43 protein-coding genes are annotated in these 47,729 nt (G+C 75.4%); 15 read left to right on the forward strand and 28 right to left on the reverse strand.

Annotated features, from left to right (window positions below):
- Positions 1-37: 37 nt before the first annotated feature.
- From ACRYM2_RS10800 to ACRYM2_RS10815, 4 genes are all read right to left on the reverse strand, one after another.
- On the reverse strand, positions 38-1,657 hold the full coding sequence (locus ACRYM2_RS10800; protein WP_432522209.1) for an ATP-binding SpoIIE family protein phosphatase: 1,620 nt from the start codon (positions 1,655-1,657) through the stop codon (positions 38-40).
- Positions 1,658-1,737: 80 nt separating this feature from the next.
- Positions 1,738-2,598 (reverse strand): SDR family NAD(P)-dependent oxidoreductase, encoded by an 861-nt coding sequence (locus ACRYM2_RS10805; RefSeq protein WP_432522212.1) that lies wholly within the window; start codon positions 2,596-2,598, stop codon positions 1,738-1,740.
- Positions 2,599-2,609: 11 nt separating this feature from the next.
- Complete coding sequence (locus ACRYM2_RS10810; RefSeq protein ID WP_432522213.1) at positions 2,610-3,887, reverse strand: MFS transporter; 1,278 nt, start codon at positions 3,885-3,887, stop codon at positions 2,610-2,612.
- A gap of 72 nt (positions 3,888-3,959) precedes the next feature.
- On the reverse strand, positions 3,960-5,657 hold the full coding sequence (locus tag ACRYM2_RS10815) for an EAL domain-containing protein (RefSeq protein ID WP_432522215.1): 1,698 nt from the start codon (positions 5,655-5,657) through the stop codon (positions 3,960-3,962).
- 165 nt (positions 5,658-5,822) lie between these two features.
- Between ACRYM2_RS10815 and ACRYM2_RS10820 the strand changes: the two genes are divergently transcribed.
- The 3 genes from ACRYM2_RS10820 to ACRYM2_RS10830 all read left to right on the forward strand — a co-directional run bounded on the left by ACRYM2_RS10820 (position 5,823) and on the right by ACRYM2_RS10830 (position 10,081).
- Positions 5,823-6,668 carry an MIP/aquaporin family protein gene (locus ACRYM2_RS10820; RefSeq protein ID WP_432522217.1) on the forward strand — a complete coding sequence of 282 codons (846 nt, stop codon included), beginning with the start codon at positions 5,823-5,825 and terminating at the stop codon, positions 6,666-6,668.
- A gap of 35 nt (positions 6,669-6,703) precedes the next feature.
- Positions 6,704-8,236 carry a glycerol kinase GlpK gene (gene glpK / locus ACRYM2_RS10825; RefSeq protein ID WP_432522219.1) on the forward strand — a complete coding sequence of 511 codons (1,533 nt, stop codon included), beginning with the start codon at positions 6,704-6,706 and terminating at the stop codon, positions 8,234-8,236.
- A gap of 189 nt (positions 8,237-8,425) precedes the next feature.
- Positions 8,426-10,081 carry a glycerol-3-phosphate dehydrogenase/oxidase gene (locus tag ACRYM2_RS10830; RefSeq protein WP_432522285.1) on the forward strand — a complete coding sequence of 552 codons (1,656 nt, stop codon included), beginning with the start codon at positions 8,426-8,428 and terminating at the stop codon, positions 10,079-10,081.
- Positions 10,082-10,138: 57 nt separating this feature from the next.
- Here the strand turns inward: ACRYM2_RS10830 and ACRYM2_RS10835 are convergent, their stop codons facing one another.
- From ACRYM2_RS10835 to ACRYM2_RS10880, 10 genes are all read right to left on the reverse strand, one after another.
- Complete coding sequence (locus ACRYM2_RS10835) at positions 10,139-10,927, reverse strand: amino acid ABC transporter ATP-binding protein (protein WP_432522221.1); 789 nt, start codon at positions 10,925-10,927, stop codon at positions 10,139-10,141.
- Positions 10,924-11,592 carry an amino acid ABC transporter permease gene (locus ACRYM2_RS10840; protein ID WP_432522223.1) on the reverse strand — a complete coding sequence of 223 codons (669 nt, stop codon included), beginning with the start codon at positions 11,590-11,592 and terminating at the stop codon, positions 10,924-10,926. The genes ACRYM2_RS10835 and ACRYM2_RS10840 overlap by 4 nt, the downstream gene beginning before the upstream one ends.
- 38 nt (positions 11,593-11,630) lie before the next feature.
- Positions 11,631-12,434, reverse strand: a complete 804-nt coding sequence (locus ACRYM2_RS10845; RefSeq protein WP_432522225.1) for a transporter substrate-binding domain-containing protein — start codon at positions 12,432-12,434, stop codon at positions 11,631-11,633.
- 120 nt (positions 12,435-12,554) lie between these two features.
- Positions 12,555-13,331, reverse strand: a complete 777-nt coding sequence (locus ACRYM2_RS10850; RefSeq protein WP_432522227.1) for an ATP-binding cassette domain-containing protein — start codon at positions 13,329-13,331, stop codon at positions 12,555-12,557.
- Entirely contained in the window at positions 13,321-14,103 is a 783-nt protein-coding gene (locus ACRYM2_RS10855) for an ABC transporter ATP-binding protein (RefSeq protein ID WP_432522287.1), read from the reverse strand. Before ACRYM2_RS10855 ends, ACRYM2_RS10850 begins: the two co-directional genes overlap by 11 nt.
- Before the next feature lie 104 nt (positions 14,104-14,207).
- Positions 14,208-15,107: an ABC transporter permease gene (locus ACRYM2_RS10860; protein WP_432522228.1), complete on the reverse strand. Its 900-nt coding sequence runs from the start codon at positions 15,105-15,107 to the stop codon at positions 14,208-14,210.
- Complete coding sequence (locus ACRYM2_RS10865; protein WP_432522230.1) at positions 15,104-16,165, reverse strand: ABC transporter permease; 1,062 nt, start codon at positions 16,163-16,165, stop codon at positions 15,104-15,106. The genes ACRYM2_RS10860 and ACRYM2_RS10865 overlap by 4 nt, the downstream gene beginning before the upstream one ends.
- Positions 16,149-17,735 (reverse strand): ABC transporter substrate-binding protein, encoded by a 1,587-nt coding sequence (locus ACRYM2_RS10870; protein ID WP_432522232.1) that lies wholly within the window; start codon positions 17,733-17,735, stop codon positions 16,149-16,151. Before ACRYM2_RS10870 ends, ACRYM2_RS10865 begins: the two co-directional genes overlap by 17 nt.
- A 53-nt stretch (positions 17,736-17,788) precedes the next feature.
- On the reverse strand, positions 17,789-18,607 hold the full coding sequence (locus tag ACRYM2_RS10875; protein ID WP_432522233.1) for an SWIM zinc finger family protein: 819 nt from the start codon (positions 18,605-18,607) through the stop codon (positions 17,789-17,791).
- A gap of 1 nt (position 18,608) precedes the next feature.
- The gene (locus ACRYM2_RS10880; protein WP_432522235.1) at positions 18,609-21,650 is read right to left on the reverse strand and encodes a DEAD/DEAH box helicase; all 3,042 of its coding nucleotides are present in this window, start codon (positions 21,648-21,650) and stop codon (positions 18,609-18,611) included.
- 196 nt (positions 21,651-21,846) lie between these two features.
- Here ACRYM2_RS10880 and ACRYM2_RS10885 point away from each other — a divergent pair, with 196 nt between their 5' ends.
- The 4 genes from ACRYM2_RS10885 (at position 21,847) to ACRYM2_RS10900 (ending at position 25,298) form a co-directional block, all read left to right on the forward strand.
- Positions 21,847-22,458 carry a hypothetical protein gene (locus ACRYM2_RS10885; protein ID WP_432522237.1) on the forward strand — a complete coding sequence of 204 codons (612 nt, stop codon included), beginning with the start codon at positions 21,847-21,849 and terminating at the stop codon, positions 22,456-22,458.
- A 102-nt stretch (positions 22,459-22,560) separates the two neighbouring features.
- The gene (locus ACRYM2_RS10890) at positions 22,561-22,947 is read left to right on the forward strand and encodes a hypothetical protein (RefSeq protein ID WP_432522239.1); all 387 of its coding nucleotides are present in this window, start codon (positions 22,561-22,563) and stop codon (positions 22,945-22,947) included.
- A 231-nt stretch (positions 22,948-23,178) separates the two neighbouring features.
- Positions 23,179-24,759 carry a methyl-accepting chemotaxis protein gene (locus ACRYM2_RS10895; protein ID WP_432522241.1) on the forward strand — a complete coding sequence of 527 codons (1,581 nt, stop codon included), beginning with the start codon at positions 23,179-23,181 and terminating at the stop codon, positions 24,757-24,759.
- Between the two features lie 134 nt (positions 24,760-24,893).
- A complete protein-coding gene (locus tag ACRYM2_RS10900) occupies positions 24,894-25,298 on the forward strand; it encodes a hypothetical protein (protein ID WP_432522243.1) in 405 nt (134 codons plus the stop codon).
- On the opposite strand, the gene ACRYM2_RS10905 is transcribed toward ACRYM2_RS10900, so the two are convergent.
- Positions 25,295-25,903: a GNAT family N-acetyltransferase gene (locus tag ACRYM2_RS10905; protein ID WP_432522245.1), complete on the reverse strand. Its 609-nt coding sequence runs from the start codon at positions 25,901-25,903 to the stop codon at positions 25,295-25,297. The two genes, ACRYM2_RS10900 and ACRYM2_RS10905, sit on opposite strands and share 4 nt — an antisense overlap.
- A gap of 249 nt (positions 25,904-26,152) precedes the next feature.
- On the opposite strand from ACRYM2_RS10905, the gene kdpF reads away from it, so the two are divergent.
- The 6 genes from kdpF to ACRYM2_RS10935 are packed head-to-tail and all read left to right on the forward strand — an operon-like array spanning position 26,153 to position 33,934.
- Positions 26,153-26,242: a K(+)-transporting ATPase subunit F gene (gene kdpF, locus ACRYM2_RS10910; protein WP_432522247.1), complete on the forward strand. Its 90-nt coding sequence runs from the start codon at positions 26,153-26,155 to the stop codon at positions 26,240-26,242.
- A complete protein-coding gene (kdpA, locus tag ACRYM2_RS10915) occupies positions 26,242-27,909 on the forward strand; it encodes a potassium-transporting ATPase subunit KdpA (protein ID WP_432522249.1) in 1,668 nt (555 codons plus the stop codon). The genes kdpF and kdpA overlap by 1 nt, the downstream gene beginning before the upstream one ends.
- Positions 27,906-30,011, forward strand: coding sequence for a potassium-transporting ATPase subunit KdpB (gene kdpB, locus ACRYM2_RS10920; protein WP_432522251.1), 2,106 nt, complete (start codon positions 27,906-27,908; stop codon positions 30,009-30,011). Before kdpA ends, kdpB begins: the two co-directional genes overlap by 4 nt.
- Before the next feature lie 6 nt (positions 30,012-30,017).
- Positions 30,018-30,632, forward strand: a complete 615-nt coding sequence (gene kdpC, locus ACRYM2_RS10925; RefSeq protein WP_432522253.1) for a potassium-transporting ATPase subunit KdpC — start codon at positions 30,018-30,020, stop codon at positions 30,630-30,632.
- A 3-nt stretch (positions 30,633-30,635) separates the two neighbouring features.
- Positions 30,636-33,257, forward strand: coding sequence for a sensor histidine kinase (locus tag ACRYM2_RS10930; RefSeq protein WP_432522255.1), 2,622 nt, complete (start codon positions 30,636-30,638; stop codon positions 33,255-33,257).
- Positions 33,254-33,934 (forward strand): response regulator, encoded by a 681-nt coding sequence (locus ACRYM2_RS10935; protein WP_432522257.1) that lies wholly within the window; start codon positions 33,254-33,256, stop codon positions 33,932-33,934. Before ACRYM2_RS10930 ends, ACRYM2_RS10935 begins: the two co-directional genes overlap by 4 nt.
- Before the next feature lie 38 nt (positions 33,935-33,972).
- On the opposite strand, the gene ACRYM2_RS10940 is transcribed toward ACRYM2_RS10935, so the two are convergent.
- The 3 genes from ACRYM2_RS10940 to ACRYM2_RS10950 form a co-directional block, all read right to left on the reverse strand.
- Positions 33,973-34,644 carry a class I SAM-dependent methyltransferase gene (locus tag ACRYM2_RS10940; RefSeq protein ID WP_432522259.1) on the reverse strand — a complete coding sequence of 224 codons (672 nt, stop codon included), beginning with the start codon at positions 34,642-34,644 and terminating at the stop codon, positions 33,973-33,975.
- Between the two features lie 164 nt (positions 34,645-34,808).
- Positions 34,809-35,813 (reverse strand): phosphotransferase family protein, encoded by a 1,005-nt coding sequence (locus tag ACRYM2_RS10945; protein ID WP_432522261.1) that lies wholly within the window; start codon positions 35,811-35,813, stop codon positions 34,809-34,811.
- Positions 35,810-37,054, reverse strand: coding sequence for a saccharopine dehydrogenase family protein (locus ACRYM2_RS10950; RefSeq protein WP_432522263.1), 1,245 nt, complete (start codon positions 37,052-37,054; stop codon positions 35,810-35,812). The genes ACRYM2_RS10945 and ACRYM2_RS10950 overlap by 4 nt, the downstream gene beginning before the upstream one ends.
- Positions 37,055-37,114: 60 nt before the next feature.
- On the opposite strand from ACRYM2_RS10950, the gene ACRYM2_RS10955 reads away from it, so the two are divergent.
- Complete coding sequence (locus ACRYM2_RS10955) at positions 37,115-37,732, forward strand: TetR/AcrR family transcriptional regulator (protein WP_432522264.1); 618 nt, start codon at positions 37,115-37,117, stop codon at positions 37,730-37,732.
- On the opposite strand, the gene ACRYM2_RS10960 is transcribed toward ACRYM2_RS10955, so the two are convergent.
- From ACRYM2_RS10960 to ACRYM2_RS10990, 7 genes are all read right to left on the reverse strand, one after another.
- Positions 37,719-38,732: an NAD(P)-dependent alcohol dehydrogenase gene (locus ACRYM2_RS10960; protein WP_432522289.1), complete on the reverse strand. Its 1,014-nt coding sequence runs from the start codon at positions 38,730-38,732 to the stop codon at positions 37,719-37,721. The genes ACRYM2_RS10955 and ACRYM2_RS10960 overlap by 14 nt on opposite strands.
- Before the next feature lie 88 nt (positions 38,733-38,820).
- On the reverse strand, positions 38,821-39,531 hold the full coding sequence (locus ACRYM2_RS10965) for a GolD/DthD family dehydrogenase (protein ID WP_432522266.1): 711 nt from the start codon (positions 39,529-39,531) through the stop codon (positions 38,821-38,823).
- Positions 39,528-40,598, reverse strand: a complete 1,071-nt coding sequence (locus ACRYM2_RS10970; protein WP_432522291.1) for a substrate-binding domain-containing protein — start codon at positions 40,596-40,598, stop codon at positions 39,528-39,530. Before ACRYM2_RS10970 ends, ACRYM2_RS10965 begins: the two co-directional genes overlap by 4 nt.
- A gap of 91 nt (positions 40,599-40,689) precedes the next feature.
- Positions 40,690-41,694: an ABC transporter permease gene (locus tag ACRYM2_RS10975; RefSeq protein ID WP_432522268.1), complete on the reverse strand. Its 1,005-nt coding sequence runs from the start codon at positions 41,692-41,694 to the stop codon at positions 40,690-40,692.
- 1 nt (position 41,695) lies between these two features.
- Entirely contained in the window at positions 41,696-43,297 is a 1,602-nt protein-coding gene (locus tag ACRYM2_RS10980) for a sugar ABC transporter ATP-binding protein (protein WP_432522270.1), read from the reverse strand.
- Positions 43,298-43,355: 58 nt separating this feature from the next.
- On the reverse strand, positions 43,356-44,120 hold the full coding sequence (locus ACRYM2_RS10985) for an SDR family NAD(P)-dependent oxidoreductase (protein ID WP_432522272.1): 765 nt from the start codon (positions 44,118-44,120) through the stop codon (positions 43,356-43,358).
- 181 nt (positions 44,121-44,301) lie between these two features.
- The gene (locus ACRYM2_RS10990; protein ID WP_432522274.1) at positions 44,302-45,093 is read right to left on the reverse strand and encodes a GolD/DthD family dehydrogenase; all 792 of its coding nucleotides are present in this window, start codon (positions 45,091-45,093) and stop codon (positions 44,302-44,304) included.
- A 202-nt stretch (positions 45,094-45,295) separates the two neighbouring features.
- Between ACRYM2_RS10990 and ACRYM2_RS10995 the strand changes: the two genes are divergently transcribed.
- On the forward strand, positions 45,296-46,225 hold the full coding sequence (locus tag ACRYM2_RS10995; protein ID WP_432522276.1) for a sugar-binding transcriptional regulator: 930 nt from the start codon (positions 45,296-45,298) through the stop codon (positions 46,223-46,225).
- Positions 46,226-46,232: 7 nt separating this feature from the next.
- Here the strand turns inward: ACRYM2_RS10995 and ACRYM2_RS11000 are convergent, their stop codons facing one another.
- From ACRYM2_RS11000 to ACRYM2_RS11010, 3 genes are all read right to left on the reverse strand, one after another.
- Positions 46,233-46,619 (reverse strand): VOC family protein, encoded by a 387-nt coding sequence (locus ACRYM2_RS11000; RefSeq protein ID WP_432522279.1) that lies wholly within the window; start codon positions 46,617-46,619, stop codon positions 46,233-46,235.
- A gap of 95 nt (positions 46,620-46,714) precedes the next feature.
- Positions 46,715-47,155 (reverse strand): hypothetical protein, encoded by a 441-nt coding sequence (locus ACRYM2_RS11005; RefSeq protein WP_432522281.1) that lies wholly within the window; start codon positions 47,153-47,155, stop codon positions 46,715-46,717.
- Positions 47,152-47,538, reverse strand: coding sequence for a hypothetical protein (locus ACRYM2_RS11010; RefSeq protein WP_432522283.1), 387 nt, complete (start codon positions 47,536-47,538; stop codon positions 47,152-47,154). Before ACRYM2_RS11010 ends, ACRYM2_RS11005 begins: the two co-directional genes overlap by 4 nt.
- Positions 47,539-47,729: the final 191 nt, after the last annotated feature.

A 47,729-nucleotide genomic window follows, 5' to 3' on the forward strand; every position in this document is an offset into this window, starting at 1 on the left:
GTCCCGGCCCCGCGGGGCCGGGACGGGCGCCGGCCGGTCAGCCCACGAGCAGGTCGGCCCAGACGGTCTTGCCCTCACCGCGCGGCGCGACCCACCAGCGCTGCGCGATGAGCTCGACGATGTGCATCCCGCGCCCGCCGGTGGCCTCCTCGCCGGACTCGCGCGGGCGGGGGTGCTGGGTGGACAGGTCCTCCACGCCGACGCACAGCAGAGACTCGCCGACCTCGTGGCGCAGCGTCAGCGCCGCGGGGCAGCCGGTGTGCACGAGGGCGTTGGTGACGAGCTCGGAGACGACGAGCTCGGCCGCGTCGACCGTCTCCGCGAGGTCCCAGGCGCCCAGCGTGTCGCGCAGGTGCTCGCGGGCGGCGCGCACGGCCCGCGCGTCGCTGGGCAGCTGCAGGCGCGTCTCGCGGGTGCCCGGCAGCGGTCCGGTGTAGTCGACGACGAGCAGGGCCGCGTCGTCGGAGCCCTGGCGCCTGGCGGGGTCGAGGACGGCGTCGGCGACGACGTCGGCGGGAGCGCCCGCGTGCCGCAGCAGCGTCCGCTCCAGCGCGTCCTCGCCGTCGTCGCTCTCGTCGTGCGGCCACTCCACCACCCCGTCGGTGTGCAGCAGCAGCCGCGCGGCGCCGTGCAGGCGGTGGCGGGCCTCGGGGAAGACCGCCTCCTCCTGCACGCCCAGCGGCGGCCCCGGGTCGACCTCCAGGGAGCGCGGGTGCCCGGGGGCGAACAGCAGGGGGGCGGGGTGGCCGGCGCTGGCGACGACGAGCTCGCCGGTCCCCTCGTCGAGGGCGACCAGGCAGCAGGTGGCGAACAGGTCCCCGTCGAAGCTCTGCATGAGGCGGTTGGTGCGCCCCAGCACCGCCGACGGCTCGTGGCCCTCGCTGACGTAGGCGCGCACCGCGGTGCGCACGCGCCCCATGAGGGCCGCGGCGGCGCTGTTGTGGCCCTGCACGTCGCCCATGACCAGCACGGTGGCGCGGTCGGTGACGACGGCGTCGAAGAAGTCGCCGCCGACGTCGGCGCCGTGGGTGCCGGGCAGGTAGCGCGAGGTCAGGCGCACGGCGTCGGTCTGGGGCAGGCGGTGCGGCAGCAGCGCCTGCTGCAGGGAGCGGGCCAGGTCGGCGGCCTGGCGGGCCTGGTGCAGCTGCTCCTCGCGGGCGGTGTCGCGGCGGGCGCGGCGCTCGCGGTCGAAGATGGCGACGACGAGGTCGGCGAGGTCGGCGAGGTCGGCGCGCCGGGCGTCGTCGAGCTCGCCCGGCTCGGAGTCGAAGACGCACAGCGTGCCGAGCGCGTGGCCGTCGGGGGTCAGCAGCGGTGCGGCCGCGTAGGCGCGCACCAGGCCCATGCGGCCGTCCACCCACGGGTTGGCGGCGAAGCGGACGTCGCGGCGGGCGTCGGCGGTGTGCACGGCCCCGCGCACGGCGACGGAGTAGGTGCACATGGAGTCCTCGCGGGCGCAGTCGGCCCGGTCGAAGCCCTCGCTGGCCAGCTGGCGCTGCAGGTGCTCGTCGATGATGTTGACGACGGCGTTGGGCAGCCCGGTCAGCCGGGTGGCCAGCCGCACCACCGCCTGCAGCTCGTGGGGCGGGGGCGCGGAGACGTCGACGTAGTCGCGCAGCACGGTCAGCCGGGCGCGCTCGGCCTGCTGGGGAGCCACCTCGGTGGTTCCTGCCGAGGCAGCAGTGTTCACTCCTCCAAGTTACGCCATGACTACGCTCTGTGTTCTAGAACGCGGGTTCAGCCGTCCGCGCCGGGGTGGCGGCGCCGCGCGCCGGAGGGGGCGGCGTTCCACACGGCGCTCACCAGGCGCCGCGGGGCCACGTCCAGCAGCGCCGAGACCGCCTTCCAGCGCCGGGTGGGCACGCTGACGGGGCGCCCGGCGAACATGTCGTCCAGGGCGGCGTCGACGACCTCGTCGATGTCCAGCCAGATGCGGCTGGACAGCGCCGAGCTGCCGCCCGAGCGCATCCCCGAGCGGGCGTGGAACTCCGTGCGCACGTAGCCGGGCTCGACGACGGTCGCGCCGACGCCGGTGCCGCGCAGCTCGCCGGCCAGGGTCTCGGTCAGGACGATGACGTAGGCCTTGGCCGCCGAGTAGTGCCCGCCGCCGGGCACGAGCCCGGCGACCGAGCCGACGTTGAGCACGTGCCCGTGCCCGCGGGCGACCATGGCCCCGGCCGCGGCCCGCGAGAGCACCAGCACCGCGCGGCACAGCACGTCGAACATGCGCTCGTGGTCGGCCAGGTCGCCGTCGCGGAAGCGCTGCTTGAGGCCGAACCCCGCGTTGTTGACCAGCACGTCGACGGGGCGGTCCGCGTCGGCGACCCGGTCGGCCACCCGCGCGACAGCGGCCCGGTCGGCGAGGTCGGCCGCGAGCACCTCGACCTGCACGCCGTGCGCCGCGCGCAGCTGCTCGGCGGTCCGCTCCAGCCGCTCGGCGTCGCGGGCCACGAGCACCAGGTCGTGCCCGCGCCGTGCCAGGGAGGTCGCGAACCCCGCTCCCAGGCCGGCGGTCGCCCCGGTCACGAGGGCGGTGGGTCGGCGCGTGCGCCGCGGCGCGGCGCCGGGGGCGTCGGGGGTGCTGGGAGTGCTCGTCACGAGGGGCGAGCCTACGGAACCCGGTCCGCCGCCCGGCCCACCGCCGCCCGGGCGGGGTTCCAGGCCCGCTGCGCCACCAGCGTGCCGAGCGCCGCGACCAGCACGGCGGCGGCGGCCAGCGACAGCGCCGCACGGGGTCCGGAGACGTCGAGCACGCCGCCGGCGACGGCGTTGCCGACGGCCGAGCCCGCGGTGATCGCGGTCGACAGCCACGCCTGCGCCTCCCCCAGGCGGTGGGCGGGGGTGAGCTGGTCGACGAGGCTCTGCGCGGCGATGAGGTTGGGGGAGATGGTCAGCCCGGTGAGGAAGAGCACCGGCACGAGCGCGAGCAGCGGGGCGTCCGCGCCGGCGAGCAGGGCGACGACCACGAGCAGCAGGCCGAAGGCGGTGAGCGTGACCAGCAGCCGGCGCCGGTCGGGGCTGCGCCAGTCGCGGCTGCCGTAGACCAGCCCGCCGACCGCGCTGCCGCCGGCGATGGGGGCGAACATCACGCCGAGGTCGTTGGCCGAGCCGATGAGGTGCTCGGCCAGCCCGGCCAGCGAGACGTCGACGATGCCGAAGCCGATGCTCATCGCGGCCATGACCGCCAGGAGCAGGACGAAGGCGGGGGAGTGCAGCAGCGCCGACGCGCCGCCGGTCCCGTCCCCGCCTGCGCCGTCGGCCCCGCCGTCGGCACCGGGACGCGAGCCCGGCCCGGAGCCGCGCCGGGCGCCGGGCGTGCGCGCGTAGGCCACCGTGCCGCCCACGAGCAGCACGACGGTGACCAGCAGCGGCAGCACCGGCACGTGCAGCAGCAGCAGGGCCGACAGCAGCAGCGGGCCGCCGACGAAGATCGACTCGACGGCGACCGCGTCCAGGGCGTAGCCGCGCCGGCGCCGGCGCTCGTCGGTGACCACCACGCGCCAGGTGGCGCGCATCGCCGGTGACAGCGGGGGGAAGAAGAGCCCGGCCACCAGGGCCAGCGCGGGCAGCACCGCCGCCGGCACCGCCTGCCAGGCCGTGGCCCCGGTGAGCAGCAGCAGCAGCCCGCCGCTGAGCGCGGCGATGGGCAGCAGCACGCGCGGCTGGCCGCGCCGGTCCATCGCCCGGCCCCAGAAGGGCGAGCCGATCGCCAGCCCGACGGCGAAGAGGCCGGTGACCAGGCCCGCCAGCGAGTAGGAGTCCCGCAGCTCGCGCACCAGCAGGACCAGGCCCAGCGGTGCCGTCGCGATGGGGACGCGCGCCACCACCGATGCGACGAAGGGACGTGCCACCAGCGGATCGCGCAGCAGCGCGAAGTACCCCGACATCCTCACCGTTCCTGACGGCGCCGCGACCGTGCAGGCGCTTTCCGGTACCCAGTCTTGCAGGTGCCGAGCTTGTCAGACGGGCCAGATGCGCGCGCAGTGGCCACCGGCGCGGCGGGCCGCCTCGAGGGCGGCGCCGGCCTGCTCGCGGGCCTGGCCCGCGCTGCGGGCCCGCTCGGGCGCCAGGCTCGCGCCGATGCTCAGCCGGACGCCGCGCTCCGGAGCGGTGGAGGGCGAGGACTCCACCGCCAGCAGCAGCGCGTCGGCCACCCGCTCGACGACGGCCTCGCAGCCGCCCGCGGGCAGCCCGGTCAGCAGCACGGCGAAGCGGTCGGCGGCCAGCGGGAACCAGCGGTCGTGCGAGCGGGCGGCGCGGCGGGCGCGGCGGACGACGGCCGCCGGGTCGGCGGTGGCGCCGGCCCGCGCGTCGAGGGCCACGAGCAGCAGCCCGGTCCCGGTGCCGCAGCGGCGGTCCTGGGCGAGGGCGTCGCCCAGCGCCGCGTCCAGCGCCGCGCCCGGCTGCTCGGAGAGCTGCTCGGCGGGCTGCTCGGCGGGCTGCTCGGCGGGCTGCTCGGCGGGCTGCTCGGCCGGCTCGTCGGTGGCCTCGCGGGCCGGGGCCGGGGCCGGGGCGGCGGGCGCGGCGGCGTCGAGCAGACCGCACAGGACGTCGACGACGAGGGAGCGCTCCTGGGAGACGACGACGTCGAGCAGGTCGGCTCCGCCGGTGCCGGGGGCGTCGGCGGCGGGGCGGGCGAGCACGAGGCCGGCGACGTGCGGGCCGAGCGCGGCGACCCCGGAGACGCCGTGCGCGCGCACGTGGCGCACCAGGCACGGTCCGGGGCTGCTCTCGGCCCGGGCCCGCAGGTGGTCGACCATCTCCGCCAGCAGTCGCCGCCCGACGCGGCGCACCGGCCGGCGGGCGGCGGCCAGGTCGAAGGGGGAGCCGGCCGGTGCGCAGGTGGCGCCGCGCTGCAGGCGCAGGCCCGCCCCGGGGCCGTCGGTGGCCGTGGGCCCGTCGGTGGCCGTGCCCAGCACGTGCTCCAGGGCGCCGGGGCGCCCGAACAGCCAGCCCTGGCCGAGGGTGGCGCCGAGGGCGAGGGCGGTCCGCGCGTGCTCCTCGGTCTCCACCCCCTCGGCGAGGACGGTGGTGCCGTCGCGCTCGGCGAGCGCGTCGAGCGCGGCCGCGACGGCGGCCAGGCGGGCACCGCCGGCCGGCAGCAGCCGCAGGTCCACCTTGACGACGTCCGGGCGCACCAGCGCCAGCAGCGCCAGCGCGGCCGGCGTGGCGCCGACGTCGTCGACGGCGACGCCCCAGCCGCGGTGGCGGGCCTGCGCGGCCAGGCGCAGCGCGTGCACCGGTCGGCGGACGAGCAGCTGCTCGGGCAGGTCCAGGACGACGGTGGCGCCGGTGGGCGGGTGGCCCGCCGCGCCGGCGCCGGCCTCGAGGGCCAGGACGTCGGGCGCGCAGTTGAGGAAGAGGGTCCAGCCGGTGCCGAGCCCGTGGCGGGCGGCGGCGCCCAGCGCCGCGCGGCGGCAGGCGGCGTCGAGCTCGGCGGCGCGGCCCAGGGAGCGGGCGGCCTCGAACAGCGGGTGCGGCAGGGCCAGCCCGCTGCCCTCGGGACCGCGGGCCAGGGCCTCCAGGCCGGCGGTCCGGCCGGTGCGCAGGTCGACGACGCGCTGGAAGTGCACGTCGGGTCCGCCGGCGTCGAGCAGCCGCTCCAGCGCCGGGGCAGGGGTGGGCGCCGGCGGGCGGGCGGTGCTCAGCGCGGTCACGCCTCCTGGATCGGCCGAACGGGTGGTGACCTTGAGCGCCCGGTGCCGGCCGTCCCGCAAGCGTTCGACATCGTCGAACGCTCGGCGTTGACGCGGCTGCGGGCCCCTCCTACGTTCCCCCTCGCGGCACCCGAGCCGTTCCACCGACTCAACGAGGAGTTCTGCATGTCCTCCAGCAGTTCCGCGACGTCCGCGCCACCGCGGCCTGCGGTGCGCCGGACCCCCACCCTGGCCGGCGAGCTGCTCGCCGAGTTCGCCGGCACCGCGATCCTCATCCTCTTCGGCGTGGGCGTCGTCGCCCAGGTCGTGGCCGGCCAGAACGGCGGCGACGACTCCATCCACTGGGCCTGGGGCCTCGGCGTGACCTTCGGCATCTACGTGGCGGGCCGCACCACCGGTGCCCACCTGAACCCCGCCGTGACCATCGCGCTGGCCGTCTTCAAGGGCTTCGCCTGGAAGAAGGTCCTGCCCTACTCGGTCGCCCAGTTCCTCGGCGCCTTCGTCGCCGCGCTGATCGTCCGCTGGACCTACGCCGACGCCATCGCCACGGTCGACCCGGGGACGACGTCCGCCACCCAGGGCATCTTCTCGACCCTGCCCGGTGAGGGCGTGAGCATCGGCACCGCGTTCCTCGACCAGGTCGTGGGCACCGCCATCCTCGTCTTCCTCATCTTCGCCATCACCGAGCTGAAGGCCACCCCGCCGGCGGCCAACCTGGCCCCCTTCATCATCGGCCTGGTCGTCGTCGGAATCGGCATGGCCTGGGGCAGCAACGCCGGGTACGCCATCAACCCCGCCCGCGACTTCGGTCCCCGGGTGGCCAGCTTCATCACCGGCTACTCCAGCGCGATGCGCGAACCGGTCGGCGGTGCCTTCTACTTCTGGGTGCCGATCGTGGCGCCCGTCCTGGGCGCCCTCGTCGGCGGTGCGCTGTACCGGGTGCTCGTGGAGCGGCACCTGCCCGAGCAGGACGAGCAGCCGGCCGGCCGCGTGCCGGCCGAGGACGACTGACCACCGACGTTCCCCGAAGCAGAGAGGCGCACAGCATGTCGAACGGAAACGGTCCCCAGTACGTCGGAGCGGTCGACCAGGGCACCACGTCCACCCGGTTCATGGTGTTCGACCACGGCGGCAACGAGGTCGCCAAGTACCAGCTCGAGCACACCCAGATCATGCCCAAGCCGGGCTGGGTCGAGCACGACCCGATCGAGATCTGGGAGCGCACCAGCTCCGTCATCCAGAGCGGCCTGCGCCAGGCGAACCTGGGGGCGGAGGACCTCGCGGCCCTCGGCATCACCAACCAGCGCGAGACGGCCGTGGTGTGGAACCGCCGCACCGGCCGCCCGTACTACAACGCGATCGTCTGGCAGGACACCCGCACCGACCGCCTCGCCGCGGCGCTGGACCGCGACGAGCGCGGGCAGAAGATCCGGCAGAAGACCGGCCTGCCGCCGGCGACGTACTTCTCCGGCGGCAAGGTGCAGTGGATCCTGGAGAACGTCCCCGGGGTGCGCGAGGCCGCCGAGCGCGGTGACGCCGTCTTCGGCAACACCGACTCCTGGCTCATCTGGCACCTGACCGGCGGTGTGCACGGCGGTGTCCACGTCACCGACGTCACCAACGCCAGCCGCACCATGCTCATGGACCTGGAGACGCTGGACTGGGACGACGAGCTGCTGGAGATCTTCGGCATCCCGCGCTCGATGCTGCCGGAGATCAAGCCCTCCTCGTACACGCCCGGGTACGGCACCACCCGGGCCGACGGTCCGCTCGGCGGCGAGGTCCCGCTGACCGGCATCCTCGGCGACCAGCAGTCCGCCATGGTCGGCCAGGTCTGCTTCGACCCGGGCATGGCCAAGAACACCTACGGCACCGGCAACTTCATGCTGCTGAACACCGGCACCGAGCTGGTGCGCTCCAAGGCCGGGCTGCTGTCGACGGTCTGCTACCAGTTCAACGACGACAAGCCCGTCTACGCCCTCGAGGGGTCGATCGCCGTCACCGGCTCGGCCGTGCAGTGGCTGCGCGACCAGCTCGGCATCATCTCCGGTGCGGCGGAGTCGGAGTCGCTGGCCCGCCAGGTGTCCGACTCCGGCGGCTGCTACTTCGTGCCGGCGTTCTCGGGGCTGTTCGCGCCGTACTGGCGCTCCGACGCCCGCGGCGCCATCGTCGGGCTGTCGCGCTACAACACCAACGCCCACATCGCCCGGGCGACGCTGGAGTCGATCTGCTACCAGAGCCGCGACGTCACCGAGGCGATGACCGAGGACTCCGGCGTCCAGGTCGAGGTCCTCAAGGTCGACGGCGGCATCACCGCCAACCAGCTGTGCATGCAGCTGCAGGCCGACGTCCTCGGCGTCCCGGTCTCCAAGCCGGTCGTCGCCGAGACCACCGCGCTGGGCGCCGCCTACGCCGCGGGCCTGGCCGTCGGGTTCTGGCAGAACCTCGACGAGCTGCGCGAGAACTGGAACGAGGGCGCGCGCTGGGAGCCCACCTGGGACGACACCCAGCGCGCCGACGGGTACGCGGGCTGGAAGAAGGCAGTCCAGCGGACCCTGGACTGGGTGGACGTCGACTGACGGCCCCCGCGGCCCCACGAGCACGCCGGGCGCGCGCCGCGCGCGCCCGGCGCGCACCATGGACGGACCACCGGCGAGTCCGGCCGGCGAGTCCGACCGGTACGAGCACGGAACACGAAGACGGCTGAGGAGCAGGACGTGGAGATCAAGGCACTGTCGTCGCAGGCACGGGCGGACGCGCTGCGCGAGATGGCGGAAGGTGAGCTCGACGTCCTCGTCGTCGGCGGCGGTGTCGTCGGGACGGGGGCGGCGCTGGACGCGGTGACCCGGGGTCTGCGGACCGCGCTGGTCGAGGCGCGCGACTGGGCGTCGGGGACGTCGAGCCGCTCCTCCAAGCTTGTCCACGGCGGCCTGCGCTACCTGGAGATGCTCGACTTCGCCCTCGTCCACGAGGCGCTGTCCGAGCGCGGACTGCTGCGCAACAAGCTGGCCCCGCACCTGGTGAAGCCGGTGCCGTTCCTGTACCCGCTCTCCAAGCGGTTCACCGAGCGCCCCTACGTCGGCTCCGGTGTCGCGCTGTACGACGCCATGGCGCTCTCGGGCGGCAACAACAAGGGCTTCCCGCTGCACCGCCACCTGACGCGCAAGGGGGTGCAGCGCGAGGCCCCCGGCATCCGCCGCGACGCGATGGTCGGCGCCATCCAGTACTACGACGGGCAGGTCGACGACGCCCGGCACACGATGACGATCGCGCGCACCGCCGCCACCTACGGCGCGCTCGTCGCCAACCGCACCCGCGTCAAGGAGTTCCTGCGCGAGGGGGAGCGCGTGGTGGGGGCGGTCCTGGTCGACCTGGAGTCCGGCACCGAGATCCGCGTCCGCAGCAAGCAGGTCATCAACGCGACCGGTGTGTGGACCGACGAGACGCAGGCCCTGGTCAACGCCCGCGGGCAGTTCAAGGTGCGCGCCTCCAAGGGCATCCACCTCGTCGTGCCGCGCGACCGCATCCAGTCCCGCACCGGGGTCATCCTGCGCACCGAGAAGTCGGTGCTGTTCATCATCCCGTGGGGCCGGCACTGGATCATCGGCACCACCGACACCGAGTGGGAGCTGGACAAGGCCCACCCGGCCGCGACGAGCGCCGACATCGACTACGTGCTCGAGCACGCGAACTCGGTGCTGAAGTCCCCGCTGACCCGCGAGGACGTCGAGGGCGTCTACGCCGGGCTGCGCCCGCTGCTGTCGGGGGAGTCGGAGTCCACCTCCAAGCTCTCGCGCGAGCACGTCGTCGGCCACCCCGTGCCCGGTCTGGTCGTCGTCGCCGGCGGCAAGTACACGACGTACCGCGTCATGGCCAAGGACGCCGTGGACGTCGCCGTCGACGGCCTGGACGGCAAGGTGCCGGAGTCCACGACGCAGGACGTCCCGCTCGTGGGCGCCGAGGGGTACCACGCGCTGTGGAACCAGCGCCACGTGCTGGCGGCCAGGGCCGGCATCCACGTCGACCACGTCGAGCACCTGCTCAACCGCTACGGCTCGGCGGTCGACGAGGTCCTCGCGCTCATCGCCGCCGACCCCTCGCTCGGCGAGGTGCTGCCGCACGCGGACGACTACCTCAAGGCGGAGGTCGTCTACGCGGCCACCCACGAGGGCGCCCGCCACCTCGACGACGTCCTCGCCCGCCGCACCCGCATCTCCATCGAGACCTACGACCGCGGCACCGAGAGCGCCGAGCTCGTGGCCGAGCTCGTGGGCGGGGCGCTGGGCTGGGACGCCGAGCGCCGCGCCACCGAGGTCAAGACCTACCTGGAGCGCGTGGCCGCCGAGCGCGCCTCGCAGGAGCAGCCCGACGACGCCTCCGCCGACGCCGTGCGGCTGCAGGCCCCGGAGATCGTCCCGGTCTGAGCGGTCGGCCGCCCGGCCCCGCCGGCCACCCCGCGGGGTGGCCGGCGGGGCGCCGCCTCAGATGGGGTCGACCAGGCGGCGCAGGAACCGGCGGGTGCGCTCCTCGCGCGGGTCCTCCAGCACGGCCGCGGGCGGGCCCTGCTCGACGATGACGCCGCCGTCGAGGAAGAGGACCTGGTCGGCCACCCGCCGCGCGAAGCGCATCTCGTGGGTGACCACGACCATCGTCCAGCCCTGGTCGGCCAGGTCCTTCATCACCGCCAGCACCTCGCCGACCAGCTCGGGGTCGAGCGCGGAGGTCGGCTCGTCGAAGAGCACGATCTGCGGGCGGATCGCCAGGGCGCGGGCGATGCCCACCCGCTGCTGCTGGCCGCCGGACAGCTGGGAGGGGTGCTGCTCGGCCTTCTCGGCCAGCCCCACCCGCTCCAGCAGCACCATCGCGTCGGCGCGCGCCTGCTCGCGCGGGCGGCCCTGCACGACGACGGGCCCCTCCATGACGTTGGCCAGCACGCTCAGGTGCGGGAAGAGGTTGTGGCTCTGGAAGACCATGCCGCTCTGGGCGCGCAACCGGGTCGCGGCCCGCTGCAGGGCCCGCCCGCGCAGCGCGGGGGAGAACTCGACGGCGACGTCCCCGATGCGCACGGTGCCCGCGTCGGGCACCTCCAGGGCGTTGAGGGAGCGCAGCACCGTCGTCTTGCCGGAGCCGGAGGGGCCGATGAGGACGGTGACCGTCCCCGCGGCCGCGCTCGCGTCGATGCCCCGCAGCACCTCGTGGTCCCCGAAGGACTTGCGCAGCCCGCGGACCTCCAGCAGCGCCTCGCCGCTCACCCCGTCCACCCCGCTCACCGGGCCACGTGCTTGTTCAGGCGCGTCTCCGCGCGGGTCTGGGCGAAGGACAGCACGAGGCAGACCACCCAGTAGTAGACCGCCGCGACGCCGTAGAGGGCGAAGAACTCGTAGGTGGGCGCCGCGATCTCCGACGCCTTCCGCAGCAGCTCGACCACCTGGATGCTCGAGGCCAGCGAGGTGTCCTTGACCAGCGAGATGAGCGTGTTCGACAGCGGCGGCACCGCGACCCGCGCGGCCTGCGGCAGCACGATGCGGCGCATCGTCGTCGCGTAGCCCATGCCGATCGTCAGCGCGGCCTCGGTCTGACCCCGGGGCACCGCGAGGATCGCCGAGCGGATGACCTCGGAGGCGTAGCCGCCCACGTTGAGGCTGAAGGCGACGACCGCGCTGGGGAACGGGTCCCACGTGGCCCCGAACTCCGGCAGGGCGTAGTAGATGAGGAACAGCTGCACCAGCAGCGGCGTCCCGCGGATGATCGAGACGTAGAAGCGGGCGACCGCCCGCAGGACGCCGATGCTGGACAGCCGCATGAGGGCGACCAGGAGCGCCAGGACCAGGCCGAGCGCGAAGCTGGCGGCCGTCAGCGGGATGGTGCCCCGCACCGTCCCGCTGAGCAGCGGGCCCAGCGAGTCCAGCACCAGCTGCCAGGTGCCCTGGTCCACGCGCCGCCCCCCTCGCCCTCAGCCGTGCCCGGTCGTGCTCAGCCGGCGGCCGGGCCGGAGACGTCCTGGCCGAACCACGTGGTGGAGATCTCCGCCAGGGTGCCGTCGGCGCGCAGCGCGTCGAGGGCCTCGCTGACCTGCTGGGCGGTCTCCGCCTCGTCCTTGCGGAAGACGAAGCCCTGCTCGGTGGTGTCCGGGGTGGTCGCGGCGATCTTGATGCCGGTGTCGCCGGAGGTCTTCAGGTAGTCCAGGACGGCGAGGTTGTCGTTGATCGTGACGTCGACGCGGCCCTGCTTGAGCAGGGTGACGGCCTGGGTGAGGCCCTCGACGCCCTCGACGGTCGCGCCGGCCTCGGTGGCCGTCTGCGCCCAGTTGCTCGTCGTGGACTGCGCGGACCTCTTGCCCGCCACGTCCGCCAGCGAGGTCACCGACGTGTCGTCGGCGCGGGTCACCACGACACCGGTGGAGACGGTGTACGGGGTGGAGAAGGCGTACTTGGCCTGGCGCTCGGCGGTGATGGAGACCTGGTTGGCGATGCCGTCGTAGCGCTCGGCCTCCATCCCGGCGAACAGCGAGTCCCAGTTGTTCTCGGAGAACTCCACGTCGCGGCCCAGCTGCTCGCCGACGGCCTTGGCGACGTCGATGTCGTAGCCGACGAGCTCGTTGGTCTTCTCGTCGTGGTAGCTGAAGGGCGCGTAGGTGCCCTCGGTCCCGAAGGTCAGCGCCTCCTGGGAGGAGCCCGAGGACCCCGAGCCCTCCGTGCTGGTGTCGCCGCCGCCGCAGGCGGCGAGGAGGCCGGTGAGGGCGAGTGCGCTGACGGTGCCGAGGGTCCTGCGACGCATGGGGCGTGTCCTCCTGGGGGTGGGCGCCCACCGTGGGCGCACCTGAAGGTGCAGCAGCAACCTAGGGGCTGTCCATTCCCGCCGCGCGTCGCGGATCCGCGGCGGGCACCCCGGCCGTGCTCACACCTGCGGGATGCGGCCCAGCCCGTCGGCGACCGGCACCGCCGCCAGCAGCCGCCGCGTGGAGGGCGAGCGCGGCTGCTGCCACAGCTGCTCGGTGGGGCCCTCCTCCACCACGCGGCCGCTGTCCATGACGACGACGCGGTCGGCGACGAGCCGCACGACGGACAGGTCGTGGCTGATGAAGAGCAGCGAGGCCCCCGAGGCGAGCGCGACCCGCCGCAGCAGGGTGGCGACCTGCGCCTGCAGGGAGGCGTCGAGGGAGGCGATGGGCTCGTCGCCGATGAGCAGGTCGGGACCGGTGGCCATCGCCCGCGCGATCGCGATGCGCTGGCGCTGGCCGCCGGAGAACTCGTGCGGGTAGCGCCGGGCCGCGTCCGCGGGCAGCCCCACCTGCTCCAGGAGCTCGGCGGCGGAGGGCGCGGTGCCGGGGTGGGCGGCGCGCCCGTCCTCCAGCTGCGAGCCCACGCGCCGGCGCGGGTTGAGCGAGGCGTAGGGGTTCTGGAAGACCATCTGCAGCCGCACCAGCGGCCGCGGTCGCCGGCGCAGCCCGTTGCGCTCGACCGGGACGCCGTCGAAGACCGCCCGCCCGGAGGTCAGCGGCACCAGCCCGGTCGCGACCTTCGCCAGCGTCGACTTCCCGCAGCCGGAGGGGCCGACGAGGCCGACGACCTCGCCGGCGGCCACGTGCACGCTCGCGCCGTCCAGGGCCCGCACCCGGCGGGCACCGCGCCCGTGCTCGACGACGACGTCCTCCAGCAGCAGCTCACCGGGCACCGTCGGGCCTCCTCGCGCGGTCGGGCAGCGCCTCGACGAGCGAGCGCGTGTAGGGGTGCTGCGGGGTGCGGATCACGTCGCGGCGCGGGCCGTGCTCGACGACCGCGCCGGTGCGCATGACCGCGATCGTGTCGGCCAGCGAGGACATCACCGCCAGGTCGTGGGTGACGAGCAGGACGGCGAGGTCCAGCTCCTCGCACAGCTGCCGCAGCAGCCGCATGATCCCCGCCTGCACGGTCACGTCCAGCGCCGTCGTCGGCTCGTCGGCCACCAGCACCCGCGGCCGGCAGGCGATGGCGATCGCGATGGCGATGCGCTGCAGCTGGCCGCCGGAGAACTCGTGCGGGTAGCGGCGCAGCGCCTGCTCGGGCGAGGGCACCCGCACCTGCTCCAGCACCTCCAGCGCGCGGGCGCGCGCCTGGCGCCGGGACAGCCGCAGGTGGTGGCGCACGTGGTCGGTCAGCTGGCCGCCGATCGAGAGCATGGGGTGCAGGCTGGCCGTGGGGTCCTGGAAGACCATGGCCAGCTCCTTGCCGCGCAGCGCGTTGTGCGCGCGGGCGCCCAGCCCGACCAGCTCGCGCCCGCCGTAGCGGATCGACCCGCTCAGGCACGCGCCCTGCGGCGGCAGGCCCAGCACGGCCATCCCGGTGAGCGTCTTGCCCGAGCCGCTCTCCCCGGCCAGTCCGGTGACCTGCCCGGCGGGCACGTCCAGGTCCACCCCGTCCAGCAGCCGTCGCCCGCCCAGCTCCAGGACCAGGCCGCGGACCGCCAGCCCGCCGCCCCCGCCGCCGGCCCCGCCCGTGCCGGTGGTGGCGCTCGGCCCGGTGGTGGCGCTCGGCCCGGTGGTGGTGGCGGTGGGGGAGTCCTCGTGCGTGCTCACAGCGCCCTGCTCCCGACGGCCTGCTGGGTGCGCGGGTCCAGCGCGTCCCGCAGCGCGTCACCGATGAAGTTGAAGGCCAGGACGATGCTGACGATCGCCAGGCCGGGGAAGGCGGCCACCCACCAGGCGGTGAAGTTCTGCACCCCGTCGGAGACCATGAGCCCCCACTCGGGCGTGGGCGGCACGGTGCCCAGCCCGAGGAACGACAGCCCCGACAGCAGCAGCACGGCGTTGCCGAAGTCCAGGGTGGCGAGCACGAGCACCGGGCCGGTGACGTTGGGGACGACGTCGCGGCGCAGCGAGGTGAACCAGCCGATGCCCATGAGGCGGCCGGCGACCACGAACTCCCGGTCGCGGGCGCCCAGGACCAGCGAGCGCGTCACGCGGGCGTACTGCGGCCAGGTGACGACGAGCATCGCGACGACGGCGTGGGTCAGGCTCGGCCCGAGCGCCGCCGCGACCCCCATCGCCAGGATGATCGTCGGGAAGGCGAGGACGAGGTCGGCCAGGCGCATGAGCACCTCGTCGACGACGCCGCCCAGCAGCCCGGCCACCGCGCCGACGAAGGAGCCCAGCAGCATCGAGAGCACGACCAGCAGCAGCGAGAGCGGGATCGACACGCGGGCCCCGGCCACGACCCGGGCGAACACGTCGCGCCCGAGGCTGTCGGTGCCGAACCAGTGCTCCCCGGAGACGGGGGCCAGCCGGTCGGGCGACTGCGCCAGCGGGTCCTGCACCGGCAGCAGCGGGCCCAGGAGCACGACGAGCAGCCAGGCGAGCGCGATCACGACGCCGACGGCGGTCAGCGGCGAGCGCGGCCGCAGCGAGCGCCGCAGCCGGCCGGGGCGGGCCGGCGGGGCGGCCGGGGCGGGCCGCGCGGGCGTGGTGGCGCTCACCGGCGGCGCACCCGCGGGTCGACCAGGGCGGTCAGCACGTCGACCGCGAAGTTGATGCTGATGTAGGTGACGCCCACGACGAGTCCCACTCCCATGACGGCCTGCAGGTCCAGCCGGGTGGCGGACTGGTAGGCGTACTGGCCCAGCCCGTGCCAGGCGAACACGGCCTCGGTGAGCACCGAGCCCGACAGCAGCGAGCCGAAGCTGAGGCCGACGACGGTCAGGATCGGCACCAGCGCGGCGCGCAGGACGTAGCGCAGGACGACCGTGCGGGCCGGCAGCCCCTTGGCGCGCGCGGCGGTGACGTGCTCGGCGGACAGCACGTCGAGCACCGCCGAGCGCGAGAAGCGGGCCAGCAGCCCGACCGCGTACAGGGTCAGCACGATGCCGGGCAGCAGCAGGTGCGCGACCGCGTCGGTGAACGCGGCGGTGTCCCCGGCCAGCAGGCTGTCCACGGTCAGCAGCCCGGTGACCTCCGGCGGTGGTGCCGTCCGCGCGTCCAGGCGCCCCGAGCCGGGGAACCAGCCCAGCCGGTAGAAGCCGACGTAGAAGAGGATGAGCGCCAGCCAGAACGTCGGGGTGGAGATGCCGACGAGGCTGAGGACGCGCACGACGCCGTCGACCGGGCGGTGGTGGCGCAGCGCCGCGAGCAGGCCGGCGCCGACGCCCAGGAGGACGGAGACGACGAGCACGAACAGCGCCAGCTCCAGCGTGGCGGGGACCGCGTCGCGCAGGTCCTCCAGCACCGGCCGGCGGGTCTGCGCGGACGTGCCGAGGTCGAAGTGGACCAGCCGCTGCAGGTACAGCAGGTACTGCACCGGCAGCGGGCGGTCCAGGCCCAGTTCGCTGCGGAACCGGGCGACGACCTCGGGGTCGGCGGCGGCCTGGTCGCCGAGCACGGCGGCGACCGGGTCCGCCGGCACGAGGGTGGTGAGCACGAAGGTCACCAGCGTGACGCCCCACACCAGCAGCAGGCTGACGAGGAACCGGATCCCCAGGTAGCGCAGCAGCGGGTGGCCGCCGCGCGCGGGGGCGGCCGTCTCAGGAGAGGGCGGCAAGGTCCAGGGTCCAGATCGGGTTGAGCGCGACGTCGCGCAGGTCGGCGGAGGTGACGACGTTCTGCGCCGGCTGCACGATCGGCACGAACGGGCCGTCGACGTTCATCTGCCGCTGCAGCTCCTGGTAGGCCGCGTCGCGCGCGTCGGGGCCGGAGGCGGCGCGCGCCGCCTCGACCAGCGGCATCACCTTCGCGGCCGTGGGCGACTGCGGCGTCCAGCCCGCCCGCAGACCGACGTTCTCGCCGGGGGTGAAGGCCAGGTAGTTCGAGGGGTCCGGGAAGTCGGGGCCCCAGTAGGCCAGGCCGGCCTGGAACCGGCCGCTGCGGAAGGAGTCCAGCGACGTCGCCGACGGCTTGGGAGCCAGGGTGATCGTGATGCCCACCGCCTGCAGCTGCGACTGGACGGCCTGCGCGAGCAGCTGCAGCTGCACGCCGCTGACCGCGACGTCGTTGGAGAAGAGGAACTCGACCGGCTCCCCGGCGTAGCCGGACTGCGCGAGCAGCTGCTTCGCGGCGGCCACGTCGTGGGAGTTCGACGGGTCGGACTCCAGGTGCCCGACGAACTGCGAGGGGACGACACCGCCGGGCTGCACCGAGCCCTCGCCGGTCAGCTCCAGCAGCGCGTCGTAGTCCAGCGCCCTGCGCACGGCCTGCACGAACAGCGGGTCGGCCGCGGGACCGCCGTGGGCGGGGTCGGTGTTGAACCAGGCGAAGATCATGTAGGACGACGCGGTGCTCACGACGGCGGTGCGGCCGCCGTCGAGGCCGTCCACCTCGTCGGCGGACAGGTCGGTGACGATCTGCGCGGTGCCGGACTGCACGTTGATCTTCTGGGTCGCCGGCTGGACGTTCTCCAGCACGACGCGGCCGAACGCGGGCGCACCGCCGCCGTAGGAGGGGTTCTGCTCCAGCACGACCTGGCTGGTCACCTGCAGGGTGTCGAGCCGGTACGGGCCCGACCCGGCGGAGGTGGAGTTCAGGAAGGTCTCCGCGGCGTCGTCCGGGCCCGTCGTCCCGCCGTTGGCCTGCACGAGCTCGGAGTCCAGGATGCCCAGCGAGGGGTTCGGCAGGATGTAGGGCAGCGCCGGGTTCGGCGTCTCGCTGGTCAGCGTGACCGTCCTGTCGTCGACCTTGGCGACGGTGACGCCGTCGAGCAGGAAGCTCGGGTTGCCCTTGACGCCCTGCACGCGCTGGTAGGAGAAGACGATGTCGTCGGCGTCCACGGCGGAGCCGTCGGCGAACAGGTGCTCGCCCTCGACCGTCAGCGTCAGCACGCGCTGGTCGTCGGAGAGGGTGTACGTGCACACCTGCGCCACGGGTTCGCTGACGTCGGAACCGGTGTAGGTGAGCGCGGTCTCGTACAGCTGCTTGTTGAGCATCGCCCCCGTCAGCTCGAACGAGCGGGCCGGGTCGGCGGTCTTGAGGTCGAAGGCGTTGTCCACCACGAGCGAGCCGCCACCCCCGGGACCGCCGGAGCCCTCGGACTCCGGCCCGGAGTCGGAGCTGCAGCCCGCGACGGCCACCGCGGTCGTCGCGAGCCCTGCTGCGGAGAGGAAGTGGCGACGCCGCATGGGGAGACAGCTCCTGAGGTCGGGCGGACAGGCGGAGCCCGATTGTGCACCCCTCAGGTTTCCTGGAGGTTTCTCCCGCCCGTTGCGGACCCCGGCGTGTCGCGCAGGGCCAGCAGCAGCGGGCGCAGCGCGTCCGCCGTCCCCTCGGCACCGGGACCGAGCACCACGTCGTCGAGGTCGTCGGCGACCGTCCGCCCGGGGACGGCCCGCGGAACCCCCAGCGCGGGCAGCCCACCGCCGACGCGGTGGAAGCCCGCCAGGTGCACCGACAGGTCCTCCACCGGCGCCGACGGCCCGCTCGCGGCGGTCTGGACGCGCCCCAGCAGCTCGGCCAGCTCGACGCCGCGCAGCAGCAGGGCGGTGGCGGGTTCCGCGTCGAGGCGCTCGGCGAGGGCGTACACGACGGCGGCGGCGTGCTTGCACGGTTCGGCGTCGTCGGGGCAGCTGCAGTCGTAGGCGACCTCGGCGTCCGCCGGCAGCAGCTCGACGCCGATGCCGGCGAGCAGGTCGACCAGGCCGGGCGGCACGTCCCCGGCGAACAGCGGGGCCAGCAGCAGCGGGTTCTCGACGACGACCGCGACGACGGCCTCGACCTCCGTGGCGCTCCAGCGGCGGACGCCGATCTCGACGAGGTAGGGGCGCGGTCGCGAACCCTGCACCCGCGCACCCACCGCCCCCGGGCGCGGGCGCAGCTCGACGACCTGGCCGGCGCGCGCGTACGCCCGCCCGCGCTCCAGCCGGCCCGGGCTGCCCGTGGCCTCCAGGTGCGCGGTGAAGCGCTGCGACCACCACGTCTGCGCGATCGCGCCGCGCCGCGAGCGCAGCCGCTCCCCGCGCCCCGGCCGCCGCCGCCCGTACCCCTCGAAGGCCACGTCAGTCCCCCACCGCGTCGGCGCCGAGGCTGAGCAGCTCGCGCAGCGCGTCCCCGTCGAGCTCGGTGATCCACCCCTCGCCGCTGCCGACGACGGCGCCGGCGAGGTCGCGCTTGCGCTGCACGAGGGCGTCGACGCGCTCCTCGACGGTGCCGGCGCTGACGAGCTTGCGCACCTGCACCCGCCGCTGCTGGCCGATGCGGTAGGCGCGGTCGGTGGCCTGGTCCTCCACGGCGGGGTTCCACCAGCGGTCCACGTGCACGACGTGGTTGGCGGCCGTCAGGTTCAGCCCCGTGCCGCCGGCCCTGAGCGAGAGCAGCAGGACGCCGTGCCCGTCCGCCTCGGAGAACTCCGCCACCATCGCGTCGCGCTGCCGGCGCGGCACGCCGCCGTGCAGGAACGGCACGGGTTCCCCGGTGCGCTCGGCCAGGTGCGGGGCGAGCATGTGCCCGAACTCCGCGAACTGGGTGAAGCACAGCACCTTCTCGCCCTCGGCGCGGGCGCTGGTGACGATGTCGTCGAGCAGTTCCAGCTTGCCCGAGCGGTGCCGGCCGCGGTGCAGCACGCCGGAGGCGTCGCCGAGGTAGTGGGCGGGGTGGTTGCAGACCTGCTTGAGGCGCGTCAGCGCCGCGAGCACCAGGCCCTTGCGCGAGACGCCCTCCACCTCCGGGTCGGCCAGGCGGCGCACGAGCTCGTCGACGACGGCCCGGTACAGCCCGGCCTGCTCGGGGGTGAGGTTCGCGCGCACCGTCATCTCGATCTTCTCGGGCAGGTCGCCGGCCACGGCGGGGTCGGTCTTGACCCGCCGCAGCACGAAGGGGCGCGTGACGACGGCCAGCCGGCGGGCGGGTCCCTGCTGCCCCAGCTTCTCGATCGGCACCGCGAAGGTGTCGCGGAAGTGCGCGGCCGAGCCCAGCAACCCGGGGTTGGTGGCGTCCAGCACCGCGCGCAGGTCCTCCAGCCGGTTCTCCACCGGGGTCCCGGTGAGCGCCACCCGGTGCTGCGCCGGCAGCGCCCGCACCGCCCGCGCCGCGCGGGTCGCGGCGTTCTTGACGTGCTGGGCCTCGTCGAGGGCGACCCGCCGCCAGGGCACCCGGGCGAGGTCGGCGGCGTCGCGCACCAGCAACCCGTAGGTGGTGACGACGAGGTCGTGCCCGGCGGCCACCGCCGCCAGGTCCGCGCCCCGGGGACGAGCCGGACCGTGCTGGACGTGCACCCGCAGGCCCGGTGCGAAGCGGGCGGCCTCCGCCTGCCAGTTGCCCACGACCGACATCGGGCACACCAGCAGCGTCGGCCCGCCGCCGGGGACCCGCGCGTCCCCGTCCCGCGCGTCCCCGTCCCGCGCCTGCTCGTCCTGCGCGTGCTCGTGCACCAGCAGCGCCAGCAGCTGCAGCGTCTTGCCCAGGCCCATGTCGTCGGCGAGCACCGCGCCCAGCCCCAGCCGCGACATGGTGGCCAGCCAGGTCAGCCCCCGGCGCTGGTACGGGCGCAGCACGGCCCGCAACCCCGGCGGGTCCGCCAGCTCCGGCAGCCGCTCGGCCGCCCGCCCGGACAGCACGTCGCCCAGGACGCCGCGCGCGTCGACGGAGGTGACGGGCGCGGGCAGGTCGCGGCCGGCGCCGACGAGGGCGAGCACGTCGCGCACCGGCGCGGAGCCGCTGCCGCGGGTGCGCAGGAACCGCGCGCTGCGGCGCAGGTCCTCCAGGTCCACCTGCACCCACTCGCCGCGGAAGCGCACCAGGGAGCTCTTCGCGGCGGCCAGGTCCAGCAGCTCGGCCTCGCTCAGCGGCGTCCCGCCCAGGGCCGCCTGCCAGCGGAAGTCGACGAGGTCGTCCTTGCGCAGCTGCGGGTCGGTGACCGCGCCGGGCTGGGCCGCGGAGGCCTCCAGGGACAACGAGACCGCCTTGCGGGTCCAGCGCCGCGGCAGCTGCAGCGCGATGCCCGCGGCCGCCAGCCGGGGGCCGCCGCGCTCGACGAGGTCCAGCAGCTCCTCCACGCCCAGCTCGACGCCCGCGGCGGAGGCGGCGTCGGCGCCCGGGCCGGTCAGCAGCCGGCGCAGCGGCGGGTGGGCCGCGCCGGCGCGCGCGGCACCGGACAGCAGCAGGAGCAGCGGGTCCTCGTCGCCGGCGGAGCGCCCGCCCTCGGCGCGCGCCTGCGCGAGGTCCAGCACGAGGCTGGGCTCGTCCAGCGGGCGCAGCCTCAGCTGCAACCGCCAGGTCTCCTCGGCGCCGTCCTGCTGCCACGCACCGGGTTCGACGACGCGCAGCAGCACGTCGCAGCCGCTGTCCTGGCCGCTGCGCTGCCACTCGCGCACCCGGCGCACCAGCGCCTGCGCGCTGCCGGGTGCCCGCACCGGCTCCCCGGTGCGCAGCGCCAGCAGCCACTGGCGCACCGCCGGGGCGGCGGGCAGCGGCCCGGCGGCCACGTGCGCGGTGCGCTGCGCGGCGAGCACGTCGGTGACGACGGCGCAGACGTCGTCGACCAGCGCCGCGGCCGTCGGCGGCGCCGCTCCGGCCTGGGCGCGCAGCACCGGCGGGCAGACCTCGGCGAGCGCGGTGCGCCAGCGCTGCACGCGCCGGTCCGGCAGCGGCACCCAGCCCGCCAGCAGCTCCCCGTCGTGCACGGCGAGGTCGGGGACGACGTGCCCGGCGTCGACGGCGGTGCGCGCACCCGCCGCCACGTGCGCCAGCCAGCGCAGGCCGTCGCCGGCCACGGCGGCCGCGGGGCCGGCGACCTCGGCCAGCACGTCGACCGCCTGCCGGCCGTGCAGCTGCACGACCTCCAGGTCCACCGGCAGCAGCCGCCAGTCCTCGCGCGGGCGGGCGCCGGAGGCCGCCGGCCGGCCAGCGGCGGTGCACGGCAGCAGCACGCCCAGCGGGCCGCGGGGGCGGGTCAGCGCGCCGGCCAGGTGCGGTGCGGCCGGGGCGGCCGCCGCCAGCTGCGCGAGGTCGCCGGCGCGCGCGCCGCCGGGCCGCCGCCGCGGCACCTCCACCCACAGCGCCAGCGTCCGCGCGCGCGTCCAGAGACCGTGGACGAGGAGCACGCGCGGCAGCCTACGACCGGCCACCGACACCCCCGCCGCTCCCTCGCCCGTCCCCGACCCGTCTTCGCGCCACGTGGCGCGGGACATCGCCGAACTCACCCGTCCGGCCCAGCGCCCGTGCCATGCTCGCTCACGGCTACCGCACGGGGTGCGGCGCTCGGGGGAGCGGCCACGTCCGTTGGACCGGGGGGTTCCGATGTTCCGCAAGACCTTCGCCGTGCTCACGGCGATCTTCGTCGTCCTCGTGGGAGCGGCGCCGGGGGCCTCGGCCGCCCCGCGCGCCGGCCTGCGCGTCAGCGCCACGGCCGTGCAGACCACCGGCCCGCAGCAGTCGCCGGTCGACTGGAGCTGCCAGGCGGTGCACCCGCCCTACAGCAGCTGCGGCTACGCGTTCGCCACGCTGACCGTCCGGGGTTTCGACGCCTACGGCGGCCTCGCCGAGACGGGCGAGGCCGACCAGTTCGGCGGCATCGACTGGGCGGCCTCCAGCGCCCGCTTCACCGAGGTCTACACCTGCGGCGACAGCCGCCGCCCGCGGGTGCTCACCACCCGCATCGGCGGCAGCGGCATCTGGTACGGGTACGACTCCTTCGCAGGACCGGCCAGCCGCGTCGACTCCGACACCGCGAGGCTGCGCGCCGCCTTCCAGCTGCCGAGCCCGCTGCACACCACCGCCTGCCCCCGCGAGACGCGCTTCCAGCGCGGGTGGCTCTCGGAGGTCCGCGTCGTCTTCACCGGCGGCGGCGGCGCTCCCGGTGCCACCTGGCGCGTGCCGGGCAGCCACGTCGTGGCACCCGTCCCCGCCTGAGCGCCGCCCCGCCGCGGTGTTCCCGGGAACCCGTCGGGGGAGTTCCCGGGAACACCGCCGCGCTGGACGGCGCGGGCCGGGGAGCTCGAGCGGCACTTCGAGGTGGGGCACCCGCTGGGCCTGCCGAGCTTCGCCTACGCCGGCGAGGCGGCGCTGGCGCTCGTCCTGGCGGACCCGGGCGGTGAGCTGACCCGCCTGCAGCAGCAGGCCAGGAACTGCCCGCCGGCGCTGCGCGAGGCCGTCGTCGCCTCGCTGGAAGAAGCCCGCTCCCTGCTCGGCGGTGCGCGCAAGGCCGTCCCGCGCGACGACGGCGCCCACGTGGCCGGTTGCCTGTTCCGCCGTCCTGCCGTGCGCGCACGCCGTGCACGCCCGCACGGGGAGCTGGGTCGTCAACGAGAAGGGCGCGGTCGCGGCGGCCCGGACGCGCTGGGGGCCGCCCTCGACGCGGCCCGGGCACTCGCCGACGACACCGCGGCCGCCTGCTCCTGAGCCCCCGCGCCCCCGCGCTCCCGTGCCCCCGCGCTCCCGTGCCCCCGCGCCCCCGCGCTCCCGTGCCCCGGTCGAGACCGAAGCCGGGGCGCGCGGGGATCAAGACCGGTGCCGCCGTCGCCGATGGACACGGGGAGCGGCCCTCGACGGCGCCCGGCGGACGCCGGGAGCGCGCCGGAGCACGGGGGAGCAGCACGGGCGACGGAGCACGAGCGGAACGCGGGGAGCGGCATGAAGCGCACGGCGGGGCGGTCCATCGCGGCACGCCTGTTGACCATCGTCCTGGTCGCCGCGGTCGGGGTGGTCGGCGTCAGCGCGCTGGCCGCCCTGCAGGTGCGCGACCGCATCATGGCCGAGCGCGAGGCCGCCACCCGGGCCGTGGTGGAGACCGCCCTGGGCGTGGTGCAGCACTACGGCGCCGAGGCCGCGGCCGGCCGGCTGAGCGAGGCCGACGCCCAGCAGCAGGCGCTGGCCGCGGTGGCCTCGCTGCGGTACTCCGGCGAGGAGTACTTCTGGATCAACGACACGGGCCCGACCATGCTCATGCACCCCGTGAAGCCCGAGCTGGACGGGACGGACCTGTCGGCCAACGCCGACCCCGACGGCAAGCGGCTGTTCGTCGAGATGGTCGACGTCGTGCGCGCCGACGGCGCCGGGTTCGTGGAGTACCAGTGGCCCCGGCCCGGGGCCGAGGACCCGCAGCCGAAGGTGTCCTACGTCGCCGGCTACGAGCCGTGGGGCTGGGTCGTCGGCTCCGGCGTCTACGTCGACTCCGTCTCGGCGGCCGCGCTGGCGGACGCCGAGCGCCTGGCGGCGGGCTCCCTCGTGCTGCTCCTGGTGTGCGCCGCGGTCTCCTGGGCCATCGGGCGCAGCATCGTGCGGCCCATCCGCCAGGCGACCGAGGTGCTGGCCCGCGGCGACCTGTCGGTGCGCCTGGACACCGGTCGCGGGCAGACCGAGCTGGAGCAGCTGGCGGTGGCCCTCAACGGCACGCTGGCGCGCGCCGAGGCCGTCGTGCGCGACGTGTCCACCGCCGCCGGGCAGCTGGACGCCGCCGCCTCGCAGCTCGTGGGCTCCAGCGACCGGATCGCCCGCGGCGCCGCCGACACCAGCCGGCGCGCCGAGGAGGTCTCCGGCGGCGCCGTCGACGTCACCGGCCGCATCGCCGAGCTGTCCACCGGTGCGCAGGACATGGGCACCGCCATCGTGGAGATCACCCGCAACGCCCAGGCCGTCGCCCAGATCGGGCAGGAGGCCGTCGCGGTCGCCTCCGAGACCAGCCGGGCCGTCGCCGAGCTGGGCCGCTCCTCCTCCGAGGTCGGCAGCGTCGTGAAGACCATCACCGCCATCGCCGAGCAGACCAACCTGCTGGCCCTCAACGCCACCATCGAGGCCGCCCGCGCCGGCGAGATGGGCAAGGGCTTCGCCGTCGTCGCCGGCGAGGTCAAGGAGCTCGCGGGCCAGACCGCCCGCGCCACCGACGACATCACCGGCCGCATCAGCGCCATCCAGGCGGCCGTGGCCGACGCCGCCGCCCGCATCGAGCAGGTCAGCGAGATCGTCGGCCGCATCGACGACTACCAGGGCACCATCGCCGCCGCCGTCGAGGAGCAGGCCGCCACGACCGACGGGATGAGCCGGCAGGTGGACTGCGCGGCCGAGTCCGGCCGGGTCATCACCGCCACCCTCGACGGCGTGGTGGGCGCCGCCCGGCGCACCGCCGAGGACGTGGAGGGCATCCGCGCGGCCGCCCGCGACCTGGCCGGCACCTCCTCCCGGCTGCAGCGGGCCGTGCAGGCGTTCTCCGCCTGAGGACCGCCCCGCACCGCGTCCGCACCGCGTCCGGACACGGTGCGGACACGGTGCGGACACGGTTCGGCGTGCGCTCCGCCGGGACGTGCACTGGAATGACGCACGTGCAGCTAGGGGCCACTGCCGCCGAATCCGTGACCATCGAGGGCAGGGACGTCGTCCTGCGCGCCGAGGGACGCACCGAGGTGTACGACCTCGCCTACGTGCGGATGCTCGTGCCGTACCTGCGGGGTGAGCGCGACCTGCCGCCGATGCGGCTGGCGCACTTCCGCCCCGGCATGAAGCCGTGGATCTGCCTGAGCGTCATCGCCGACGACGGGTCCGAGCCGGACCTGTCCGGCGTCGCGATCTACTCCGGCCTGGGCACCCACCGCGAGATGGGCCTGCACCTGAGCCGGTCCGAGGCGTGGCGCCTGGCCGAGATGCTGCAGCCGGTCACCTGCGAGCTGGAGACCGGCGCTGCCGAGCGCGAGGCCCTCCACCGCGACGGCACCGCCGAGGACGGGCTCGACGACGGGGAGCAGGACCGCGCCGCCTAGGCCACGAGCGCGCGCACCTGCCCGGCGGTCAGCGGGCGGTCGGCGAACAGCAGCAGGGTGGCCGACGGGTCGGGGTCGCGCGCGTCGGGGCCGCGCCAGACCTCGTGCAGCCCGGCGCGCCGCACGGCCCGTGCCGAGCGCTCGTTGCGCCCGGCGACGACGGCGGTGACCGGCAGCTCCGGGTGCGCCCGCCGCGCCCCGTGCGTGCCCGCGGCCGCGACCTCCTGGGCGTACCCCTGCCCCCAGCGGTCCGGGTGCAGGGTGAAGGCCAGGTTCCAGGCGGTGGCCGCCGCGCGCAGGCTGCAGCCGCCCACGCCGACCAGTTCCCCCGCACCGGGACCGGGCGCGGTCCTGGCCACCCACAGCCCGAGGCCCGTGCTCCGCCAGCCCGCGCGCCAGCGCTCGACGAGCTCCAGCGTGCGCGCGGGCGAGGTGTGCCGCAGGACCGGGTCGCCCTGCCAGGTGCGGGGGTCCGAGTACAGGGCGAACAGCTCGGGCACGTCGTCGGGGGAGGGGGTGCGCAGCGACAGCCGGGCCGTCCTCGCGTCGTGCGCCGGCCCGTGCGCCGGCCCGGTGCACCCGCTGGGGTCCTCCGGCACCGGCACCGCCCCAGCATCGCAGCCGGGAGGCGGTCGAGGGGCGCCCGGGGGCGACGTCAAGGACGCGTCAAGGCGCAGGTGGGCGGCGTCAAGGAGGTGTCAGGACCGGCGGCGGGGCGCGCCGCCGGTGCTGTGGTGGGGCCGTCCGACCGACCCGCCTCCTCCTGGAGTTCCCGTGCTCGACGTGGGGTACACCGCCCTGACCCTGGTGCTCGCCGTCGCCGCCTGCCTGCTCGTCCGCGCGCTGGAGCGCCGGTGAGCGCCGCCGCGGCCGCCGGCCTCGTGCTGGCCGTCGCCACCGCCGGCTACCTGCTGTACGCGCTGCTGCGCCCGGAGAGGTTCTGATGACCCTCTCCGACACCGCGGCGGGGCTGCTGCAGATCGGCCTGCTCGTCGTCCTGCTCGCCGCCGTCCACGTCCCGCTCGGCGACTCCATCGCCCGCGCGCTCAGCAGCACCCGCCACCTGCGCGTCGAGCGCGGCGCATACCGGCTGCTGCGCGTCGACCCCGACGCCGACACCCGCTGGCCGAGCTACGCCCTGTCCGTCATCGGCTTCTCGGCGGTCTCCACCCTCTTCCTCTACGCGTTCCTGCGCCTGCAGCAGCACCTGCCGCTGTCGCTGGGGATGCCGGCGATGGAGCCGGCGCAGGCGTGGAACACCGCCGTCTCCTTCGTGACGAACACGAACTGGCAGTCGTACTCCGGTGAGGCGGCGCTCGGCCACCTCGTGCAGATGGCCGGGCTCGCCGTGCAGAACTTCCTGTCCGCGGCCGTGGGGCTGGCCGTCGCGATCGCCCTCGTGCGGGGTCTGGTGCGCCCCGGCTCCGGCACGATTGGGAACTTCTGGGTCGACCTGGTCCGGAGCACGCTGCGGGTCCTGCTGCCGCTGGCGTTCGCCGGCGCGGTCGCCCTGCTCCTGACCGGTGTCGTGCAGAACTTCACCGGCGCCACCACGTACACCACGCTGGCCGGCGGCAGCCAGACGATCGTCGGTGGTCCCATCGCCTCCCAGGAGGCCATCAAGGAGCTCGGCACCAACGGTGGCGGGTTCTTCAACGCCAACTCCGCGCACCCGTTCGAGAACCCGACGCCCATCTCGAACGTCGTCGAGGTCTTCCTGCTGCTGGTGATCCCCTTCAGCCTGCCGCGCACCTACGGCACGCTGGTCGGCAACCGCCGCCAGGGCGGTGCGGTGCTGGCCGTCATGGCCGGCATCTTCGCGGTCTCCCACGCGATCACCCTCTACGCCGAGACGCACGCGCTGGGTTCCGCGCCGCAGGCGGTGGGCGCGGCGATGGAGGGCAAGGAGGTCCGGTTCGGCGAGTGGGCCTCGGCGCTGTTCGCGACCGCCACCACCTCCACCTCCACGGGGGCGGTGAACTCCTTCCACGACAGCTACACCGCCCTGGGCGGTGGTGCGCTGCTGGTCAACATGATGCTGGGCGAGGTGACTCCCGGTGGGGTCGGCTCCGGCCTGTACGGGATCCTCGTGCTGGCGATCATCACCGTCTTCGTCGGCGGCCTCATGGTCGGGCGGACCCCGGAGTTCCTCGGCAACAAGATCCGCCAGCGCGAGATCACCCTCGCCGCGCTGTACACCCTCGCCACCCCCTTCGCCCTGCTGACCGGCGTGGCGATCGCCCTGTCCAGCGAGGCCACCCGCTCGGCCGTGCTCAACCCCGGCCCGCACGGGCTCAGCGAGGTGCTGTACGCCTTCACCTCCGCGGCCAACAACAACGGCAGCGCGTTCGCCGGCATCAGCGTGAACACGCCCTTCTACAACACCGCCCTGGGGCTGGCGATGCTCATCGGGCGCTTCCTGCCGATGCTGCTCGTGCTGGCGCTGGCCGGCAGCTTCGCCGCGCAGCGGCCGGCCGCACCCACGGCGGGCACGCTGCCCACCCAGACCCCCACGTTCGCCGGCATGCACGCCGCGGTCGTCGTCGTCGTGACCGGTCTGACCTTCTTCCCCGCACTGGCCCTCGGACCCCTGGCAGAGGCACTGGCATGAGCACGCCCACCCTTCCCGACACCCGCGGCGCGGCCGCCGCCCCCGCCGGGACCCCGCACCGCGTGGCCAGCGGCGCGTTCAGCCCGCGCCAGCTGGTCTCCTCGCTGCCGGACGCGTTCCGCAAGCTGGACCCGCGCCACCTGGTCCGCACGCCCGTCATGTTCGTCGTGGCGCTGGGGGCCGTCCTCACCACCGTGCTGGCCGTCCTCGACCCCTCCGTCTTCGCCTGGGTCATCGTGGCGTGGCTGTGGATCACCGTCCTGTTCGCCAACCTCGCCGAGGCCGTCGCCGAGGGCCGCGGGCGCGCCCAGGCCGCCTCGCTGCGCAAGGTGAGCACCGACACCGTTGCGCGCCGCCTCGACGCCGGGCGCACCGAGGTGCGGGTCCCCGCCAGCGCCCTGCGTGTCGGCGACCTCGTCGTCGTCGACGCGGGGGAGACGGTCCCCGGTGACGGCGACGTCGTCGAGGGCGTCGCCAGCGTCGACGAGTCCGCCATCACGGGGGAGTCCGCCCCCGTCATCCGCGAGTCCGGCGGCGACCGCAGCGCCGTCACCGGCGGCACCACGGTGCTCTCCGACCGCATCGTCGTGCGCATCACCGCCAAGCCCGGCGAGAGCTTCGTGGACCGGATGATCGCTCTCGTGGAGGGTTCCGCGCGCCAGCGCACGCCCAACGAGATCGCCCTGAACATCCTGCTGGCGAGCCTGACGCTGGTGTTCCTGCTGGCCGTCGTCACGCTGCAGCCGATGGCCGTCTACTCCGGCCGCCCGCAGAGCGTCGTGGTGCTCGTCGCGCTGCTGGTCTGCCTGATCCCCACCACGATCGGCGCGCTGCTGAGCGCCATCGGCATCGCCGGCATGGACCGCCTCGTGCAGCGCAACGTCCTGGCGATGTCCGGGCGTGCCGTCGAGGCCGCCGGCGACGTCGGCACCCTGCTGCTGGACAAGACCGGCACCATCACCCTCGGCAACCGGCAGGCCCACGAGCTGCTGGCCGCCCCCGGCGTGACGCTGGCGGAGCTGGCCGACGCGGCGCAGCTGTCCAGCCTGGCCGACGCCACCCCCGAGGGCCGCTCGGTCGTCGTGCTCGTCGAGGAGCGGCACGGCCTGCGCGCCCGCGCCGAGGGCGAGCTGCCGGGTGCGGTGTTCGTGCCGTTCACCGCGCAGACCCGCATGTCCGGTGTCGACCTCGTCACCGCCTCCGGTCCGCGCCAGGTCCGCAAGGGCGCCGCGGCCGCGGCCACCCACTGGGTGCGCACCCTCGGCGGGGACGTGCCGGCCGAGGTCGGGCAGGTCGTCGAGGACATCGCCACCGCGGGCGGCACCCCGCTCGTCGTGGCGGAGAACTCCGCCGCGGGTGCCCGGGTGCTGGGCGTGATCCACCTCAAGGACGTCGTCAAGGAGGGGATGCGCGAGCGCTTCGAGCAGCTGCGCGCCATGGGCATCCGCACGGTCATGGTGACCGGGGACAACGAGCGGACCGCGCGGGCGATCGCCGCCGAGGCCGGGGTCGACGACGTGCTCGCCGAGGCGACCCCGGAGGACAAGCTGGAGCTCATCCGCCGCGAGCAGTCCGGCGGCCGGCTGGTGGCGATGATGGGCGACGGCACCAACGACGCGCCCGCGCTCGCGCAGGCCGACGTCGGCGTCGCCATGAACACCGGCACCTCGGCCGCCAAGGAGGCCGGGAACATGGTCGACCTGGACTCCAACCCCACCAAGCTCATCGAGATCGTCGAGATCGGCAAGCAGCTGCTCATCACCCGCGGCGCGCTGACGACGTTCTCCATCGCCAACGACATCGCCAAGTACTTCGCCATCATCCCGGCGATGTTCGTCACCACCTTCCCCGGCCTGGACGCCCTCAACGTCATGCGGCTGGCGACGCCGGAGTCGGCCATCGTCTCCGCGGTCGTCTTCAACGCCCTGGTCATCGTGGCGCTCATCCCGCTGGCCCTGCGCGGGGTGCGCTACCGCCCCGCCGGCGCCGCCTCGCTGCTGCGGCGCAACCTGTGGGTCTACGGCCTCGGCGGGATCGTCGTCCCCTTCGTCGGCATCAAGCTCATCGACCTCCTCGTCTCCACCGTCCCCGGGATCGGCTGACACGTCATGTCCTCCACGCAGTCCTCCGCACCGTCCTCCACGTTCACCCAGCTGGTGCGCCAGTCGCGCACCGCGCTGCTGGCGCTGATCGCCGCCACGCTCGTCCTGGGCCTGGCCTACCCGCTGGCCGTGTTCGCGGTCGGCCGGCTGGTGCCCGCCCGCGCCGACGGGCAGGTCGTCTCCGCCGACGGCCGCGAGGTCGGCTCCGCGGTCGTCGGCCAGGCCTTCGAGGGTGAGCAGTGGTTCGTCCCGCGGCCCTCGGCGGCCGGGGACGGCTACGACCCGCTCGCCTCGGGCGCCTCCAACCTCGGCCCGGAGAGCCGGGACCTGCTCGCCGCCGTCGAGGAGCGCCGCGCCGCGGCCGCCGCGGCCGACGGCACCGCCCCCGCCGACGTCGCCCCCGACGCGCTCACCGCCTCCGGTTCCGGCCTGGACCCGCACGTCTCCCCGGAGTACGCGCAGCAGCAGGTGGCCCGCGTCGCGGCCGCCAGGGGGCTCGGCGAGCAGCAGGTCGCCGACCTCGTCGCCGAGCACGTCCAGGGCCGCTCGCTCGGCTTCCTCGGCGAGCCGCGGGTGAACGTCCTGGAGCTCAACCTGGCCCTGCAGGCGCTGCAGCCCTGACGGATGGACGACACTCCTGTCGTGGACGAGAGGCGTCGGGGGCGGTTGCGGGTCTTCCTGGGGGCCGCCCCCGGCGTGGGCAAGACCTACGCCATGCTCGACGAGGCCCACCGGCGCGCCGAGCGCGGCACCGACGTCGTCGTCGCGCTCGTGGAGTGCCACCGCCGCGAGCGGACCGAGGCGCAGCTGGCAGGGCTGGAGGTGCTGCCGCGGCGCGTGGTGAGCCACCGCGGCATCGACGTGGCCGAGCTCGACGTCGACGCGGTCCTGCGCCGGCGCCCGCAGGTCGCCGTCGTCGACGAGCTCGCGCACACCAACGCCCCCGGCTCCCGGCACGCCAAGCGCTGGCAGGACGTCGAGGAGCTGCTGGCCGCCGGCATCGACGTCGTCTCCACGGTGAACATCCAGCACCTGGAATCGCTCAACGACGTCGTCGAGCACATCACCGGCATCGAGCAGCGCGAGACGCTGCCCGATGCGGTCCTGCGCCGCGCCGACCAGGTGCAGCTGGTGGACATGACGCCGGAGGCGCTGCAGCGCAGGCTCTCCCACGGCAACGTCTACGCCGCCGACCGGGTCGACGCGGCCCTGTCGAACTACTTCCGCACCGGCAACCTCACGGCCCTGCGCGAACTGGCCCTGCTGTGGCTGGCCGACCGCGTCGACGAGGGCCTGGAGCGCTACCGGGCCCAGCAGGGGATCGAGGCCACCTGGCCGGCCCGCGAGCGCGTCGTCGTCGCGCTCACCGGCGGCCCGGAGGGGGCGACGCTGGTGCGCCGGGCGGCGCGCATCGCCAGCCGCGGCGCCGGCGGGGAGCTGCACGCGGTCCACGTCGCCAGCGGCGACGGGCTGGTGCGCTCCTCGCCGGCCCGCCTGGCCGCCCAGCGCGAGCTGGTCGAGAGCCTGGGCGGCACCTACCACCAGGTCGTCGGCGAGGACGTCGCGGCCGCGGTGCTGGAGTTCGCCCGCGGCCTCAACGCCAGCCAGGTCGTCGTGGGCGCCAGCCGGCACCGCCGGATCTCCTCGCTGTTCCGGCGCGGTGTCGGCGACGCCGTCGTGCGCGGTTCCGGCGCCATCGACGTCCTCGTCGTCACCCACGAGCAGCAGCCGCGCCCGTTCGGCCTGCCGCGCCCGGCGCGCGCGGCGCTGTCGGGCGGGCGGCGCGCGCTCGGCTGGCTGGTGGCGCTGGTCGGGCCGCCGCTGGCCACGAGCCTGCTGCTCCTGCTGCCGCACCAGGACCTGTCCACCGACCTCATGGCCTTCCTCGTGGTCGTCGTCGTCGCCGCGCTGGCCGGCGGGGTGCTGCCCGCGCTGGCGGCCGCGCTCATCGGCAGCCTCGCGGTGAACTGGTTCTTCACCCGGCCCACCGGGCGGCTGACCATCGCCGAGCCCGCGAACGCGGTGGCGCTGGCCGTCTTCCTCATCGTGGCGCTGGCCGTCTCCAGCACCGTCGACCGCGGCGCGCGGCGCTCGCGGGAGGCGGCGCGCAGCCGCGCGGAGTCGGAGGCGCTGTCGGTGCTCAGCCGCACGGCGCTGCTGGCGCGCGACCCGCTGGAGGAGGCGCTGCGGCACACCCGCGAGACCTTCGCCGTGGAGTCGGTCTCGCTGCTGGAGCGCGAGGAGGTGTCCGCGCCGTGGCGGCTGGTGGCCTCCACCGGGGAACCGGCCTGCACCCGGCCCACCGACGGCGACGCGGAGGTGGTGGTCGAGGACCTCACCTGCCTGGTGCTGCGCGGGCGGCTGCTGGGTGCCGGCGACCGCCGCGTGCTGGAGGTCTTCGCCGCCCAGATCGCCGCGGTCCGCCAGCGCCAGCGGCTGCGCGCCGAGGCCGCGCAGGTGCGTCGGCTGGAGGAGGGCGACGCCGTGCGCGGCGCGCTGCTGACCGCCGTCTCGCACGACCTGAGGACTCCGCTGGCCACCCTCAAGGCGGCCCTGGACAGCTTGTGCGCCACCGACATCCAGCTCAGCGGAGCGGACCGCGCGGAACTGCTGGAGTCCGCGGCCGCCTCGGCGGACCGGTTGCAGGCGCTCATCGACGACCTGCTGGACCTCACCCGGGTGCGCAGCGGGGCGGTGGAACCGCAGCTGGTCGTCGTCGACCTCGAGGAGGTCGTCGCGGGTGCGGTGGGCGACCTGGCCGGTTCCGGCGACGGCGCGCGGGTGCGCGTGGACCTGCCGCCGGACTTGCCGCCGGTGTCCACCGACCCCGGTCTGCTGCAGCGCGTCGTCGCCAACCTCGTGCAGAACGCCGTGCGGCACGGCGTCCCGGCGGGCGGGTCCGCGGGCGGCGGTGCGGGCGGCGGTGCGGGCGGGGGCGTGGAGGTGGTGGCCTCGGTGTCGACCGAGGACGCCCGGCGGGTCGCGCGGCTGCTCGTCGTCGACCACGGCCCCGGGCTGCCGGGGCCGGCCAAGGAGCAGGCGTTCACGCCCTTCCAGCGCCTCGGCGACCGCTCCACCGCCGGCCTGGGCCTGGGGCTGGCCGTGGCGCGCGGGCTGGCGGAGGCCGTCGGCGGCGCCCTCACCGCGCAGGACACCCCCGGCGGGGGGCTGACGATGGTGCTGGACCTGCCGCTGGCCGGGCACGCGCACGAGCTGCTGGAGGCTCCGGCAGGATCGGTCCCGTGAGCAGGGTGCTGGTGGTCGACGACGAACCGGGGTTGCGGCGGGCGCTGTCGATCAACCTCTCCGCGCGCGGCTGGGAGGTGACGGTGGCCGCCGACGGGGCGAGCGCGCTGGAGGCCGCGGCGGCCGGCCACCCCGAGGTCGTCCTGCTGGACCTGGGCCTGCCCGACCTCGACGGCCTGGAGGTCATCGCCGGGATCCGCGGCTGGAGCCGCGTGCCGATCATCGTGCTCACCGCGCGCACCGCCTCCTCCGACGCCGTCGACGCCCTCGACGCGGGCGCCGACGACTACGTGACCAAGCCGTTCGCCATGGACGTGCTGCTGGCGCGCCTGCGGGCCGCGGTCCGCCGCGGCGCGGACGCCTCCGGCGGCGCCCCCGAGGTGGTCGACTCCGGCGACCTGCACATCGACCTGGCGCGGCGCACCGTCACCCGCGGCGGGGAGGCCGTGAAGCTGACCCCGACGGAGTGGCACCTGCTGCAGGTGCTCGTCACCAACGCGGGCCGGCTGGTGACGCAGACGCAGCTGCTGCAGGAGGTCTGGGGGCCCTCCTACGGGCGCGAGACGAACTACCTGCGGGTCTACGTCGGGCAGCTGCGCCGCAAGCTGGAGCAGGTGCCCTCGGCGCCCGTGCACCTCATCACCGAGCCGGGCATGGGGTACCGCTTCGAGCTGTGAGCGCCGAGCCGCCGCCGCGGCCGCGGGGACGGGGCGCGTCAGCCGGGGGCGCGCGGGGCGGTGTGCAGCAGGGAGAAGCGCCAGAACAGGTGCCTGCGCACCACGGCTCCGGGCGTCACCCTGCGCGCCGCGTCGCGGACCTCGCGCAGGGTCGTGGTGGCGGGGGCGGTGGGCGCCGTCATCGCGACCGGCCGCCGGGCGGATCCCCGCCGCCAGGTCCGCACCCCTCCCACGACGAGGTTGGCGGGCACGGCCACCGCGCTGAGCAGGTGGTCGGTCACGGTCTGCTCGCGGTAGACGCCGAGGACGAGCAGGGTCCCTCCCGGCGCGAGCAGGGCGGTCAGCCGCTCCAGGGCCGGCTCGAAGGGGACGTGGTGCAGCACCGCCAGCGCGGTGACGACGTCGTAGCCGCCGGGCAGGTCGGCGGTCAGCAGGTCGTCGCAGCGCAGGTCGACGTTCCGGTGCCCGGTCAGCAGGCGCCGGGCGGTCTCGATGCAGGTGGGGTCGAGGTCGAGCCCGGTGACGTGGTCGGCCCGGGCCGCGAGCCGGCGCACCAGCTCGCCGGTGCCGCAGCCGACGTCGAGCGCGGTGCCGGTGCGCCGCGGCAGGTGCCGCTCGATCCAGGCGTGGTGGTGGGCGTTGTGGTCCCACGGGTGCTCGCGGTTCCACTCCTCGCACCAGGCCAGTGCCCGCCGCCCGAGCGTCGTCACGGCCACCACCGTAGGCGCGGGCCGGGCTCGGCGGTCCCCGGCCTGGTGCTCGCGCCGTCGGCCGGACGGTCCTCCCGGGCCTCCGCGCCCCACCTCGCACGTGGTGGGGCCACGGTCGCGCGGTGACGGGTTCCCCTCCGCCTCGCCACCGCGCGACCGGTGGATCAGAGGCGCAGGTACTGCGGGCCGGCGCTCTCCACGGCCGCCAGCGCGGAACCGGCCGGCGCCTCGGCGTCGGCGGGCAGGAAGCACAGGTCGCAGCGGGCGTTGTAGGTCAGCACCCAGCAGGCCGCGGCCGCGGCGGCGGCGCGCTGGCGGGCGCTGAAGGGGCGCGAGCGCGCCCGCTCGTAGTCGTCCAGGAACGCCGCCACCTGCTCCACGGCGGGGGAGACGGCGTTCGCGGCGCCGCCGGCGGTGTGCGAGCCGGCGCTCATCCCGACCAGCTCGGCCTCCGGGCGCGCGGTGAGGCTGTCCCAGTCGAAGGCGGCGCTGACGAGCGGGCCACCACCCGCGTCCTCGACGAGGACGTTGCCGTCGTACCAGTCGCTGTGGCCGGCCACGTCCTCGCCGCTGGCCTCGCGCAGCACCGCCGCCGCGCGGGCGGCGAGCGCGTCGACGCGGTCCGCGCGCGGCGAGCGGCCGCCGAAGTCGAAGAGCGGGTCGTGCGGGGCCGGCCACGGACCGCCCTCGTAGCGCGCCCAGGCGGGCGCGCCCGGGCGCAGCGGCTCGGCGGGGACCGCGCGCAGCACCTCCACCTGCTCGGCGAGGCTGACGGCCAGCGCGGTGCGCACCGCGGGCAGCGTCGCGTCGGCCGGTGCCCCCTGCCGCAGCAGCGTCTCCACCACCACGGCGCGGCCGTCGCGCAGCACGGGGCCGTGCAGCGGCAGCGGGCACGGGTAGCCCCGCTCGGCCAGCACCCGCTGGGCGCGCGCGGCCAGGCGCAGGTGGACGAGGTCGGCGCCCAGCCGGTGCACCTTCACCGCCACCTCGCGCCCGTCGTGCAGCCGCAGGCCGTAGACCGCGCTGATGCGCCCGGCGCGCATCAGCACCTCGGCGGTCCCGGACCCCAGCCCGGTCTCCAGGTGCCCGTCGAGCCAGGCGTCCACCTCGTCGCGGGCCAGGAGCCCGAAGACGGCGCGCTCGACGCCCTCGACCACCGCCGCGCTCACGCCGGGACCCGTTCCTGCAGGCCCCACGGCGCGTCGTGCGCGGTGGTCAGCAGGTCCAGGAAGGGCACCGCGTCGAACTGCTCCGGGCTCATCACCCCGCTGCCGCTCCAGCGCCCCTGCGCCAGCAGCTCCAGGGCGACGACGGGGTTGACGGCCGTCTGCCAGACCACGCACTGGGCGCCGTCGCGCTCCATCGACCAGGCGTTGTCGACGAGGTGGTGCAGGTAGACCTCGCGCGGTGCGCCGTCCGTGCCGCGGCCGGTGACCAGCAACCCCGCGCAGGTCCTCCCGGTCATCCGCGGGCCGAGCGCGGCCGGGTCCGGCAGGCAGGCCGCGACCACGTCGCGCGGGGCGACCCGCGCACCGCGCACGTCCACCGGTTCGGTGCTGTCCAGGCCCAGCGCGTGCAGCGTCTTGAGGACCCCGATGAACTCCGCGCCCAGCCCGTACTTGAACGTCACGCGGCGCGCGTCCAGGTGGCGGGGCATGAGGAGGACCTCCTCGTGCTCGACGTTGACGCACTCCACGGGGCCGATGCCGCCGGGGAAGTCGAACACCTCCGGTTCGCTGAACGGCTCGGTGGTGAACCACCCCCTGCCGCGCTCCCACACCACGGGCGGGTTCAGGCACTCCTCGATCGTGGTCCAGATGGAGAACGAGGGGGCGAACACCTCCCGGCCGTCCTCGTCGAGCACGCGCAGGTCCGCGCCGTCGCGCGTGCCCAGCTCGTCGATCTCGGAGAACAGGTGGTCGGCGGCGTAGCGGGCGAAGACGTCCGACAACCCGGGTTCGACGCCCATGCCGACCAGCGCCAGCCGCCCGGCCCGCTCCCAGTCCGCGGCCCGGGCGAACTGCTCGTCGCCGAGCTTGACGCCGGTGCGGGCGTGCGGGGCGGCCGGGTCCGGGCGCGAGAGCGACATCGCCATGTCGAGGTAGTCGGCGCCGGCGGCCAGCGCCCCCTCGAAGACCGGCAGCACCCAGCGCGGGTCGACGGCGTTGACGACGTGGGTGGCGCGGTGCTCGCGCGCCAGCGCCTGCACGGCGCGGGCGTCGGAGGCGTCGACCCGCGCGCTGCGCAGTCGCCGCTCGCCGGGGTGGCGCTCGCAGGTGGTGCGCACGGCCCGCTCGGCGCGCTCGGCGTCGTGGTCGGCCACGACGAGCGCCTCGAAGAAGTCCCGGCGCGCCGCGATGCGCGTGAAGGCGCCCCCGACCCCTCCGGCGCCGATGAGCAGGATCCGCACGGTGCGCCTCCCCGGTACTATCGATCAGCTGATCAACAAGAACGCTAGGGGGGCTCCCGGATGGTGTCAACGACCCCGCGGGCGCGGGTGCGCAAGGACCCGGCCGAGCGCGCGCAGGAGATCCTCGCCGCCGCGCGGGCGGTGGCCGCCCGCGACGGGCTGACCGCGCTGACGCTGCGCTCGGTGGCCCGCGAGGCGGACGTGGCGCCCTCGCTGGTCGCGCACTACTTCCCCGAGGTCGAGGCGCTCGTGGCGGAGGTCTTCGGCGCCCTCGCGCAGGAGGAGGAGAGCGGGCTGCGGGCGGAGCTGGCGCAGGTGGCGGACGCCGGCGAGCGGCTGAGGCACCTGCTGGACTGGCTGCCCGCCACCGACCGCGCGGGCATGACCGCCCTGTGGCTGGAGGCCCTGGTGCTGGGGCGCCGCAACGCCCGGCTGGCCGAGCGCGCCCGCGAGGACCTGGGGCGCTGGCAGTCGCTGGTGCGGGAGGAGATCGCGGCGGCCGCGGCGGCCGGGGCGGCGCAGGTCGAGGACCCGGCCGACGCGGCCGCCCGGCTGCTCGCCTTCAGCGACGGCATCAACGAGCACGCCCTCGTCGGCTACGAGGAACCGGCGCTGCGGGTGCGCTTCCGCGAGGTCGGCGAGCAGGTGCTCCGGATGCGCCCGCTCAGGACTCGCTGACCACCACGACGGCCTTCATGCTCAGCGGGTCGGAGTCGGCGTTGAGCGCGTCCTCGACCTGCTCCAGCGGGTAGCGGGCGGTCACCATGTCGTCCAGGTGCACCGCACCGGAGGAGACCAGCTCGATGCCGCGCGGCCAGGTGTCGACGTAGCGGAAGACGCCGGTCACGCTGATCTCCCGGCTGGCCACCAGTGAGACGGGGATCGGCATCTCGTCCGCCCCCATGCCCACCAGCACCACCGTGCCGCCGCTGCGGGTGGAGCGGATGCCCGAGAGCACGGCGGGCGTGGCGCCGGAGCAGTCGATGAACGCGTCGGCGCGCAGCGCGGCGATCTCCTCGGCGTCGGCGACCGGGTGCAGCGCCCGGGTGGCCCCGAAGGAGGTGATGCGCTCCCGGCGCGAGTCGACGAAGTCGGTGACGACCACGTCGGTCGCCCCGCGGGCCCGCACGGCCTGCGCGACCATGGCGCCGATGGGGCCGGCGCCCGCGACGAGCACCTGGTCGCCCGGCGTCACCTGCGCCTTGTGCGCGGCCCACAACCCCACCGACAGCGGCTCCAGCAGGGCGGCGGTGTCGAAGGACATCGCGTCCGGCACCGCGAAGGCCTGGTCGGCCGGGGCGGTGACGTAGTCGCTGAACGTGCCGTCCACCGGGGGCGTGGCGTAGAAGCGCATCTGCGGGCACAGGTTCATCCGGCCGGACTTGCACTGCCGGCAGCGCCGGCAGGGCCGCTGCGGGTCGACGGCCACGCGCTCGCCGATGCGCGACTCGGGGACGTCGCGGCCGACGGCGACGACCGTGCCGGAGACCTCGTGGCCGAGCACCAGCGGGGAGTCGACGACGAAGTCGCCGATGCGCCCGTGCTTGTAGTAGTGGACGTCGGAACCGCAGACGCCGACCGAGGCCACCCGCAGGAGCACCTCGTCGTCCGCGGGCGTCGGCACGGGACGCTCCTGCAGCTCCAGCACGCCCTGCTTCAGCAGGACGTTGGCGCGCATCGTCGTGGGCACGGTGGTGTCGGTGGTCACGGTCTTCCTCCAGGGCTGGGTCGTCGTGGGAACGGTACGGGCCGGGGCGGGTCGGGCGTCAGCGGACCGTGTAGCCGCCGTCGACGAGCAGGTCGTGGCCGTTGACCATGGCGGCGCCCGGGCCGGCCAGGAACAGCACGGCCGCGGCGACCTCGGAGGCCTCGGCGAACCGGCCGACGGGGACCTGCGCCCGCAGCGCCTCACCGGCCGGGTTCTCCCAGTTCGGGCGGCTGAGCGGGGTGAGCACGACGGTGGGGGAGACGGTGTTCACCGTGATGCCCAGCGGGCCCCACTCCAGCGCGAGCGTGCGGGTCATGCCCAGCAGACCGGCCTTGGAGGCCGCGTAGGCCACGTGCCCGGCCAGGCCGACGCTCGCCGCCTGCGAGGCGATCGTGACGATGCGCCCGCCGCCGCCCGCCACCAGGTGGCGGGCGGCGGCCCGGCTGACGAGGAAGCTGCCGGTGAGGTTCACCCGCAGGGTGCTCTCCCAGCCGGCGAGGTCGATCTCCAGCGCGGGGGCGATGGTCGCGGTGCCCGCGCAGTTGACGACGACGTCCAGGCGCCCGGCCCGGGCCACCACCTCGTCCACGGCCGCCTCCACGCCCGCGGCGTCGGTGACGTCGCAGTCGGCGAACAGGCGCCCCTCGCGCGGCTCGGGTGCGGTGCGGTCCAGCACCGCCACCCGGGCGCCGGCCTCCTCCAGCGCCTCGACGACGGCGGCGCCGATCCCGCCGGCGCCGCCGGTCACCAGGGCGACCGAACCCCTCACGCGGCCGGGATCCCCTCGGCGGCGATGTCGCCGGTCTCCAGGTTCTCCTTCGTCATCGCCGGCAGGTCGGCGAGGAACTGCTCGCGCTCGGTGACGACGTGCTCGATCGCGACGTCGACGTTCGCCTTGGTGATCTTCGGCATCTGGTACACGGGCTCGGTGTTCACATCCTCGCCGCGGGCCACGGCGGCGGCCACGGCGAGCCCGGCGGACAGCTCCACGGTGCCGTTCTGCAGCATCGTCCCGATGAACTCACCGCTCTTGACGGCGTTGAGGCCGTCCTCGATGCCGTCGATGCCGACGATGGGGACGCTGACGCCGGCCTCCTTGAGCGCCTGCAGGGCGCCCAGGCCCATGTCGTCGTTCTCGGCGACGACGCCCTTGATGTCCGCGCCGAAGGCGGAGATCCAGTTCTTCACCTTGTTGACGGCCTCGTCGCGCTTCCAGTTCGCGGTGTCCTGGGCCAGCACCGTGATGCCGGGGTACTTGGCCAGGACCTCCTGGATGCCCTTGGTGCGGTTGATCTCCCCGGACTGCCCCAGCGGCCCCTGCAGGACCACGATGCCGCCCTGCCCGCCGAGGGCGTCGGCCATCATCTGCATCTCCGCCGCGCCTGCGGCCACGTCGTCGGGCTGGACGTTGCCGGCCAGGTCGGTGGAGTTCAGCTCGGCGTTGACGGCCAGCAGCGGGATCCCGGCGGCCTTCGCGGCGGCCACCTGCGGCTGCAGCGAGTCGGCCTGCACGGGGACGACGATGATGGCGTCGACGCCGGCGTTGACGTACTGGTCGACCTGGCTGGCCTGGGTGTTGACGTCCAGGTTCGCCGAGTTCCACAGCAGCTCGATGTCCTCGGCCTCGGCGTAGGCGTCCATCCCCTCCTTGCCGGCGGTGATGAACGAGCTCATGTCGTAGACGCTGACGCCGATGCGCAGGCCGCCGGAGCCGCCCTCGCCGCCGCTCTCGCCGCCGCCCTGGTTCGCGGTCGGGTCACCGGCACCGCAGGCGGACAGGGCCAGGGCCAGGGTGCCCGCGCCGAAGCCGCCGGCCAGCAGCGTGCGGCGGTTCAGGGGGGCGGGGGTGCTGTTCTGCGACACGGGGGTCTCCTTCGAACGGGACGTCGCGGGGGGAGGAGGGGGAGCGGGGGAGCGGTGCACGGGGTCAGGCCCGGCGCTTGACCGACCAGACGTCGACGGCGACGGCCGCGACGATGAGGACGCCCTTGATGACGTCCTGCCAGTAGGCCGGCACGAGCAGCAGGTCGAGGCCGTTGTTGAGGGTCTGGATGAGCAGCAGGCCCAGCGCGGTGCCCCAGACGGTGCCGCGCCCGCCCATGAGGCTGGCCCCGCCGATGACGACGGCGGCGATGGCGTCCAGCTCGTAGCCCTGCCCGAGGTTCGGCGGGCCGGAGATGACGCGCGAGGCCAGCATCACGCCGGACAGGCCGGCCAGCAGACCGCTGACGGCGTAGACGCTGAACAGCGTGCGGCGCGCGTTGACGCCGGCGATCTCGGCGGCGACGCGGTTGCCGCCGACGGCGTACACGCGCATGCCGTAGGAGGTGCGGCGCATGATGATCCCCAGCGCCACGATGCCGACGATCATGACGATGACGGGGATCTGCAGGCCCAGCACCTTGGTGTTGGCGATGGTGCCGAACTCGGCGGGCAGGCCGTTGATGGGCGCACCGCCGCCGATGACGTAGGCGATGCCGGAACCCGCGGTGAGCATGCCGAGGGTGGCGATGAACGGTGGCACGTCGATCCGGGAGACGAGGATCCCGTTGACCGCCCCCGCCAGCAGGCCCACCGCCATCGCCGACAGCACCGTCAGCCACACCTGGCCGGGGTTGGCCTTGGCCACGGCCGCCGACGTCATCGCCGCCACGGCGATGACGCTGCCGACCGACAGGTCGATGCCGCCGGTGAGGATCACCAGCGTCTGCCCGAGGGCGATGAGCGCGAACGGGGCGGCCGCGATGAGGATGTTCTGCAGGTTCTCCGGCGAGGAGAACCGCAGGCTGCGGTAGCTGAAGAAGGCGATGACGAGCAGCATCACGATGAGCATCGCCCGGCGGATGAGCTGGGCGACCAGCCACTCGCGGCTGAAGCGCCGGCGCGGGGCGGTCGCCGGGGTGGGGTCCGCCACGGTCTGGGTGGAGGTCATGTCAGGCGTGTCCTTCGCCGCTGGGGGTCGCGTGGGGAGCCCCGCTCGGGCCGTCCCCGCGCGGGGTGAGGCCGGAGCTGAGGCGGAAGATGAGCTCCTGCACGTGCGGGGCGTCGAGGTCGTCGCGGGTGAGCTCGCCGACGACGCCGCCGTCGCGCATGACCAGGGCCCGGTGGGAGAGGCCGAGCACCTCGGTCATGTCCGAGGAGGCCATGACGACGGCCATGCCCGCCGCGGCCAGCTCGGTGATGATCCGGTAGATCTCCGAGCGGGCACCGACGTCCACGCCGCGGGTGGGTTCGTCCAGCAGCAGCACGTCGACGTGCTCGGTGAGCCAGCGGGCCAGGACGACCTTCTGCTGGTTGCCGCCCGAGAGGGTGCCGACGTCCTGCGAGAGCCCGCGGCTGCGCAGCCGCACGGACTCCATGGCCTGCCCGACCCGCTGGGTGCGCGCGCGCTGGCGCAGCCAGCCGGCGACGGAGAACGTCGCCAGCCGCGGCAGCGTGCCGTTGTCCAGCACGGACAGGCCCATGACGGCCCCGGCGTGCTTGCGGTCCTCGGGGACCAGCGCCATGCCGGCGGCGATGGCCGCGGCGGGGTCCTTGCGCCGCACCTGCCGGCCGGCGACCTCGATGGTGCCGCCGGTGGTGGCGCGGACGCCGAAGATCCCCTCCAGCAGCTCGGTGCGGCCGGCGCCGACGAGCCCGGCAAGGCCGAGGACCTCCCCGCGGCGCACCTCCAGCGACGCGGTGCCGCGCTGCCCGGCGACCTGCAGGTCGCGCACCTCCAGCACGGGCTCGTCCTCGGCGGGCACGGTGTGCAGCGGCGGGAAGAGGTCCTCCAGCTCGCGGCCGATCATCGCGGTGACGATGTCGTCGTCGCCCACCTGCGTCATCGGGCCGTCCAGGACCAGGCCGCCGTCGCGCAGGACGACGACGCGGTCGGCCAGCTCGCGGATCTCGGCCATCTTGTGCGTGGTGAACACCATGGCCACCCCGTCGTCGCGCAGGCGCCGCACGACCCGGTACAGGCCCTCGACCTCGCGCTCGGAGATCGCCGAGCTGGGCTCGTCGAGCAGCACGACCTTCGCGCCGCGGCTGGAGTTCTTGACGATCTCCACGATCTGCTGCATCCCGACCGGCAGGGTGCCCATCCGGGCGCCCGGGTCGATGCGGACCCCGAACACCTCGAGCATCTCCGCGGCCCGCGAGGCCATGCGCCGGCGGTCCAGGGTGCCCAGGCGCGTCTTCAGCTCGCGCCCGACGAAGAGGTTCTCGTAGACGGTCATGTCGGCGATGGAGGCCAGCTCCTGCGGGACGATCGCCACCCCGAGGCGGTGCGCGGCGCGGATCCCGCCGCCGGCCAGCGGCTCGCCCCGGACCAGGACCTCGCCGGAGTCGGCGCGGTACTGCCCGGCGGCGATCTTCATCATCGTCGACTTGCCGGCGCCGTTCTCGCCGGCGAGGGCGGTGACGGTGCCCAGCTGCAGCGACAGCGACACGCCCTTGAGCACGGGCACGCCACCGAAGGACTTGTGCAGGTCGCGGCACTCGAGCACGACGTCGCGGGCGGTGGGCCGTTCCACGGGTGCTGCTGCGCTCACGATCCCTCCCCGGGGGCGCGGACGGTGCTGCGGGTCACCACGCCGGTCACCACGCCGGTCACCACGCCGTGTACCCGCCGTCGGCGACCAGGACGCTGCCGGTGATGAAGCTCGCGGCGTCGCTGGCCAGGAAAACCACGCTCGGCGCGATCTCCTCCGGCAGCGCGTACCGCTGCTGCGGCGCGTCCTCGATCCAGTACCGCTGCAGGTCGGGGCGGTCCACGGGCGCCATCTCCGTCTTGACGTACCCGGGGGCGACGGCGTTGACGCGGATGCCCAGCGGCGCCCACTCGGCGGCCAGCGACTTGGTGAGGTGGTGCACCGCGGCCTTGGAGGCGTTGTACGCCGGCTGCATCTGCGGGCGGTTGACGATGATCCCCGACATGGACCCGACGTTGACGATGGAACCCCGGCCGGCCTCGCGCATGTGCGCGCCGACCGCCAGGCTCGTCTTCCACAGCGCGCGCACGTTGAGGTCGAACACGGCGTTCCACTGCTCGTCGGTGACGTCCCACGAGGGCGCGTGGTAGCAGGTGCCGGCGTTGTTGACGAGGACGTCCAGCGACCCCAGCGCGGCGACGGCCTCGTCCGTCATCCGCTGCACCGCAGCGTCGTCGGTGATGTCGGCCTCGATCGCGACGAGCTCGATGCCGTCCGCGGCCGCCTCGGCGACGGTCTCTGCGTTGCGGGCGCCGTTGCGCGCGGCGATCGCCACCCGTGCGCCGGAACGGGCCAGCGCGAACGCGAAGGCCTTGCCGAGCCCCTGGTTCCCGCCCGTCACGAGTGCGGTGCGTCCTGCCAGGGAGAAGGCGTCGTAGCTCATCGTCGGAACTCCGGTTCGATGGTTCGCTGGAGCGGGGTGCCCCGGCGTCCGTGGTGCCGCCCGGGGCCGGGCGGCACGGGTGTCCCGCGGTCGGCGGGACGGGGGCGCTGCCCTGCGCCCCGGTCGGCCACAGGTTTCCCCCGGCCGGCTCGGATGTCAAAACCTCTGCTCACATGAGCAGTCAGCGGATCGTGAAACCTCCGTCGACGACGAGGTCGGCGCCGTTGACCATGTCGGCCGCGCCTGAGGCCAGGAACAGCGCGGCCCCGGCGATCTCGCGGGGCAGGGCGAACCGCCCGGTCGGGATGGCCGCCTTCGCCTGCTCGCCCTTCTCGCCCGCCCACGCCTTGCGCCCGAGGTCGGTGAGCACGACGGTCGGCGAGATCGAGTTCGCGGTGACCCCGCGCCCGGCCCACTCCGAGGCCAGGACGCGGGTCAGGCCGACGACGCCGGCCTTGGAGGCGCAGTAGGCGGCGTGCCCGTCCAGGGCCACCGACGCCGCCTGGGAGGCCATCGTGACGACCTTGCCGCGCCCGCGCGCCAGCATGTGCCGGCCGACGGCCTGGGCGGTGAGGAACGTGCCGGTGAGGTTGATGGCCAGGGTGCGGGTGAAGGCCGCCGGGTCGAGCTCCTCGGCGGGGGCGAGGTCCACGATCCCGGCGCAGGTGACGAGCACGTCGACGCCGTCGGTGGCGGCCTCGGCGGCGGCGGTGAACTCCGCCACGGCCGCCGGGTCGGACACGTCACCGGCCAGGCCCACGGCCTCGCCGGGCAGTTCCGCGGCGCGCCGGCGGGCGGCCTCGCCGTCGAGGTCGACGACGACGACGCGGGCGCCGCGCTCGGCGAAGACCCCGGCGATGGCGCTGCCGATGCCGGAGGCCCCGCCGGTGATCAGCGCGGTCCGCCCGTCGAGGCGGAAGCTGAGGTCGACGGCCTCGTCGGTCGGCTCGGTTCCGGCTGCGGTGGTGCTCACGGTTCCTCCGGGGTCTGCGGGACGGGTGGCCGGGGCGGTGGGGGCGCTGCACCGCGGCGGGGACCGGGGCGGCGCTGCCCCCGGTCCCGGCCCCGGCGACGGTGCTCGCGGTCGCCGCGCTCCCTCGCGTCCGGCCGTTCCAGTGGCGCAGATGCTCGCCACCGGCTTGCACGGTTGTCAAACCCTCTGCTCACATGAGCACATGGGCCCCGAGGAGATCACCGAACTGGTCGCGGTGGCGCGACGGCACTACCTGGACGGGGTCTCGCGCGTGGACATCGCCAAGGAGCGCGGGCTCTCCCGCTTCAAGGTCGGCCGCATGCTGCAGACCGCGCTCGACGAGGGTTTCGTGCGGATCGAGATCCACGCGCCGGCCGGTGTCGACTACGAGGTGTCGGAGGAGCTGCGGGTCCGCTTCGGGCTGCGCCGCGCGCTCGCGGTGCAGACGCCGGACGAGTTCAGCGTGCGGGAGGCGCTGGGTCAGGTGGCCGGGCAGCTGCTGCGCGAGATCGTCACGCGCGACGACCTGCTGGGGATCGACTGCGGCCGCACCCTGCGCTCGATGACCGGTCACCTCGGCGGCATCGCCCACTGCGACGTCGTCCAGATCACCGGCATGGGCGGGGCGGTGGGCGACACCGGCCCGGACATCACCCGCGCGATCAGCGAGGTGAACGGCGGGCGGGTCCACTCGGTGTTCGCGCCCATCGTCGTGCCCGACCGGCGCACGGCCGCCGCGCTGCACGACGCGCGGGCGATCCGCACCACCCTGTCGCTGTTCCCGCGGGTCACCAAGGCGGTCGTCGCCATCGGGGCCTGGACGTCGGAGCTCTCCCAGATCCCCGCGCTCATCGGTGCGGAGGAGACCCGCCGGCTCGCGGCCGCCGGGGTGGTGGGGGAGACGGGCGGGCTGCTCGTCGACGCCGACGGCCGGCGCATCCGCGCGCTGGACGAGCGCCGGATCGCGATCACCGACGAGCAGCTGCGCGCCGTGCCGGACGTCATCGCCGTCGGCGGCGGGCGCGGCAAGACCGCCGCCGCCCAGGCGCTGCTGCGCTCCGGCCTGCTGTCCTCGGTCGTCACCGACGTCCACCTCGCGCGCCGGCTGCTGGCGCAGGCGCCGGGGGCCTGAGCGTCCGTCAGCGTCCCGGACCGGTGCCTGCGGGCACCGCGCCGGGCAGGTGGAAGTGCGGGTTCTCGATGATCCCCAGCACGCTGCCGGCCGGGTCGAGCGCGGTCGCGACGCGGATCCCCCCGCCGACCTCGCGCACCTGCTCGCGCGGGGCGGCGCCCGCGGCCAGCAGCCGGGCCAGGGCCCGCTCGGCGTCCTCGACGCCCCAGTACGTCACCGGGCCGACCGCCGGGTCGCCGGCCGGGTCCAGCGCCAGCTCGTAGCCGGCGACCTCGAAGCCCACGTAGAAGGGCTCGTCGAAGTACGGCTCGATCCCCAGCAGCCGGGCGTACCACCGCCTGGCGGCGGCCAGGTCGGGAGCGGGGTAGACGACGGTGCGCAGTCCGAGGAACACGGCGTGCCCTTCCAGTGCGGTCCGGCGCCGCGCCCGGTGACGCGGTCGCCGCTGATCCTGGCGCGCACCTGCGACACGGCGGTGCGGACGTCGGCTCAGCGCGCCAGCGCGGCCACCGCGCCGCCCAGGGCCAGCAGGGCCCCGAGCGTGCGCACGCGGTCCGCCCGCAGCAGCCGGGTCAGCAGCGCCGCGCTCGGGCCCTCGCTGCCCAGCCGGGCGTGCAGGGGAGCGGCCACGAGGGCGGTCGTGGCCCCGGCCAGCGCGCTGCCCGCCGCGGCGACGACCAGCGCCGCGTCGAGCCGCTGCGTCAGCGCCACCCACCCCCAGGCGGCCACCAGCCCCGCGTACAGCGGTGCCACGAGCAGGACGATCCGGTGCGAGTGCGCGCCGTGCGCCGCGCTCCAGCGCTCCGGCCCGACCTCGGCCAGCGCCGGGTAGACGACGACGCTCACCACGGCCTGGAAGCCGGCGTGCAGCGCGCACGCGGCGAGCAGCGCCACGAGCGGTCCCGCCCCGGCGGCCAGCGCGGGCGTCACCGGTCCCCGCCCGCGCGCTCGTCCCCGTCCCCGCGCTCGTCCTCGTGGTCCGGCTCGTCCTCCAGCGCGGCGTACCAGTCGGCGTACGGCGAGCTCCGAGCCAGGTGCCGGGTCAGGTCCGGGGCGCCGTCGTCCCACCACACCGGGCCGCGCTCGCCGAGGGCGTGCTTGGCCGCGTCGACGCGGGCGCGGGCCCGCTCGCGCGCCGCGGGGTCCCCGGCCCGCAGCGCGGCGCCCTTGTCGCGGCGGGCGCTCATCAGCTCGGCGACGAGCTCGGCGCGCCGCCCGGGCTCCAGCGCGGGGTCCGAGCACCGCCACAGCCGCCCCCGCACGACGAGGTAGCGCCCGTCGGGCGTCGTGGGCGTGCTGCCCGGTCGGGGCACGAGCGCCTCCACGGGGTCGCGGGCCGGAGGGCGGGGTTGGACGGGACCCATCCTCGCCGTGCCCTGGGGGGGGGGGGGGGGGGGGGGGGGGGGGGGGGGGGGGGGGGGGGGGGGGGGGGGGGGGGGGGGGGGGGGGGGGGGGGGGGGGGGGGGGGGGGGGGGGGGGGGGGGGGGGGGGGGGGGGGGGGGGG

Source organism: Kineococcus aridisoli (assembly GCF_050871885.1).
In the GTDB taxonomy this organism is placed as follows: domain Bacteria; phylum Actinomycetota; class Actinomycetes; order Actinomycetales; family Kineococcaceae; genus Kineococcus.

Coding starts and splice junctions, on each gene's coding strand:
- kdpC (WP_432522253.1), top strand. CDS start 30,018: ATGTCCTCCACGCAGTCCTCCGCACCGTCCTCCACGTTCACCCAGCTG.
- ACRYM2_RS10810 (WP_432522213.1), bottom strand. CDS start 3,887: ATGTCGGGGTACTTCGCGCTGCTGCGCGATCCGCTGGTGGCACGTCCC.
- ACRYM2_RS10995 (WP_432522276.1), top strand. CDS start 45,296: ATGGGCCCCGAGGAGATCACCGAACTGGTCGCGGTGGCGCGACGGCAC.
- ACRYM2_RS10870 (WP_432522232.1), bottom strand. CDS start 17,735: ATGCGGCGTCGCCACTTCCTCTCCGCAGCAGGGCTCGCGACGACCGCG.
- ACRYM2_RS10960 (WP_432522289.1), bottom strand. CDS start 38,732: ATGCGCGCCAACGTCCTGCTGAAGCAGGGCGTGCTGGAGCTGCAGGAG.
- ACRYM2_RS10895 (WP_432522241.1), top strand. CDS start 23,179: ATGAAGCGCACGGCGGGGCGGTCCATCGCGGCACGCCTGTTGACCATC.
- ACRYM2_RS10820 (WP_432522217.1), top strand. CDS start 5,823: ATGTCCTCCAGCAGTTCCGCGACGTCCGCGCCACCGCGGCCTGCGGTG.
- ACRYM2_RS10830 (WP_432522285.1), top strand. CDS start 8,426: ATGGCGGAAGGTGAGCTCGACGTCCTCGTCGTCGGCGGCGGTGTCGTC.
- ACRYM2_RS10975 (WP_432522268.1), bottom strand. CDS start 41,694: ATGACCTCCACCCAGACCGTGGCGGACCCCACCCCGGCGACCGCCCCG.
- kdpB (WP_432522251.1), top strand. CDS start 27,906: ATGAGCACGCCCACCCTTCCCGACACCCGCGGCGCGGCCGCCGCCCCC.
- ACRYM2_RS10955 (WP_432522264.1), top strand. CDS start 37,115: ATGGTGTCAACGACCCCGCGGGCGCGGGTGCGCAAGGACCCGGCCGAG.
- kdpA (WP_432522249.1), top strand. CDS start 26,242: ATGACCCTCTCCGACACCGCGGCGGGGCTGCTGCAGATCGGCCTGCTC.
- glpK (WP_432522219.1), top strand. CDS start 6,704: ATGTCGAACGGAAACGGTCCCCAGTACGTCGGAGCGGTCGACCAGGGC.
- ACRYM2_RS10985 (WP_432522272.1), bottom strand. CDS start 44,120: ATGAGCTACGACGCCTTCTCCCTGGCAGGACGCACCGCACTCGTGACG.
- ACRYM2_RS10845 (WP_432522225.1), bottom strand. CDS start 12,434: ATGCGTCGCAGGACCCTCGGCACCGTCAGCGCACTCGCCCTCACCGGC.
- ACRYM2_RS10885 (WP_432522237.1), top strand. CDS start 21,847: ATGTTCCGCAAGACCTTCGCCGTGCTCACGGCGATCTTCGTCGTCCTC.
- ACRYM2_RS10930 (WP_432522255.1), top strand. CDS start 30,636: ATGGACGACACTCCTGTCGTGGACGAGAGGCGTCGGGGGCGGTTGCGG.